The sequence below is a fragment of the Enterobacter sp. MGH85 genome (assembly GCF_001037655.1).
GTDB classification, from domain to species: Bacteria; Pseudomonadota; Gammaproteobacteria; order Enterobacterales; family Enterobacteriaceae; genus Enterobacter; species Enterobacter intestinihominis.
Window position 1 is genome coordinate 2926457 of the sequence record NZ_KQ089925.1, and the last position, 44557, is coordinate 2971013.

General features: G+C 56.1%; 37 protein-coding genes and 1 pseudogene (1 of these 38 only partly in view). 35 read left to right on the plus strand and 3 right to left on the minus strand.

The window, feature by feature from the left end; all coding sequences use genetic code 11:
• The 3 genes from SK51_RS13795 to SK51_RS13805 form a co-directional block, all read right to left on the minus strand.
• Positions 1-1551: the 5' portion of an alpha,alpha-trehalase gene (locus SK51_RS13795; RefSeq protein ID WP_023306462.1), read on the minus strand. The gene continues 132 nt to the left of window position 1, outside the view; only the first 1551 of its 1683 coding nucleotides appear in the window; its start codon is at positions 1549-1551; its stop codon lies beyond the left edge, outside the window.
• A 213-nt stretch (positions 1552-1764) separates the two neighbouring features.
• Positions 1765-2775, minus strand: coding sequence for a type I glyceraldehyde-3-phosphate dehydrogenase (gap, locus tag SK51_RS13800; protein WP_023306461.1), 1011 nt, complete (start codon positions 2773-2775; stop codon positions 1765-1767).
• Between the two features lie 78 nt (positions 2776-2853).
• Positions 2854-3834: a GlxA family transcriptional regulator gene (locus tag SK51_RS13805; protein ID WP_048206771.1), complete on the minus strand. Its 981-nt coding sequence runs from the start codon at positions 3832-3834 to the stop codon at positions 2854-2856.
• Positions 3835-4764: 930 nt separating this feature from the next.
• On the opposite strand from SK51_RS13805, the gene SK51_RS13810 reads away from it, so the two are divergent.
• The 35 genes and pseudogenes from SK51_RS13810 to SK51_RS25620 all read left to right on the plus strand — a co-directional run.
• Entirely contained in the window at positions 4765-5259 is a 495-nt protein-coding gene (locus tag SK51_RS13810; protein ID WP_006810964.1) for a hypothetical protein, read from the plus strand.
• 23 nt (positions 5260-5282) lie between these two features.
• Positions 5283-5786: a type VI secretion system lipoprotein TssJ gene (gene tssJ / locus SK51_RS13815; protein ID WP_023306460.1), complete on the plus strand. Its 504-nt coding sequence runs from the start codon at positions 5283-5285 to the stop codon at positions 5784-5786.
• A 28-nt stretch (positions 5787-5814) separates the two neighbouring features.
• The gene (tssK, locus tag SK51_RS13820; RefSeq protein ID WP_022648417.1) at positions 5815-7158 is read left to right on the plus strand and encodes a type VI secretion system baseplate subunit TssK; all 1344 of its coding nucleotides are present in this window, start codon (positions 5815-5817) and stop codon (positions 7156-7158) included.
• A 17-nt stretch (positions 7159-7175) separates the two neighbouring features.
• Positions 7176-8414 carry a DotU family type VI secretion system protein gene (locus SK51_RS13825; RefSeq protein WP_023300334.1) on the plus strand — a complete coding sequence of 413 codons (1239 nt, stop codon included), beginning with the start codon at positions 7176-7178 and terminating at the stop codon, positions 8412-8414.
• Between the two features lie 2 nt (positions 8415-8416).
• The gene (gene tssM, locus SK51_RS13830; protein WP_023306458.1) at positions 8417-12037 is read left to right on the plus strand and encodes a type VI secretion system membrane subunit TssM; all 3621 of its coding nucleotides are present in this window, start codon (positions 8417-8419) and stop codon (positions 12035-12037) included.
• A gap of 16 nt (positions 12038-12053) precedes the next feature.
• Positions 12054-12770: a type VI secretion system-associated protein TagF gene (gene tagF / locus SK51_RS13835; protein WP_006810959.1), complete on the plus strand. Its 717-nt coding sequence runs from the start codon at positions 12054-12056 to the stop codon at positions 12768-12770.
• Positions 12771-12781: 11 nt separating this feature from the next.
• Entirely contained in the window at positions 12782-13798 is a 1017-nt protein-coding gene (gene tssA, locus SK51_RS13840; RefSeq protein WP_023306457.1) for a type VI secretion system protein TssA, read from the plus strand.
• Positions 13799-13873: 75 nt separating this feature from the next.
• Positions 13874-14398, plus strand: a complete 525-nt coding sequence (gene tssB, locus SK51_RS13845) for a type VI secretion system contractile sheath small subunit (protein WP_022648413.1) — start codon at positions 13874-13876, stop codon at positions 14396-14398.
• A gap of 3 nt (positions 14399-14401) precedes the next feature.
• Positions 14402-15901: a type VI secretion system contractile sheath large subunit gene (gene tssC, locus SK51_RS13850; RefSeq protein WP_006810956.1), complete on the plus strand. Its 1500-nt coding sequence runs from the start codon at positions 14402-14404 to the stop codon at positions 15899-15901.
• A gap of 79 nt (positions 15902-15980) precedes the next feature.
• A complete protein-coding gene (locus SK51_RS24265) occupies positions 15981-16406 on the plus strand; it encodes a Rap1a/Tai family immunity protein (RefSeq protein ID WP_022651414.1) in 426 nt (141 codons plus the stop codon).
• 3 nt (positions 16407-16409) lie between these two features.
• The gene (locus SK51_RS13860) at positions 16410-16904 is read left to right on the plus strand and encodes a T6SS effector amidase Tae4 family protein (RefSeq protein WP_022648411.1); all 495 of its coding nucleotides are present in this window, start codon (positions 16410-16412) and stop codon (positions 16902-16904) included.
• The gene (locus SK51_RS13865) at positions 16889-17338 is read left to right on the plus strand and encodes a T6SS amidase immunity protein Tai4 family protein (protein WP_023306456.1); all 450 of its coding nucleotides are present in this window, start codon (positions 16889-16891) and stop codon (positions 17336-17338) included. The genes SK51_RS13860 and SK51_RS13865 overlap by 16 nt, the downstream gene beginning before the upstream one ends.
• A 180-nt stretch (positions 17339-17518) precedes the next feature.
• Positions 17519-18001: an Hcp family type VI secretion system effector gene (locus tag SK51_RS13870; protein ID WP_014884229.1), complete on the plus strand. Its 483-nt coding sequence runs from the start codon at positions 17519-17521 to the stop codon at positions 17999-18001.
• A 240-nt stretch (positions 18002-18241) separates the two neighbouring features.
• Positions 18242-18472, plus strand: a complete 231-nt coding sequence (locus SK51_RS25250) for a hypothetical protein (protein WP_123906481.1) — start codon at positions 18242-18244, stop codon at positions 18470-18472.
• 129 nt (positions 18473-18601) lie between these two features.
• Positions 18602-19618 carry a hypothetical protein gene (locus SK51_RS13875; protein ID WP_023306455.1) on the plus strand — a complete coding sequence of 339 codons (1017 nt, stop codon included), beginning with the start codon at positions 18602-18604 and terminating at the stop codon, positions 19616-19618.
• Positions 19619-20011, plus strand: coding sequence for a hypothetical protein (locus tag SK51_RS13880; RefSeq protein WP_032628301.1), 393 nt, complete (start codon positions 19619-19621; stop codon positions 20009-20011).
• Between the two features lie 73 nt (positions 20012-20084).
• Positions 20085-20438: a hypothetical protein gene (locus SK51_RS13885; protein ID WP_172713408.1), complete on the plus strand. Its 354-nt coding sequence runs from the start codon at positions 20085-20087 to the stop codon at positions 20436-20438.
• A gap of 90 nt (positions 20439-20528) precedes the next feature.
• On the plus strand, positions 20529-22304 hold the full coding sequence (gene tagH / locus SK51_RS13890) for a type VI secretion system-associated FHA domain protein TagH (protein WP_032676191.1): 1776 nt from the start codon (positions 20529-20531) through the stop codon (positions 22302-22304).
• The gene (locus SK51_RS13895) at positions 22301-23098 is read left to right on the plus strand and encodes a PP2C family protein-serine/threonine phosphatase (protein WP_022648406.1); all 798 of its coding nucleotides are present in this window, start codon (positions 22301-22303) and stop codon (positions 23096-23098) included. Before tagH ends, SK51_RS13895 begins: the two co-directional genes overlap by 4 nt.
• A gap of 16 nt (positions 23099-23114) precedes the next feature.
• Positions 23115-24101, plus strand: a complete 987-nt coding sequence (locus tag SK51_RS13900; RefSeq protein WP_048206772.1) for a hypothetical protein — start codon at positions 23115-23117, stop codon at positions 24099-24101.
• A gap of 9 nt (positions 24102-24110) precedes the next feature.
• The gene (locus tag SK51_RS13905; RefSeq protein WP_022648404.1) at positions 24111-24923 is read left to right on the plus strand and encodes a type VI secretion system accessory protein TagJ; all 813 of its coding nucleotides are present in this window, start codon (positions 24111-24113) and stop codon (positions 24921-24923) included.
• On the plus strand, positions 24916-25479 hold the full coding sequence (gene tssE / locus SK51_RS13910; RefSeq protein WP_015570336.1) for a type VI secretion system baseplate subunit TssE: 564 nt from the start codon (positions 24916-24918) through the stop codon (positions 25477-25479). The genes SK51_RS13905 and tssE overlap by 8 nt, the downstream gene beginning before the upstream one ends.
• Before the next feature lie 2 nt (positions 25480-25481).
• A complete protein-coding gene (gene tssF / locus SK51_RS13915) occupies positions 25482-27353 on the plus strand; it encodes a type VI secretion system baseplate subunit TssF (protein ID WP_032676192.1) in 1872 nt (623 codons plus the stop codon).
• Positions 27350-28393, plus strand: coding sequence for a type VI secretion system baseplate subunit TssG (gene tssG / locus SK51_RS13920; protein WP_022648402.1), 1044 nt, complete (start codon positions 27350-27352; stop codon positions 28391-28393). The genes tssF and tssG overlap by 4 nt, the downstream gene beginning before the upstream one ends.
• A 38-nt stretch (positions 28394-28431) precedes the next feature.
• Positions 28432-31047, plus strand: a complete 2616-nt coding sequence (gene tssH, locus SK51_RS13925) for a type VI secretion system ATPase TssH (protein WP_032676193.1) — start codon at positions 28432-28434, stop codon at positions 31045-31047.
• Between the two features lie 24 nt (positions 31048-31071).
• Positions 31072-32505 carry a serine/threonine protein kinase gene (locus SK51_RS13930; protein ID WP_023306450.1) on the plus strand — a complete coding sequence of 478 codons (1434 nt, stop codon included), beginning with the start codon at positions 31072-31074 and terminating at the stop codon, positions 32503-32505.
• Positions 32506-32530: 25 nt separating this feature from the next.
• Entirely contained in the window at positions 32531-33997 is a 1467-nt protein-coding gene (locus tag SK51_RS13935) for a Tle-like phospholipase domain-containing protein (protein ID WP_023306449.1), read from the plus strand.
• A complete protein-coding gene (locus SK51_RS13940; protein WP_023300316.1) occupies positions 33994-34755 on the plus strand; it encodes an ankyrin repeat domain-containing protein in 762 nt (253 codons plus the stop codon). The genes SK51_RS13935 and SK51_RS13940 overlap by 4 nt, the downstream gene beginning before the upstream one ends.
• A 52-nt stretch (positions 34756-34807) precedes the next feature.
• Positions 34808-35224 carry a hypothetical protein gene (locus SK51_RS13945; RefSeq protein WP_223861960.1) on the plus strand — a complete coding sequence of 139 codons (417 nt, stop codon included), beginning with the start codon at positions 34808-34810 and terminating at the stop codon, positions 35222-35224.
• A gap of 84 nt (positions 35225-35308) precedes the next feature.
• Entirely contained in the window at positions 35309-37891 is a 2583-nt protein-coding gene (locus tag SK51_RS24975; protein ID WP_023306447.1) for a type VI secretion system Vgr family protein, read from the plus strand.
• 1 nt (position 37892) lies between these two features.
• Complete coding sequence (locus tag SK51_RS13955; RefSeq protein ID WP_226876797.1) at positions 37893-38399, plus strand: hypothetical protein; 507 nt, start codon at positions 37893-37895, stop codon at positions 38397-38399.
• Positions 38400-38606: 207 nt separating this feature from the next.
• Complete coding sequence (locus SK51_RS13960) at positions 38607-39047, plus strand: DcrB-related protein (RefSeq protein WP_022648394.1); 441 nt, start codon at positions 38607-38609, stop codon at positions 39045-39047.
• 3 nt (positions 39048-39050) lie between these two features.
• Positions 39051-43556, plus strand: a complete 4506-nt coding sequence (locus SK51_RS13965) for an RHS repeat-associated core domain-containing protein (protein WP_023306445.1) — start codon at positions 39051-39053, stop codon at positions 43554-43556.
• Between the two features lie 14 nt (positions 43557-43570).
• Positions 43571-43768, plus strand: coding sequence for a hypothetical protein (locus tag SK51_RS13970; RefSeq protein ID WP_023300305.1), 198 nt, complete (start codon positions 43571-43573; stop codon positions 43766-43768).
• Between the two features lie 331 nt (positions 43769-44099).
• Positions 44100-44557: pseudogene (locus tag SK51_RS25620) on the plus strand (hypothetical protein); the annotation flags it as partial.

Consider the following 44557-nt stretch of genomic DNA (forward strand, 5'->3'; position numbering starts at 1 on the left):
GAAACCGTCCTGCAACGGATACTCACCGCCGCCACCGCCGGTACCGGTCGAAGAGACATCGTACTTCTCAACCAGTTTCTTCTCGCGATCGTAAGTATGCTGAACGTTTTTCAGGAAACGCCAGGTCACGTCCATCGCCACTTTCTGCTGACCATAGTTCTGCAACCCTTCCACCGCTACCCACTGCAACGGCGCCCAGCCGTTCGGCGCATCCCACTGCTGCCCGCTGTTGATGGTGGTGGTAGAAATACCGCCCGGTTTCAGCAGGCGCGACGATGCGGCTGCGGCCACTTTATTGGCGCGATCCTGTGATGCGGCCTTCACATACAGCGGGAAGAGGGCCGCGGCAGTCAGCTGATTACGCACCTTCCTGGTTTTCAGATCGTAATCCGCATACCAGCCCTCTTTATCGTTCCACAGGTGGCTCTCCATGGCTTTCTGACGTGCGGAGGCCAGCGCGTCATATTTACTTGCGCTTGCGGTATCCCCGTCTTCCTGGCTGGCACGGGCCAGCAGTTTTTCCATCTTAAACATCAGCGCATTCAGATCCACCGGCACGATGCTGGTGGTGCGGATGGTACCCAGCTTCTGGGGATCGTCCATCCAGCGGGAGCTGAAATCCCAGCCCGAGGCCGCGGCAGAGCGCAGATCACGGTAAATCTCGGTGGCCGGACGGTTAGGGTTATTTTTGGCGGTGGTCACGTCATCCAGCCACGACTCAGGGCGTGGCGTGTCCAGATCGTCCCAGTAGCGGTTGAGGAGGGAGCCGTCATCCAGCTTCACTACGCGTTTGTTTGCCTGACCAGGCTGGAGCCCATCAGCCCCCTCCATCCAGTAGGCATACTCCTTCTCCATCTGCGGACGGTATTTCTTCAACGCGTCGCTGTCATGCGTGGCCAACAGTTCCACCATCAAAGAAAAGAACGGCGGCTGAGAGCGGCTCAGGTAGTAACTGCGGTTACCGTTAGGGATATGGCCCCAGGTATCAAGCTCGTATGCGAAGTTGTCCACCATGTCGCCGATCTTATCCCAGTGGCCGCTCTCGGCCAGCCCCAGCATGGTGAAATAGCTGTCCCAGTAATAGACTTCGCGGAAGCGTCCTCCCGGCACGACATAGGGTTTTGGCAAAGGCAGGAGGGAGTCCCATTTGTTCGCTTTGTCGGTGGTGCGGGTCAGCACAGGCCACAGATCGTCTATGTGTTCGCGCAGGCTCTGGCCCTCAGGGGGAACATATTTCTCACCCTCCTTCGGCAGGATAAAGTTCATCTCCACGAAGTGACGCAGGTCAAAACCGGACTGGGTATGCTGCATCCGGTAATCCGCCAGGATCATCCGCGGGTCGCTTTTGGGAACGGCATCCGCGAAAGTTTTCTGATCCGGGAACAGTTTGGCGCTCTGAACGTCATTAAAGAGGGGGCCAAGAAGAATATCAGGTGAGCTTTGCTGGCTCGTTGGCTGGTCTTCAGCATAACCAAATGCGGTAACACCGAGTAGTGCGCCTGCCAACGCAAGGGGTAAAAAAGCGGGGCGTCGTGCGCGAGGTCTTATCATCGGTTCGTCTCCTGTCTTCACTGAGCAGCGTGACCGCTGTTGTCAATTACCTGAAAACATTAGACGAATATCGATAACTTCGCGTGTTGAATGTCCCATTTTTCGCATAACCAGAAAATTCGGGTGCGCTTTCACTACACCAGGGTTGAATTACTTAATTTTTAACCACACCACGGAAAAGCCGGGTAAGCTTCATGCCACCCGGCTTAAGCCCTACAACCCTTTTTTATCCATCAGCACCGCCAAATCCACCAGACGGTTTGAGAAGCCCCACTCGTTGTCATACCACGACAGGATCTTCACCATATTCCCGCCAATCACCAGCGTTGAAAGCCCGTCGATAATGGATGAGCGCGGGTCGCCCTGATAATCACTGGAGACAAGCGGTTCATCGCTGTAGCCCAGGATGCCTTTCAGCGGCCCGCTACCGGCAGCCTGACGGAACGCGTCATTCACCTCTTCGGCGGTCACGTTGCGGCTCAGCGTCACCGTTAGATCGACAATCGACACCACTGGCACCGGCACGCGCAGGGAATACCCGGTGAGTTTACCGTCCAGTTCGGGGATTACTTTCCCGAGCGCTTTTGCCGCGCCGCTGGAATAAGGCACAATCGATAATGCTGCCGCACGCGCGCCGCGCAGATCTTTTTCTGGCTGGTCATGCAGCGCCTGGCTGTTGGTGTAGGCATGCGTGGTGTTCATCAGCCCGTGTTCAATGCCAAACTGCTGGTGCAGCACCTGCGCCGCTGGCGCCAGACCGTTAGTGGTGCAACTCCCGTTACTGACCACAAAATGCTGGGCCGGATCGTACAGCGTGTGGTTCACGCCCATTACCACCGTAAGATCATCATTTTTAGCCGGGGCGGAAATAATGACGCGTTTTGCGCCGCCGCTCGTGATATGCACCGCCGCTTTATCACGTTCGGTGAAGAAACCGGTGGCTTCGATTACCACCTCAACGTCAGCGTCTTTCCACGGAATGTTTGCCGGGTCGCGTTCACTGAATACGGTGATGCGTTGCCCGTCAACCTGTAGCGCGCCGTCCGCCGCTTCCACAGGTACCGGTAGCGTGCCAAGCAGAGAGTCATATTTCAGCAGATGGGCGAGGGTTTTACTGTCCGTCAGATCGTTAATGGCCACAATCTGGAGATCCGGATTGCCCAGCGCCGCGCGCAGGACATTACGTCCGATACGGCCGAAACCGTTAATACCGACCTTAACCATGATGCACTCCTTATCTGTGTTGTCTGGAGTTACTGTAGGTGTCAGGTCGGTTGGCGTAAATGACAAAAAAGGATCAGATTACGCCATTCTGCGGCAGTGGAAGCGCTGGCGATATTCGCCCGGCGTGAGATGAAGCTGCTTTTCAAAAACGCGGCGCAGGTTGATGCTGGTCCCAAACCCGCTTTTTTCGGCAATGACCTCAAGCGGATACGGGGTCTGCTCCAGAAGCTGTCGTGCGGCGGCCAGGCGCGCTTCGGTGACATAACGGGCCGGAGGTACACCGACGTCACGCGTGAACACGCGGGTGAAATTGCGCGGACTCATGGCGACCCGTTCGGCCAGCCTTTCGACGCACAAATCTGCGGTGAGGTTTTGCAGGATCCAGCTTTGCAGTTCGCTAACCGGTCCGGTCGCGCCGGACTGCTCCAGATTATAGCGGCTGAACTGTAGCTGGCCGCCAGGCCGACGCAGGTACATCACCATATCCTGCGCCACGTTGCGGGCGAGGGTGAAGCCGTAATCATCCTCTACCAGCGCCAGTGTCAGATCAAACCCGGAACTGACGCCGCCGGACGTCCAGACGGGACCATCCTGAACATAGAGCGGGCCGCCCTCAACGTTGACCGCAGGATAGCGGGTTTTCAACGTTTCCAGAAGCCGCCAGTGGGTCGTTGCCCGGCGCCCATCGAGCAGTCCGGCCTGTGCCAGCAGCAGGGCCCCGCCGCAGACAGAGGCGACGCGTCCCGCATGCGGCGCGGCCAGGTGCAGCCAGTCCACCACCGCAGTGCTTTCCTGCTCATTCATGCCACGGCCGGTGATGATAATCGTGTCCAGCGGCTCGCGCGGATCCAGCTCCGGCAGGCGATAGTCCGCCAGCAGATTTAAGCCGGACTGGCCATGGATCACCAGGTGAGGCTGGGAAGTGGCAATAATGATGCGGTAGCGGGGCTGCGCCAGACCGTCCGGGTGCAGACGGTTGGCCTGCATCAGAATGTCGGCTATACCGGCGGCTTCAAACAACATGCCACCATCAGGAACAATTATCAGGATCTTCTTCATGTCCTGAAAAGTACCTTTCTTACAATATAAGTCAAGTGGAGGACGTTGACAGTTACCGAGCACGGTTATGGTCAACCCCGATGTCGGCACCGGCACATATTTTGATACCTACTTAACCTGTTTTTACCGCTCGGCCTGTAAGCTATGGTGCGGGAAAGCAAAGAACTCATAACAAATTTTCATCATGTTTGTAATAAATCGTCGGAGTGGTGGAAAGCAAGCAATAGTGTAGTGACGGTAAAATGCCAAATGAAGTTCGCCTGTCGAAAGCAGCGTCTTTATTCATTACCTGGAAAGGGTGGGTTATATTTTGAGCAATGCTTTGGCGAGCAAGAGTGTAGTCAGGCTTAATTATTCATACGGCCCAGACGAAAGAAAATTATCTTAAGAAGGGGGGAGAGCATAAAGTTAATTTGCGGGGTGAAATTAATTTTTTCATCCTTACTGTGTTTTCTTAATTTGATGGGACATCGTCCTGAGTATTGACGATTTGCTATCGATACAACAAATAATTCGTGTGAGATATATTCATATGCAACTGAAAAATTCTCCGTTCTACTAATTATGGTAGTGGCAGAAATAGTGGTATTACGTTAATGATAATGGTTCTCTTTTGGTTTTTTTTGTCTTTAAATCAGTTAATTGCGCGATTTCTCTATTTTTCAGATTAATCTCAGAGTGAGGCGAATGCCTCATGAATCAGCAGTAGCGAAAAAGGAAATATTGAAAAGGCGATAAGCTCATGTAAACTTGTTTACCGTTTGTCAAAATATGTCAGGATTACGCTGGGCCTTATTCTCGAAGGCTCGTGCGGTAGCTATGCCCAAATAATAGTAACGCCCCGGAAAAACCTGACTATTTTTAACAATAGCACCTAAGTAAAATTTTATCCCCTCTCTTCATCCTCTAAATATCGCTACGGAAAAGCATATGAAACTGCGTGTATTGTTATCACTTCTGTTTGTTATGGCGGTGGCGGGCTGTAAGGCGCCGCAAAAACCAGCGATCACCGATGATACGATTGTGACCAGCCAGGTTAATGGCATCACGCTGACGCACCGTCACGCTGTTACCCCTCCGGCGGAGTTCACTCAGGTGAATGAACCGTATCGTGCTATGTACCCGGCATCCCTGATGAGCCGTCCTGACTACGGTGGAAAAGTGATCCGTACGCTTGAGACCGGAAAAACTTACGTCGTGCTGGGGCAGGTTGAACATTTCTGGATGGCGCTGGCCGATGAAGGGAGTGAACAGCTGATTGGTTACGTGCCGATGCGTGCCGTGATCAAGGCCGACCAGTACGAAGCCACCGTGCGTAAACAGGCACTGCGCCCTAAAGCGCGCAAGAAAACCACCTGTGTTGATGTCGATGGCAACAGCAAAGCCTGCAAAGACAGCGCGAACGGTACCTGGATCCTGAACTAAACGGGTTTCACGAGCATATTTTTATGAATAATAAAAATTTCCATCGGATGTGGTTCCCTTTTTTTGCGTTGATTCTCGCGCTGATCGGTGGTTGTACGTCGTCTTCACACAGCGACCCCTCCCGCTACAATCTTCAGTTTCAGGCTCATCCTCAAATCAATGATTCTGCACCGCTTAAGGTCAGAGTATTGCTGCTGAAATCCGATGCGGATTTCATGTCCAGCGACTTCTACTCCTTACAGAACAACGCGTCAGCCACGCTTGGCGCGAATCTGCTGAACAGCGATGTGTTCTTCCTGATGCCGGGCCAGCTTTCGAAAACCCTGAGCGGTCAAAGCTCACCGGAAGCGCGCTATATCGGCGTAATGGCGGAATACCAGGCACTGGACGGCAAAAAATGGCGCGTCTCACTTCCTTTGCCTGTTCCAGGCGAAAACGCGATTTACCAGTTCTGGAAATGGTCCGCAGATGAACTCCAGGCCAGCGTCTTCCTTGACGTAAATGGTATCCGGGTCATCAACCAGTAACGCCCTTCATTACAGGAAAGAGATCATCATGACGAAAGCAGAAAAGGTCGTCTGGACCGAGGGCATGTTCCTGCGTCCCCACCATTTTCAGCGGACAGAAAGTTACCTCCTCAACCACGTTCGTGAGTGGGGGGCCTTGCAGCGTTCGTATCTCTGGGGCTTTCTCGACCTTGAGCTGGATGAAGCGATGCTTCGCCAGGGCTGTATTGCCCTGAGCTACTGTAGCGGTTTGCTCCCTGACGGCACCTTTTTCCAGGTGCGCAGCGACCGCAACGGTCCGGCCCCGCTAAAAATCCCCGATAATCTTACCAATGAAAAGGTGGTGCTTGCGCTGCCGGTTCGTCGCGGTGGACGTGAAGAGGTGATTTTCAGCGAGGAGCACTCTTCTCTGGCGCGTTTTATTACGTTTGAACAAGAGGTAGAAGACGACAACGCCATGTCGGTCGGGGAAGCGACGGTTCAGTTTGGCCGCCTGCGTCTGACCCTGATGCTGGAGAAAGATCTGACGGCAGAATGGACCGCCATCGGCGTGGCGTGCGTCGCTGAAAAGCGCAACGACAACCACGTGCGGCTGGATAACAGCTACATCCCGCCAATGCTGAACGCCAATAACAGCCCGCAGCTGTACGGCATGATCAATGACCTGCACGGCTTGCTGGTGCAGCGTAGCCAGCAGATCGGCGGCCGCCTGCGCCAGCCGGGGCGTTTCAATACGTCCGAGATGGTTGAGTTCACGCTTCTTTCGCTGATCAATCGCCACCTTGGCGACATCTCACATTTAAAAACGCTGCCGCTGCTTCACCCTGAAGCGCTCTGGCGAAGCTGGCTGCCGTTTGCCACGGAACTCGCCACCTGGACGCCGCAGCGTACCGCAGAGAGCGTACTGCCGGTATACGACCATGACGATCTCGCCCTTTGCTTCGGCAAACTGATGCTGATGCTGCGTCAGGGGCTGTCGCTGGTCATGGAAGATCATGCCATCCAGCTGCCGCTGCACGAACGCTCTCACGGTCTTAACATCGCCACCGTGCCGGAGACCAGCATGGTCCGCGAATTTGGCTTCGTGCTGGCGGTAAAAGCCAATGTCCCCGGCGAACACCTGCAAACCCATTTCCCTGCCCAGATGAAGGTTGCGCCAGTCTCGAAAATTCGCGATCTGGTTCAGCTCCAGCTGCCGGGCATCATGCTTCGGGCAATGCCCGTCGCGCCGCCGCAGATCCCGTGGCATGCAGGCTACAGCTATTTCGAGCTCGAGAGGGGCAGCGAACTGTGGCACGAGATGGACAAGTCTGGGGCATTCGCGCTGCATCTCGCAGGGGAATTCCCGGGTCTCGATATGGAGTTCTGGGCCATCCGTAGCCCGACAGAATAATAAAGCGAGCGCTTAATATGCAGGAACGACAGGATACCGGCAGTGATGCCCTGTTTACCGGAGCCAGTGGGAACAATCAGCTGGTGGCGGCCGCCAATCCGCTGCTCAATGCGATTCCGCAAATCCGTCATTCGGTTTCCCACGACGATCAGGTCGGGCTGCGCCAGCGCCTGATTGACGAAATTCGCCGTTTCGAGGTGCGATGCCAGCAGGCGGGCTTACCGTATGAAGTGATTGTCGGCGCGCGCTACTGCCTCTGCACGGCGCTGGACGAAGCCGCCGCTCTGACCCCTTGGGGAAGCAGCGGCGTCTGGTCAAGCAATGGTCTGCTGGTGACGTTTCATAACGAAACCTGGGGCGGCGAGAAGTTTTTCCAGCTGCTGGCACGTCTGTCTCAGAATCCGCGCGAACACATTCTGCTGCTGGAGATGATCAACTACTGTTTGCTGCTCGGCTTTGAAGGCCGCTACCGCGTGCTGGACAATGGCCGGACCCAGCTTGAAACCATCAAACAGCGCCTGTGGCAGATGATCCGTGGCGTGCGAGGCAGCTACCCGCCGCCGCTCTCGCCGCACCCGGAAGATCGCCCCGTTCTGCGCAAGCTCTGGCGGCCGATGATTCCACTCTGGGCGTGCGTGGCGCTGGTCGGCTTTATCGCCTGCCTGTTCTATATCGTGCTGAACTGGCGTCTGGGTGATAACACCAGCCCGGTGCTGGCGAAAATTTACCAGTCCCAACTGCCGGAAACGACGATCCAGCAACCTGCACGTCAGCTACCGGCGGTACTGAACCTGCGCGGCTTCCTGAAACCGGAAATTGATGCCGGTCTGGTGGCCGTTAAGGATGAGGCGGATCGCAGCGTGGTGATCCTGAAAGGGGACGGACTCTTTGCCTCGGCCTCAACGGTGGTGCGCGATCGCTATGAGCCGGTCATCGACCGCATCGCCCAGGCGATGAATAACGTCAGCGGCAAAATTCTGGTGGTGGGGTACAGCGACAACGTGCCGATCCGCAGCGCACGCTTCGCCTCCAACTATGAACTCTCGCTTGAGCGCGCCCGTTCGGTGCAAAAACAGCTCCAGGGTAGCCTCTCGCAGCCTGAGCGCGTCAAAGCCGAAGGGCGGGGCGAGATCAACCCGGTAGCGCCTAACACGACGCCTGAAAATCGCGCCCGTAACCGCCGCGTGGAGATTACGCTGCTGGTATCGCCTGACAATACCCAGGCCGAGCTGAACGGATTGCCGCAAGGAAACTAAGGATGCTGACTACTCTACTTTCTATACTGACCAATCGCATTCTGTGGAGCTTCCTGGGCGTAACGGCGCTCGCGGCGGTCATCTGGATGATTGGCCCGCTGTTGTCCATCGTGGACACCCGGCCCCTTGAATCAGAGCAGAACCGCGTCATCAGCATTGCGGTGGTCTACCTGATTTGGGCCCAGAGCCACATTCTGCCGCGGCTGTATAACGCCTGGCTGAACCGTAAGCTGATGGACAAGCTTAACGAAAATACCACCAGCCCGGAGGCGGCCGATCCGCAGAAACGTCTGAACAGCGAGGAGCAGATCCTTGCCGGGCGTTTCGATGAAGCCGCCCAGATGCTGAAAAAAGCCCACTTCAGCAAAGCGGGACATGGCGCGCAGTGGACGCAGCGCTTCAGCACGCAGTACCTTTATCAGCTTCCGTGGTACGTCATTATTGGCGCGCCGGGTTCAGGTAAAACCACCGCGCTGGCCAACTCCGGGCTGCAATTCCCGCTGGCGGACCGCTTCGGTAAAACCGCGCTGCGCGGCATTGGCGGCACGCGCAACTGTGACTGGTGGTTTACCAACGAGGCGGTTCTGCTGGATACCGCGGGGCGCTACACCACTCAGGAGAGCGAGCAGGTTCAGGACGCCGGGGAATGGCTGGAATTTATCAACCTGCTGCGTAAATACCGCCGTCGCCAGCCCATCAACGGCGTGATTATCACCATCAGCATCTCCGACCTGCTTTCGCAGTCCGCTGAGGCCTCCCGCCAGCAGGCGGTCAACCTGCGCCAGCGTCTCTCCGAGCTGCATGAACAGCTGGGTATTCGCTTCCCGGTGTATGTGATGGTGACCAAAGCGGATCTGCTTAAAGGCTTCCGCGCCTGGTTTGCGGATTACGACAAAGCCCAGCGCGATCAGATCTGGGGCTTTACGCTGCCGTGGGAGCAGACCAAACACGCCGATTACGACCTGATGGGCAACTTCCAGCAGGAATTTTCCCTGCTGCAACAGCGTCTGGATGCTGGCCTGCCGGAAACCATGCTTAAAGAGCATGACGCCAAAACCCGTGCGGAAGCCTATCTCTTCCCGCAGGAGTTCGCCGCGCTGCGTCCGCTGCTGGCAGACTACCTGAGCACGGTCTTTGCCCGCTCAAACTTCGAAACCGAATTTTCGCCGCGCGGCATCTACTTTGCCAGCGGCACCCAGGAAGGGATGCCGTTTGACCGCGTGATGGGCGAGCTGAACCGCGCGCTCTCCTTACCTGAAGGGGAGGAAAGCACGCGCTGGGATTCGGTAAGCAAAGAGGCGCCGATCCCGGGCGCGAAGGGCCAAAGCTTCTTCATTAAAAATCTGCTGCAAAACGTGATTTTCCAGGAAGCGGGCATCGCCGGGGAAAACCGCTGGTGGGAGCTGCGCAACCGCGCCGTGATGTGGTCCGGCTACGCGGCGCTGCTGGCCCTGCTGGTGATCCTGGGTGGTCTGTGGCTGACCAGCTACGCCAAAAATAAAGCTTATCTGGAAGAGGTAGATGCAAAAGTGCCGATGCTGGAGCAGCAGAGCAAGGCGCTGCAAAACCAGCCCCAGCGAGATCTGTTTGCGCTTCTGCCGCTGCTTAACAGCCTGGTGGATCTGCCGAAAAGCGATGCCTTCGACGTTAACAACCCGCCGGTTTCCCGCCGCATGGGGCTTTATCGCGGGGATGACGTCAGCGATGCCTCGCAGTCTCTGTATCAGAAGGCGCTGGATCAGATGCTGCTCCCCGCCGTGGCGATGCACATTACCACCTGGCTGCGCAACGACAACGGCAGCGACGTGGAGTACAGCTATGAGGCGCTGAAAGCCTATCAGATGCTCTACCAGCCTAAGCATTATGACGGTAAATTCCTGCACTCGTGGGTGATGCTCAACCTGCAACGCAACCTGCCGCAGAACGTGACGCAGGCGCAGCTTCAGGAGCTGGAATGGCACCTGACGCAGCTGCTGGAGCCAAAAATTCAGGCTTCACCGTATGCGCAGGATGAGGATCTGGTGGCCCGCGAGAGGGCGCTGATCAACCAGCAGCCGCTCTCAACACGCGTATATGGGCGCCTGAAACGTCTGCTGGAGCATGATGAGAACCTGAAGCCGGTTTCGCTTTCTGATCTCGGCGGCCCGCAGAGCGAGCTGGTGTTTTCGCGTAAAAGCGGCAAGCCGGTGAGTGAGGGCGTACCGGGCCTCTATACGCCGGACGGCTACTGGAAAAGCTTCAACGACCAGATCGACAGCGTGACCACCGCCCTGCACGAGGACGATGCCTGGGTACTGGGAGCGACCACTGCCCAGGAAGATAAACAGCAGATCGACAACGCCGTGCGTCAGCTCTACATGCGCGACTTTATCGTTAACTGGGATCGCTTTCTCGCTGACATTCAGCTCAACAACAGCGCCGATCTTTCCCAGCGTATCAACACCGCGCGCCTGCTTTCAGGCACCAATTCGCCGCTGCGCCGTCTGGTACTTAACCTGAGCAAGGTGCTGACCCTGTCGCGCACTGCGCCTGCGCCGGAAGATGCGCAGAAAGCGGAAGACCAAAGCAACCGCGCCACCCGCACGCTGGAAGCACTGTTCAGCAACGGTGACAATGCCCCGACGCAGGGCGCGGTTGTGACGCAGGCGCCTGAGCAACTGGTGACCGACCACTATGCGCCGATGATTGAGCTGGCGCAGCCGCTGGAGAAGGGCGGCAAGACCATCGTCTTTGATGATTTTCTTAAGCAGGTTGACGAGCTTTATCGCTACCTGACCGCCGTTCAGGATGCAGCCAACAGCGGTATGCCTGCGCCGGGCGGCGATGCAATCAGCCGCCTGCAAGCCAGCGCGGGACGTCTGCCGGGCGGGCTGCAAACCATGTTCAGCAATATGGCCGTCGGCGCCAGCAGCGACACTCAGCGTCGCGATCTGGAGAACGTGCGTAAGCGCATTAACGTGGAAGTGGGTGGGTTCTGCCGTCAGGCGATTGCCGGGCGTTATCCGCTGGTGCGCAGCGCCAGCACTGAGGTGACGCCGGACGATCTCGCCCGCATGTTCGCGCCGGGCACCGGACTGATGGACACCTTTTTCCGCGACAACCTGACCAACAAGGTGGACACCACCCAGGCGAACTGGCGCTTTATGCCGGGCATCGACGGTAAAACGCTGCCGGGCAGTGAAGGGCTGCTGCGTCCGTTCCAGCAGGCGCAGTCTGTCCGCGATGCCTTCTTCGCAAACGGCGCGACCACGCCATCCTTCAAGGTGACGGTGCGCACTGTGCGTATGGACAATACCATTCTGAACCTGACGCTGGACGTGGACGGCCAACTGCTGCGCTACAGCCACGGTCCGCAGGCGGTGCAGATCATGACCTGGCCGGGGCCGGGCGGGACGAACCAGGTGCGTATGCAGCTCGGTCTGGCCAATGGCAGCACCGCAACGCTGGTGACTAACGGTTCCTGGGCGCTGAACCGCTTTTTCGACAAGGCGCGCACCAGCCCTGGCGCGGGTAGCCTGAGCCGTCAGGCCACCTTCAACGTCGACGGACACCAGGTCACGCTGGAGTTTGCCCCGAACAGCATCCGTAACCCGTTCCAGCTTCCCCGTTTCTCATGCCCATAACCGCAAGGACAGCCGTATGACGAATACCCCTGCGATGAACCGTTATAGCTGGTATGGCAAATTACCCAGCGCCGGAGATTTTTTGCAACGTCGCTTTCCGGATACCCTGCAACGCCAGTGGTCGCACTGGTTTCAGGTCGGCCTGCTGGCCTGGCAACAGGAAGAGCAGCGCAGCGGCGAGCGCCCGTTTTCTAAAGCCCCGGTGTGGAACTTTGTCGTCCCGCCGATGCTTGGTAGCCAGATGATTCAGATGGGCTGCCTGCTACCGGGCCGTGACAGCGTAGGCCGTCACTATCCGGTATGCCTGCAACTGAGCTTCACCCCGGCCGAGTGGTCATCCCGTCTGCTCGGGCAGGCTGAAAGCTGGTACCAGCAGCTTGGCCGTCTGGGGCTGCACGCGGTGCGTAACAGCTATTCTGCCTCCCAGCTGGATGAAATGCTGATGACCATCCCGGCGCCCCAGCCGGTTGAGCCGCAAAAGCGTTCCGACATTCTCGACGTGATTGGCTATGACGACGAGGGTCAGAGCACGCTGGGCTGGCCGCAGGCGGCGGAGTGTTTTGATCCGCTGCGCCAGACCAGCTACTGGTGGACAAACCGCTGCGACGGCTATCCGCTTTACACCCACGTCCACAGCGGAAACTTCACCGGGCAGCTCTTTACGCTGCTGTTCGATCCGGCAGGCGGCGCCCGTCCGGGCCGCCACGGTCTTTACCCGCCTATGTTTGAATAAGCAGGGATCTTATGAATATCGATGAATTTCTCGCGCCGATAAGCCCCGATAACCCCTGCGGTGAAAACCTAGAGTACGACGCTGATTTCCAGGCCATGGGGCAGGCCAGTCAGGGCAAAGCCGAACAGCAGTTTGGCGACACCATCATTCCGGCAGAGCCTGCCGACTGGAACACGGTGGAAAGACTCGCCACCAGCCTGCTGGGCCGCACCAAAGATCTTCGCGTCATGCTGGCGTTAACCCATGCCTGGACGCGTCGTCGCGGGCTGGCAGGTTACGCCGACGGGCTACTGCTGGTGCAGGAAGCCCTGTCCCGTTACTGGGAGCAACTTTACCCGCTGCTGGAAGAGTATGGCGAAACCGATCCGTTCTACCGCATTAACGCCCTCGCCGGGCTGAGCGATAAATCTGACCTGACGGTCGCGGTGCGTAACGCCTCACTGCTCCGCTCTAACGGCGATGAGATTTCGCTCCGTGACGCCCAGGCGCTGCTTGATGGCAGTAAAACAGAGTGTCCGGATTATCCGGGCGGTCGTCCACGACTGATCGATGAGCTGGCCCGGGGCGATCAGCCAGGCACCGAAGCGGTAATCGTGATCAACGAACGCCTGCTCGCCATCCGCGAACTGCTTACCGGCTATCTCGGGGAAAGTGGCGTACCGGAGATGGAACAGCTGCTGAAAACCGTCGGGCAAGTTTCGAGCGCCTGTCAGGTGACCGATATCAGCAAGTTGCTGCCGAACCGTGACGCGCAGGCTGAGCAGCACGCCGAGCCGCAGCCGGTGACCGCGTCGCCCGTTCAGCAGGTGACGGACTGGCGCAGCGTGCAGGTGACCAGCCGCGCCGACGCGCAGCTGATGTTGGAAAAAGCGAAACAGTATTTTGCGCAGTACGAACCCAGCCACCCCGCACCGCTGATGATTGAACGGGTGCAGCGGCTGTCTGAACTCAACTTTATGGACATTATTCGCGACCTGGCGCCAGACGGCGTTAACCAACTGGAAAACATCTTTGGACGCCGCGAATGACGCGTCCTGGCATTATGACGACAGGCATGGAGTCTGCCGTTTCACCTTCACCGCGCATCTTTGATGGAGAACATCATGGCAATGAGTAACAGTGGACAGAAATTCATCGCACGCAACCGTGCTCCCCGCGTGCAGATCGAGTACGACGTAGAGATCTACGGCGCAGAACGCAAAATTCAGCTGCCGTTTGTGATGGGCGTTATGGCCGATCTGGTTGGCAAGCCGGTGGAAAACCTGCCAGCCGTCGACGAGCGTAAGTTCCTTGAAATCGACATCGACAACTTCGACGAACGCATGAAGGCGCTGAAGCCGCGCGTGGCGTTCCAGGTGGATAACACCCTGACCGGCGAAGGTAAGCTCAACGTCGATCTGACCTTTGACAGTATGGACGACTTCCTGCCGGACGCGGTGGCCCGCAAGGTTGAGCCGCTGAACAAGCTGCTGGAAGCGCGCACCCAGCTCTCTAACCTGCTGACCTACATGGATGGCAAAAACGGCGCGGAAGAGCTGATTGCAAAAATCCTTCAGGATCCGACGCTGCTCAAATCCCTGAGCCAGATGCCAAAAAATGACGAAAGTGCAAAAGGTAGCGAGGAATAATCGATGAGCAACCAGACTCAACAACACGATCAGCAGGCGGGCCAGGCCTTCAGCCAGGACGAGTTCAGCGCGCTGCTGAATAAAGAGTTCCGCCCGAAAACCGATCAGGCGCGCTCTGCCGTAGAAAGCGCGGTAAAAACCCTGGCGCAGCAGGCGCTGGAAAACACCGTGACCTTCTCAAACGATACCTACCGCACCATTCAGAACCTGATTGCCGGTATTGACGAGCAGCTTTCACAGCAGGTGAACCAGATCATTCACCACGAGGAGTTCCAGAAGCTGGAGAGCGCCTGGCGCGGGCTGAGCTATCTGGTGAACAACACCGAAACCGACGAGATGCTGAAGATCCGCTTTATGAGCATCTCCAAGCAGGAGCTGGGCCGCACCCTGAAGCGCTACAAGGGCGTGGGCTGGGACCAGAGCCCGATCTTCAAGAAAATCTACGAGCAGGAGTACGGCCAGTTCGGTGGCGAGCCGTTTGGCTGCATCGTAGGCGACTACTACTTCGACCACAGCCCGCAGGACGTTGAGCTGCTGGGCGAGATGGCGCGCATCGGCTCTGCGGCCCACTGTCCGTTCATTACCGGCACCGCGCCGGGCGTGATGCAGATGGAGTCCTGGCAGGAGCTGGCTAACCCGCGCGACCTGACAAAAATCTTTCAGAACACCGAATACGCCGCCTGGCGTTCACTGCGTGAATCGGAAGATGCCCGTTATCTGGGCCTGGTCATGCCGCGCTTCCTGTCGCGTCTGCCGTACGGCATTCGCACCAATCCGGTCGACAGCTTTGACTTTGAAGAGCAGACCGACGGCGCGAACCACAACAGCTACTCCTGGGCGAACGCGGCTTACGCGATGGCCGCCAACATCAACCGTTCCTTCAAAGAGTACGGCTGGTGCACCTCGATTCGCGGCGTGGAGTCCGGCGGGGCGGTGGAAAACCTGCCGTGCCACACCTTCCCGAGCGATGACGGCGGCGTGGACATGAAGTGCCCGACCGAGATCGCCATCAGCGATCGCCGTGAAGCGGAACTGGCGAAAAACGGCTTTATGCCGCTGGTTCACCGCAAAAACTCCGACTTCGCCGCCTTCATCGGCGCGCAGTCCCTGCAAAAACCGGCCGAGTACCACGACCCGGATGCCACCGCTAACGCGCGCCTGGCCTCCCGTCTGCCTTACCTGTTCGCCTGCTGTCGTTTTGCTCACTACCTGAAGTGCATCGTGCGCGACAAAATCGGCTCCTTCCGCGAGCGCGAAGAGATGGAACGCTGGCTGAACGACTGGGTGATGAACTACGTGGATGGCGACCCGGCGAACTCCTCCCAGGAAACCAAGTCCCGTAAACCGCTGGCGGCGGCGGAAGTGCAGGTGCAGGAAATTGAAGACAACCCTGGCTACTACGCCGCGAAGTTCTTCCTGCGTCCACACTACCAGCTGGAAGGTCTGACCGTTTCCCTGCGTCTGGTATCTAAACTGCCGTCGCTGAAGACGAAGGACGCGTAATGACGATTGCCGGCCCGAAGGGGCCGGCCATCTGAGCGTAAGAGCTTAGCTTATTTCTGTCAGTGAATAAGGATAGACGGTGAAACATATACTTGTGATCGCGACCAGTTTGCTGGCAGTTTCTACTCTCGCAAGCGCTGACGCTGGAAATTACAAATACCCTCAAGCGGAAGCATTGCCTCAGGATGACACATCGAACTTCCAACGCGATCCGACGCTGTTAACAGGGTACGATTTAAATCTGAGTGCAGAGCGTTTTGCTAAAGCCTGGCTGTCGAAAACGAATGAACGTGAACGCATTAAGGCAAATATGTATCTTCTCGGCGTAGTCGACGCGTCTGAGGGCACTGCATGGTGCAAGGGCAGGCCTTTTTTGCCAAATACAATACATGAGTTTCTCTATTCTCGTTTTGCGAACTTATCGAAACAGCAAGGCGAGGAGCGCGCTTCAAAAATCATCATTGACGGCATGAAAGAATTACGCCCGTGCAAAAAAGGAGAGTGACAAATGAGACCATTATACGAACAACTTAAACGTCAGCATTACTCTTCAAATCACACACGCGCGGGTTTTGCCTCGGGTGAACAGGTTTTTTCAGAAATTGGCTACGATTATTCGACGATTATCAAGCAACAACCGGCATACGAAAATACCTGTGCGGTAAGAATGAGCCTGGCATTGTTAAAATGCAATGTTGAATTTACAGGGCGTTTACCCATAAAGACCGGTCCCTATAAGGGAAAAACAATCGAGCCTGGCGCAAAATTACTTGCCGATCAGCTTTATAAATCCCATGTGTTTGGCAAGGCAGAAATCTTTAAAGACCGCGAGGCTGGTGCACGCTCAATGTTGGGCCGAAAAGGTGTTGTTTTCTTCAATAAAATTGATGGGTATGGCGGTGGTCATATCGACCTTATCGAGCCTCTGAGTAATAATTCGTTTATATGTAACTCCGATTGCTTTCCGTACTGTCAGGAAATCTGGTTTTGGGAATTAAAATAATTATATTCAGGTTTCTAAAGACCGCATTTCTTTTGCTCACTTGCTTATCTTTTTCTGCTCGCGGTGACAACCCTTACGTTGATTTTTATCAGCAGCAAACATACCGGCAGGTGGTAAAAGATTTGGTCCTGGCGCGCTGCCTTGCGCAGGTTGCAGGTAAAGGTAGTCAATTTTCTGCTGATGCGGCCCGCAGTGCGAGTGCATTTATTGAGTGGATGCCGTTTGATGCTGAAAACGGTACTGACAAAGTTAACGCCATTATTGGGAAGTATAAAAACCAAATTAATGGTTTCCACTCGGAGCGCAAACCTGATGTAAAAGGCGTAACCTTAAATTGTCTACGTCTTTATCATAGCGACGAACTGAATAAACTGGTTCCGCAGCTCATCATTGGCGATCCTGATCGTACCTGGATTCAGGATAATCCGCAGTAGTAAAAGACTTAACATTCTTTCCGTTCATTCAGGGGGAATGTAAGACTGTCAAATGACACGGGTCGTTTGATATGAGGCAGAGGTAAAATATGGACGGTTTTATTCAGCCCCATGCTTTCCTGTTTGCCATATAAGGGCTTTTTCGAAAGCAATATTGTTCATCCACGAAGAGTAGATATTATGGCTATTGATATGTTTCTGAAGGTCGAGGGTGTTACGGGCGAATCTAAAGATTCTAACCACACCGGCTGGACTGATATTACCTCCTTCTCCTGGGGCGCGTCCCAGCCGGGTAATATGAGCGTTGGTGGCGGCGGCGGTGCCGGTAAAGTTAACTTTAACGATCTGCACGTTAACGCTCTGATCGACAAATCCACTACAGCAATCCTGAAACACTGCGCAAGCGGTAAACACCTGACCAAAGTTGAACTGTCCGTCTGCAAAGCGGGTGGTCAGCAGGTTGAATACACCCGCATCACCCTGGAAGACGTTCTCGTGACTTCTGTTCAGTACACCGGTGCAGACAACGGCGATACCGTTGGCGTGACCTATGCATTCCAGGCTGCGAAAGTGAAACAGCAGTATTGGGAGCAGACCACTGCCGGTGGTAAAGGTGCTGAAAGCAGCGCTGGCTGGAACATCAAAGAAAACAAAGAAGCGTAATTGTTCATCCATGACCGGGGAACCTCCCCGGTCATGATGATTGATTCCAAATATGTTGCAGGTGAATGATGATTAGAGAGTTAAACGTAATATCAATCGCATTAGCCTGTAGTGCTTGCATTTCACCACCTGCACAGTATAAGAAACTTTCTGTTACGTTAAAAAAACAAAATCCCTTGTTTTGATATCAGGCTGGATTCAAATTTTATTGGGCCTGTATCAGTTTACGCACCATCTGTAATGAAACGCGTTGGTAATCAATGGAAAACTATTAATTCTCATGACCAACTTCCAGCAATGCATATCTTGATTACAGAGGAGTGTATTCGTCTGAATGAGGTTGACTGGCGCAAAAGTGAGTATGATGTTGTATTGAAGATTGTCAATGAAAAAACTGCTATTCGATATGCTGCACGGTTAATATTAAAGAAAGGTATAAGTTGCGAGTTACTTTTAACGGCAAGTGAATGATATAATTTTCAAACCTCGGTGTTTTCGAGAGTGCATCGGCGTTTGAATGTTTATTTAATTATAAAATAATTAAACAATTCACCACTGCAAACTCTGGACAACTATGTGTGTTGATTAAAGGGTTTAAATATGACACATCGTTCAACCGTTAGCCCGGGCTACTGTGTGGTCCAACATCCTGGAACTTTAGATTATCAAGCTCGATTATTGTTTAATAATGTCAATAGCGAAGCCGCTAGATACTTTATGCAAATAAACAATGACACACCTTGGTTGAAACCAGGGCAGTTACTCATCGTGGCTGACCCAGACAACACGAATCAGTCATCGCAACTGAGTATTCTTTCCAGGGCAAAACAGAAAATTAACCATGCGCTGGCATCATTAAACACATCGGTTGCAGAGTATCTCCACGCTAATTATGACAATATTTCTGCATTGACTTCTTTAGGTGATAAACTAGCTGGGAATGCTGGTGATTTAGGTGAGAAATATTTCAGGCAAATTGAAAATATACTCATTAAAATTGAGAAGACTTATCAGAATCAGTTTATATCCCAAGGTTCTTTAATTGGTCAGCAGTTTTATATGGAAAGAAGGGCGTTATTCTCTCAGCTAAAACCTTTATTAAATAACGTAAGCAAGCTAACACTTAAGATTCAAACCTACGAAAATATTAAAAAAGCATTGAACTTATCAAGCCGCTCTATCGTCCATGAATGGAGTACGGTTGGTATCGGCGCGATCCCTGGATATTCAGATTATATTGTACGCTCTTCTCGCGCGGCTAGTATTATGAAAGCAGGGGGCTGGATCTCACTAGGTTTCTCTTTTTTGAATACTTCTAATGATGTTTATAAAGCCTGTACTGTCGATCGTGAAGATGAATGTGGAAAAGTTGCTGTTACTGAATATAGTAAGTTTGGTGGAGGTACGCTTGGTGCTGCGGGAGGAGCCTGGGCTGCGTCTTTAGGTACTGGCGCTCTTTGCGGTGCAATGGGAATACCTACGATGGGTACTGGTGCCCTTGTGTGTGGAATTGTTGTAGGACTAGGCGCTACTTCTGCGGGAGCCTGGATGGGTACTAAAGGAGGGGCTGAATTGGGTGAAGGGATTAGTAACTTGATTTTTTCTGGGGACGAATAAATGTATGGAGATTTGCGTTTAATATTGCTTTTATTGGTTTTTTTAGGACTGTTTGCTTCTTTGTGTTTTTATTTTTATTTTTATCGTAAATATTCCCTGGAGCTATCAAAATCATTTCATATTTTGAGTGATAAGCAATATTTAGATGTAAACGATTATCTTTTTTATGAACAACTTGGTCTTCCCGGATTTGCGCATCGTGTGTTCCTTATGAAAAGGATTTTGGCTGGAAAAGCCACAAAGCAAAATAGCAAAAAAAATCTCCCTCCGGAGGCAGAGGCATTAGTTTCATCGATATACGATTTCTCATGGATAAAAATGTTTTACAGGATGACACTTTTTGTTGTCTTTTTGATGCTTCTATTGTTCTTATTGATTGCTACAGGACCCTAAAAGCATGTCATCTTTATGCCTGGCAAATATAACGTTATTGTTTCTTGTGCTTTTATTTATTAACGTTGTAATCATGGATGTTTACAGTTCTTGGTTTTTTAAAAAACACGAGTCAGATTATAAGTGGCTTCTCTCTGAATATCGCCAAAAAGGCTACGATCTCGATCTGGTGACAAATTACGTATCTTTTTTTGGCTCGCTGGCGAACTATCAAAAAATAATCTGGTTTGTTCGTCTTCGCAAAGGCGTGAAGATGAAATTTACCAAAGACAGAAATGTTCAGGATGATGCCTATAAATTCGTTCAGGCTTTACCGGAAGAGAGAATCGGCTGGATATTAAAACTTCATCGACGCTATAAAGTTCAGGCCTTACTTTTTACGCTATGGCTGCTTATCGGCATTATTTTCCTGAATGTAGTCAAATAGCTTTAATCAGCCCTTAACCCCCAAACCCCGCCGTTCTCACCCCCGAGAGCGGCAGCGTTTGAGCGCTAATCATACCAGCAGGAATACGCCATGCGATTCACGATTATTTCTACGAAACCCGGTCATCAGCCGCCGCAAAGCAGCTGTGATTTTTATGCCCCGGGCGGCACCATTGGGCGCGGTACGGATAACAATCTGGTGCTGCCGGACAATGACCGCACCATCTCGCGTTTGCAGGCCATCGTTCACGTCGACGCCAGTGGCGAATGCCGCGTCACGAACCGCGGCAGCGTTACCCGCGTGGTACTGAATGATATCCCGCTGGAGCGTGGGCGTCAGGTTGAGCTTCAGGACGGGGATATTCTCGGTATTGATGATTATCGCATTGAAGTCAGCGAACTCATTCATGACACCCAGCCCGTAAGCCGCATGGCGGCCAGCATGCAACAGGCGCGCCCAGCGGCGACACCTGCTCCGGCGCCACAACCGAAACCGGCCAGCGCCGCGCCTCGCGGAAAAGCTGAACCTACGGCCGTGCCGTCGGAAATCTGGGACAGCCTGATGCAGGAGTTCTCCATCTCCGACAGCATCTCCAGCAATCGGGCAAAGCCACAGCCCGCGGCCTCCCACGACCCGTTCTCCCAGCCTGCGGCCCCGGAGCGGAATGCCGAAGACCCGCTGGCGATGTTCAACGATGCCGATCCGTCGCTTGAACGTAAAAACGTGGACCCGGACACGCTGTTCAGCGATGAAGCGTTGTTTAAAAAAGAGAGCATCTTTGACGATGTCACCCCTTCAACGCTCGTACAGCCGGACGAAAGCAAACCTGCCCAGCCAAAGGAAGAGGCGTCGGACGAACTCGATCCGTTAGCCCTGTTTGGCGGGTCGGCGAGCGCACCTGCCGCGCGTCACGATGACCCCCTCGGCCTGATGGGCGGCGCGCCGTTAACCCATCCGGATGAAATCGTGGCAGATAAGCCGGAGCCAAAGCCTGAAGCGCAAGCCGCACAGGAAGAGGATGCGCTTGCCAGCTCACCGCTGTTCGATCCGGAACCGACTGAACCACAGGACGCGCCGCGCGCGGAAGAGGAGCCCGCGCGTCCCGATTACGCTGGCTTCACCATGCCAACACCGCAGGCCGTGGCGCGCAGCAACGCGCAGGCGCCGAAAGGCCGCCTGCGTATCGACCCGGTTAAAAACGCTGCATCGCCTGCCGCCTCCGCGCAGACCGGCGAGCGGGGCGATGTGCTTCAGGGCGAACTGCTGGAGGCGCTGCTGGAGGGCATGGGCCTGAGCGAAATGCAGCCGGTGCCGCAGTTTGACCGGGAAAATATGCGTCAGCTGGGGCAGATCCTGGGCATGTTCTCGCAGGGGACCGTGGCGCTGCTCTCCTCGCGCTCCATCCTCAAGCGCGGGGTAAAGGCCGATATGACCATGGTGCTCGACGATGCCAACAACCCGTTCAAGCTGCTGCCAACCGGTAAAACGGTCCTGATACAGATGTTCGGCACGCCGATGCCGGGCTTTATGCCGCCGACCAAATCGGTGCGTGATGCACTGATCGATCTTCAGGCGCACCAGCTGGGGATGATCTCCGGTATCCGCGCCATTATCGCCGCTATGCTGCAATCCTTTAACCCGGAACAGCTGGAAGAGCAGGCGAAGCAGAACGGGATGACGTCGCGCCTGGCGCTGCCGGGCAGCCGTAAAGCCGCGCTGTGGGATTATTTCGTTCGCAGCTATGGCGAGACGGCGGGCGAGATCGAGGACGACTTCCATACCCTGTTTGGCGAAGCCTTCCTCCATGCCTATGACATGGAGGTCAATCAGTACAAAGACTCACAAAGCGGATCCGAAGAAAAATGAATATCGCAACGGCTTCTCTCTCCCGCCAGGGGACGCGCGCCAGCAACCAGGATCAGACGGGAGAAACCATCGGGGAACGTTCAGCCTGCTTTGTCGTCTGCGACGGCATTGCGGGCCTGCCGGGCGGCGAGGTGGCCGCTGAGCTGGCCCGCAATAGCATTATTTCCCGCTTTGATGGCGACAAGCACCTGAATGCGCAGCATATTCGTGACTACGTCCAAACGGCGAACCGCACCATCCTCAGCGAACAACAGGCCGTGCAGGACTATCGCCGGATGGGCACCACGCTGGTCAGCCTGTTTATCGACAGGGATTACCGTCTGGCTTACTGGGCGCACGCCGGAGACAGCCGCCTGTACCTGTTTCGCCGCGGCTGGCTGTGGCACGTCACCACCGACCACAGCCTGGTGCAGCAGATGAAAGATGCCGGGCATCAGACCGACGATCTCAACAGCAACCTCCTGTATCTGGCGCTGGGTATTGAGAATGGCGGACCGGAAGCGAGCTACAGCGATGTCGTGCAGGTTGAAGACGGTGATGCGTTTTTACTCTGCACCGACGGTTTCTGGCACGGCGTCAGCGAAGAGCAGATGAAACAGTCGCTGCACATGGTCAATACGCCACAAGAGTGGCTGACCTTGATGAACCAAATCATTCAAAAGAATGCTGAACAGGAGGGCAAAGCTCAGGATAACTATACCGCCGTGGCGGTGTGGATGGGCAACCCTCAGGACACCACTTTGCTGCATACGCTCTCTGACGCAGCACAATTTCTTCCCTGCGGAACTGATTAGACACACAAGGATTGATATGAAACTTTGGCTATCGGGTTTGGCTCTTCTGACGGTGGCGACCACCGCACAGGCTGAAAACTTCCGCATCGTGCAGTCTCCTGCGCAGAAGCTGGATATCTGGATCGACAACATTAAAGATAATACGCCGCAAAGCTGGTGTAAGGCGGACGTGGCGCTGCGTATCGTGGCGAACGGCAAGAAAGAGGTTTCGGTGCTGGAAAACTTCGTACCGCGCCTTGGCTCGCTGCTGGAGCATCAGTGTAGCAAACTGAATACCCTGAACTGGACGCTTAACGATCCGGAAGGCACGGCGCTTGCCCGGGGCACAGCGGCTAAAGCGCAGGACTGGGCGCTGGTGGTGAAACAGCAGGAAACGGCGGCGGCAACGACCACCACCTCAGGCGCGCTGCTACCGCCTGACCAGAATCCGGAGACGCACACCGTGGCGGCAGATCGTACGCCATGGCAGGAGTTCACCCTTCAGGACGGTTGCCACCTGCGCACCTTCTGGGAGGGCGGTTCCTCCGCGCCAGCGCTGTTTATTCCCGATTCCGACACCACTCGCTGCGGCAACGGCAGCTGGCTCAGCGGCCACACCGTGGTGACGCAGAATCGTAACGGGACGCAGAAAGCGATTCCGGTCACCTACATTCACGGCTTCCCGGTGATGGGACTGAACAACGCGGTCGATCCTGAAAAGGCGCTGATCACCTCCGTCAACAAAGAGCGCATGGTCTTCAGCACCCCGAACAGCGATCAGAGCTGGATGATCCTGCCGTACGACAGCACCCTGAACGGCTGGAAGAGCAACGGCACGGTGGCGGTGGAAATCACCCGTGAGATCGCCAGCGACGACGCCAGACTCCAGGCGCGTATCGCAGATGTGAAGAAGATCTGGAGCGCATGGATTACACCGGGCGCGGAGCTGAACGTTGTTCTGATTGACACGCTGCGTCCGCAGCTACGCGATCCGGCTGTGGGCGCCTGGCGCGCGGCGAATTAAGGAGGGGCTATGAATACGCTTTATCAACGTCTGGCGGGTGAGTCGATTAGCGACGCGCTGCTTCGCCTGGAAGCCGAAATCAAAGCTCGTCCGGCGGATGCCGATCTGCGCGCTGCGTTTGTGCAGTTTCTGATCCTCAGCGGCAACTGGGCGCGCGCCCTGACCCAGCTGAAAAGCTGGCTGGCGCTGAAGCCGCAGGCAAAACCAACCGTGACGCTGCTGGAGCAGGCCATTCAGGGTGAACAGCAGCGGGCGCGCGTGTTCGCGGGAGAGGTACGACCGGCAATGCCCGAGGCGCAGTGGCCGTGGCTGACCACGTTAGCCCAGGCGCTTACCGAAAGCGCAGGGCATGCGCAAACGCTGCGCCTGGCGGCACTCGAACAGGCCCCGGCAAGCCGCGGGCAGGTCACGCTGGAGAATGAAGAGAGCCACACCTTTGAATGGCTGATGGACGGCGATGCCCGTCTGGGGCCGGTGTGTGAAACCCTGGTCAACGGCCGCTATTTCTGGGTGCCGTTCTGCGCCATCGACACGATCCGTTTTCAGGCTCCGGCCAGCGTGACCGATCTGGTGTGGCGTCATGCGTTGGTCCGCCTCACGGACGGCACCGAGCAGGTGTGTCAGATCCCGGCGCGTTATCCGTTTGCTGACGGAGCGCCAGACAGCGTTAAGCTGGGGCGCACCACCGAGTGGCTTCCACTCGACGATGACGGCACCCTGTATGAAGGCATGGGGCAGAAAGCCTGGCTGAGCGAGCAAAGCGAAAGCCCGCTGCTCACCCTGAGCCTGGTGACGTTCGCCGCGGATGGCGCGGATGAGTAATCCCGCTGGCGAAGGCGATCTGCTGCGCAGCGGCTGGCAGGCCCGCAGCAGGCAGGAGAAAGTGGGGGCGCGCGACAAAATGCAGCCGTCACTGCTGGATCGCCTGACGGATAACGATCCGGAAAAAAAACGCGAGTCCGCCAACAGTAATCTGATTACCCACGCCGCGCTGCGTCGTAACGTCCTGCGGGATTTACAGTGGTTGTTTAACACCATTAACCACGATGCCTCCAGCGATCTGAGTGGTCTGACGCAGGTGAGCCGTTCTGTCGTTAACTTTGGCGTCGCGCCGCTGGCGGGGAAAAGAATGTCCGATATCGAATGGCACGACATTCAGCGCAAGCTCACCGAAGCGATTATTAACTTTGAACCGCGGATCCTGCCGCAGGGGCTTCAGGTTCGCTGCGTGTCCGATACCTCCTCATTAGATCTGCACAACGTGCTGTCTATCGAAATCAAAGGCCGCCTGTGGTGCGTACCGTATCCGCTGGAGTTTCTCTTTCGCACCGACGTCGATCTTGAGAACGGCCATTTTGAACTGAAGGATGCGGGGTAATTATGGAAAGCAAACTGCTCGAATATTACAACCGTGAACTGGCCTATCTGCGCGAGATGGGCGCGGAGTTCGCCGAACGCTACCCAAAAGTGGCGGGGCGGCTCGGCATGCGCGGCATCGAAGTGGCGGATCCGTACATAGAGCGCCTGATGGAAGGTTTCGCCTTCCTGACCTCCCGCGTGCAGATGAAAATGGACGCCGAATTTCCACGCTTTTCACAGCGTATGCTGGAGATGATTGCGCCAAATTACCTGGCGCCTACGCCGTCGATGGCGATCGCTGAGATTCAGCCCGACAGCAGCCGCGGCGACCTGAGCAAAGGCTTTATTGTGCCGCGCGGCACCATGATGGACAGCCTGGCGCTGAAAAAAACCGGCGTTACGTGCAGCTATACCACGGCGCACGAGGTCAACCTGCTGCCGTTAAAAATTGAGCGGATCGAGCTGGGCGGCGTTCCCGCCGATCTGCCGCTGGCCCAGCTCGGCCTGGGCCAGCGGGGGATCAGCAGCGCCTTACGGATCCGCATTGCCTGCGATGGCCCGCAGCATCTTGGGCACCTGGATTTTGACCGCCTGGAGTTCTTCTTAAGCGGCCCGGACATCGAGGCGCTGAAGCTGCTGGAGCTGGTGATGGAGCACCACGCGGGTATTGTCTGCCAGACGGTCAGCAAGCAGCCCCAGCGCCAGCTGCTGTCGTCTGACGCCCTGCGTCAGGAAGGCTTTGATGCGGATCAGGCGCTGCTCCCGGACGATCTGCGTAACTTCGACGGCTATCGCCTGTTGCAGGAGTACTTTGCGTTCCCGGCGCGTTTTCGCTTCATCAGCCTGAGCGGGCTGGGCAAGCTGATCCAGCGCTGCGAAGACGAAAAAGCGTTTGATATCTTCGTTCTGCTCGACAAGAGCGACGATCAGCTGGAGCGCGTGGTGGAAGCCAGCCACATGGCGCTGCACTGTACGCCGGTGATCAACCTGTTCCCGAAAGTGGCGGCCCGGCAGAAGCTGAGCGAAAGCCAGCATGAATACCATCTGGTGGTGGATAACATCCGCCCGCTGGATTATGAAATTTATGCTGTGAAAAAAATCTATGCCAGCGCGGATGGTCAGCGGGACGACCAGACGTTTCGTCCGTTCTGGAGTACCTGGAGCGGAGACGCGGGCAACTACGGCGCCTATTTTTCCCTGCGCCGTGAACAGCGCGTCCTCTCTGAACACGCGCTGCGCTACGGCACCCGTACGGGCTATATCGGCTCGGAGGTCTTCGTCTCGCTGGTGGATGCGCAGCACGCGCCGTGGCAGGAGAATTTGCGCTACATTTCCGCCGAGGTGCTGTGTACCAGCCGCGACCTGCCGCTGATGCTCCAGCAGGAGCTTGGGCAGTTTATTATGGCCGACTCCATGCCGGTGAAGGCGTTAACCCTGCGTAAAGGCCCGACGCCGCCGCGTCCGGCGCTGGCGGAAGGGTTCAGTACCTGGCGGCTCATCAGCCAGCTGCAAATGAACTACCTCAGCCTGATGGACAGCGAAAACGAAGAGGGCGCTGCCGCGCTGCGTCAGCTGTTAGGGCTGTACGCTAACCTCGCCGAGACGCCGGTTGCCCGTCAGGTGGATGGCGTTCGTCACTGCGTGCTGGAGCCGGTGCACCGCCGCGTGCCGGAACCCGGCCCGGTGGTGTTCGCCCGCGGGATCGGCATCACCTTGACGGTGGACGAACGCGCCTTTTCCGGTGCCAGCCCGTGGCTTTTCGGCAGCGTGCTGGAACGCCTTTTTGCCCGCCTGGTCTCCATCAACAGCTTTACGGAGTTCACGCTCAAGAGCCAGCAGCGCGGCGAAATTGGCTACTGGGCGCCGCGCATGGGTAAAAGGGCGCTGGTATGAGTGAAGTTGCCCCTGCAACGCTGCGCGTGCATCGCCTGACGCCGCTGCCCGATGCGTTCTGGCGCGGAGTGCGCGAGACGCCGTGGCGCTACGATCTGTTTCAGCTGTTAAGACGTATTGATGCCCAGGGCGGAGAACGTTACCCGCTGGGGCGCGCGCCGCTGCCTAAATTTGAGCCGCTGCGTATTGGTCAGCAGCCTTCAATGGGGTTTGCGCCGTCAACGGTTGCCGAGGTCCGGCAGCGGGAAGAGAACGGACTGCATGAGGTTTCCATTCTGAGCTTCGGCCTGTTTGGTCCTAACGGCCCACTGCCGGTGCACATGACCGAGTATGCCCGCGAGCGTATTCATCATCATCAGGATCACAGCCTCAGCGCGTTTGCCGACCTCTTTCACCACCGCCTGACGCTGCTGTTTTACCGCGCCTGGGCGGACGCGCAGCCTGCCGTTTCACTGGATCGCGACGACAACAGGCGCTTCGAAGGGTATCTTGCATCGCTGATTGGCATGGGTCAGCCCGGCCAGATGTCGAAAGGCAGCCTGAGCCCGCATGCCCGCTTTACTCACGCCGGTCACCTGACCCGCCATGGGCGGGACCCGGAAGGGCTGGAGAAGATCCTGCGCAACTATTTCAACATTCCGGTCAGGTTGGTGGCCAATGTACCGCAGTGGATGCCGCTCTCAACGCGGGAGCAGGCACAGCTGGGTGAGGGGCGTCGCCTGCCGCGCATGGGGGAGTCCGCTTTTCTCGGCATTGCGGTACGCGACGTGCAGCATAAATTTCGTCTTGAGATTGGCCCGTTGAGCGCAGACGAATACAACCGTTTTCTGCCGGGTGAAGGGTGGGTCACCGAGCTGCGCGACTGGGTGCGACAGTACGCCGGGGTGGAATTTGAATGGGAAACACGGGTGATCCTGCGCGCCGATGCGGTGCAGGGCACCACGCTCGGCAGCGCCGGGCGATTAGGGTACAACACCTGGCTGGGCCTTCAGCCTCAGCCTGTTCCGCGTGGCGATCTGGTGTATCGCGCAGAGCGATAATCCTTCCGTATACCGAATCATTGTTAATGGAAACTAACATGTCAGAAATTAGCCGTGCCGTGCTTTTCGGCAAACTGGATACGCTGTTATTTACCTCTCTGGAAAGCGCGACTGCCTTCTGTAAGCTGCGCGGCAACCCGTACGTTGAGCTGGTGCACTGGCTGCATCAGCTGATGCAGCAGCAGGATGGCGATCTGCAACAGGTCATCCGTCACTTCGCCCTTGATGAACAGCAGCTGACGCGCGATATCGTGGCGGCGCTGGATGCCCTGCCGCGTGGCGCGAGTTCCGTCTCTGATCTTTCCGAGCATATCGACAGCGCCGTCGAGCGCGCATGGGTCTACGGCTCGCTGAAGTTTGGCGTCAGCCGCATCCGCGGCGGCCATTTGTTGATCGGCATACTGAAAACGTGGAATCTGGCTAACGTGCTGAAAAGTATTTCGGCGCAGTTCACCCGTCTTAACGTCGAGGTGCTGATCGAGCAGTTCGACGCTATTTGCGCCAGCAGCAAAGAGAGCCAGCAGGCCGCCGCCGCTGCGGACGCAGCTGCCGGGGCAGTACCGGCTGCGCAGGGCACGCTGGCGCAGTATGGTCAGGATCTGACGGCGCGCGCCCGGGATGGGAAAATTGACCCGGTGGTGGGGCGCGATGAAGAGATCCGCCAGATGGTCGATATTCTGATGCGTCGTCGCCAGAACAACCCCCTGCTGACCGGGGAAGCTGGCGTCGGGAAAACGGCAGTGGTGGAAGGGCTGGCGCTGCGTATCGCTGACGGCGACGTGCCTGAGCCGCTGCAAAACGTTCAGCTGTGGCTGCTGGATATCGGCATGCTTCAGGCCGGAGCGGGCATGAAAGGGGAATTTGAGGCGCGCCTCCAGGCGCTGATTAACGAGGTGCAGTCCAGCGCCACGCCGATTATTCTGTTTATCGATGAGATCCACACCCTGATTGGCGCTGGCGGCCAGCAGGGTACCGGTGATGCCGCTAACCTACTCAAACCTGTCCTGGCGCGTGGGCAACTGCGCACCATCGGCGCGACCACCTGGGCGGAATACAAAAAATACATTGAGAAAGATCCGGCGCTGACCCGCCGTTTCCAGACCGTACAGGTTCACGAGCCGGATGAAGCGAAAGCTGTATTGATGCTGCGCAGCACCGTGTCGCCGCTGGAAACTCATCATCAGGTTTTACTCCTCGACGAAGCGGTCAGCGCGGCGGTGAAACTGTCGCATCGCTATATTCCTGCGCGTCAGCTGCCGGATAAAGCGGTGGCGCTGCTGGATACCGCCTGCGCGCGCGTGGCCGTCAGCCAGAGCGCGCCGCCTGCCCAGCTGGAAGACTGCCTGCGTCATCTGGCGGCCCTGGACGTGGAGCTGGAGATTGCCGAACGTGAAGCGCGCGTGGGGGCGGGCGATCCGGCGCGCGTGGCGACATTAAGCGCCGAACGTGACGCGTTCGAAACCCAACGCGAGGCCCTGGCTCGTCGCTGGGAAGAAGAGCGCACGCGGGTGCAGGAAATTATCCGTCTGCGTGCCGCACTGTTTGCGGCGAGTGATGAGGATACGGCTGAACTGCGCGGCCAGCTGGCAGAACAGCAGCAGGCGCTGAAGACCTTACAGGGTGACGAACCGCTGCTGTTTGCCGCGGTCGATGAAAACGTGGTGGCTGCGGTGGTTTCGGACTGGACCGGGATCCCGCTGGGCCGGATGGTGAAAAATGAGATCGACGCGGTGCTGAACCTGGCTGATACGCTGAACCAGCGGGTTATTGGTCAGCGTCACGGTCTGGATCTGATTGCCAGTCGGGTAAAAACCTCGCGGGCGAAGCTTGACGATCCGAACAAACCGGTCGGCGTATTTATGCTCTGCGGGCCGTCCGGCGTGGGCAAAACCGAAACCGCGCTGGCGCTGGCGGAGTCGCTTTACGGCGGCGAGCAGAACGTCATTACCATCAACATGAGTGAATTCCAGGAAGCGCACACCGTTTCGACGTTAAAAGGTGCGCCTCCGGGCTATGTGGGCTATGGTGAAGGCGGCGTCTTAACCGAGGCCGTGCGCCGCCGTCCCTACAGCGTGGTGCTGCTGGACGAAATTGAAAAAGCGCACCCGGACGTGCACGAGATCTTCTTCCAAGTCTTCGACAAGGGCTGGATGGAGGACGGCGAAGGGCGTCACATTGATTTCCGTAACACCATTATTATTCTGACCTCTAATGTCGGTACCGAGCTGATCGCAGCCATGTGCGCCGACCCGGAACTGATGCCGGATCCTGATGCGTTAAGTGGCGCCCTGCGCCAGCCTCTACTGGAGGTGTTCCCACCTGCGCTGCTGGGCCGCCTGCTGGTGGTGCCGTATTACCCTCTGAACGACGAGATGCTGGGGCAGATTGTGCGTCTTCAGCTCAGGCGCATTCAGCGTCGTCTGGAAGAGAATCACAATATTATTTCTGAATTTGACGACAGCGTGGTCGAACAGATTGTTCAGCGCTGTACCGAGGTTGAGTCGGGCGGGCGTATGGTGGATGCGATTCTGACCAATACGTTGCTGCCTCAGATGAGCCAGATTTTACTTACCGCCAGCCGCAGCGACGAGCAGTACCGACGTCTGCATGTCACCTGCGAGCAGGGCGAGTTCCACTGTCAGTTTGCCGCGTAATAATCATCAAGAGAACTGTAAAAGATGACGGATAATGATAACAATCGGACTGTCCCAAACGCGCTCCCGGTCGGGTACCGTTTCAATGAGTTTGAGATAAAAGAGGTGATTGGCGGCGGCGGATTCGGCATCGTCTATCGCGCCTGGGATCACCAGCTCGAACGCACTATCGCTATCAAAGAGTTTATGCCTTCCTCCCTCGCCGTGCGCGGCGAGGATATGACGCTGGTACTGCGCAGCGAGCGCTTCGGCAAAGCGTTTTCTGCCGGTCTGAACAGCTTCATTCAGGAAGCCCGCCTGCTGGCGCGCTTTAACCACCCGAACCTGCTGCACGTGCTGCGCTTCTGGGTGCAAAACGACACGGCCTATATGGGGACGCTGTTTTACAGCGGCACCACGCTGTCGCGTCTGCGCGAAGAGAAACCGGAGCTGATTAACGAGGCGTGGATCCGCCGCATGCTGCCAATGCTCTTCGGCGCCATCAAAACGATCCACGATGAGGGCTACCTGCACCGCGACATCTCGCTGGATAACATTCAGATTCAGGATAACGGTCTGCCGGTGCTGCTTGATTTCGGATCGGCGCGCCGCACCATCGGTAATCTCTCGGATGAGACGGAAACCATGCTGCGTCCGGGTTTTGCGCCTATCGAGCAGTATACCGACGACAATGAAAGCGAGCAGGGGCCGTGGACGGATATCTACGCGCTCGGCGCCGTATTGCGCACCCTTATCGTTGGCTCTCCGCCACCGGTCAGCGTGGTGCGTTCGATTCAGGACACCTGCAAACCACTGGTGGAGCTGATGCCGCAGGGGTATTCCATTCCGCTGCTTCAGGCCATCGACAAGGCGCTGGCGCTGCATATGGAAGACCGTCCGCAATCCATCGAAGAGTTTGCGGCGCTGATCGAGATGCCCGTCGCCGGTATCGACGAGGTGCTGACCGCGAAGAAGACCGGCACGATGCTGGTGCCGGTGGAAGAGGAGACATCTGCTTCCGCGCTGGACTGGCGACGTTACAAGCTTCCGGGGCTGGTGGCCGCGGGCGTGCTGGTTGGGGTGGTTGCCGGTGCGATGCTGTTCGGCGGCGGCAGCCAGGAAACGCCAGCGCAGACGGCGCAAACCCCTGCCGTGAGCCCTCCGGCTGAAACCTCCGCCGCAGCGGAAACCAGACCGGCAACGGCCGACGTGAGCGAGCCGGTAGCGCCACCTGCTACGGCGCAGCAGAGTGCGTCGCCTGTCGACGCCAGCCCGGTCGCGCTGGTCTATATCCGCATGCTTGATGGCGAGACGCTGAAGGTGAACGGCGAGCCGAAAGCGCTGCGTCCGGGGAATAACGGTTACGCATCGCTGAAACTGCCTGCAGGCGAGACCCGCATTGAACTGGAAGGCAATGGAAGAACGCGTACCCAGACGCTGGATATTGCGAAGCCAGGCACCTGGCTGGTGAATCCGTAAGCCTGCGGGTAACAGGACGGAGCGAATGTATAACATCAAGTTTGTCTATCTGTTCCACGAGAACGTCTCGCCAGCGCTGTTTGCGAAAATAATCCGCCCGTCCGTTGCCGGACAGTGGATTATGTCGGTTCATGACCATTCGCTGCGCTCGCTCTTCACGCGCTACGATCTGCTGCGCACGATCACCGGTGCGAATCCTTATCAGTCCGGGCGCGATACCCGCACGCTGATCGCGCAGGATTTAGAGATGGGCAGAGTGGTTGCTATTGACGAAAGTTTTCGTGACTGGTCATCAGTAACGGAAATTTTTTATATCAACGCCAAAGGGCAACTCCAGGCTGCCTCGCTGGTCGGCCTGGGCTGGTATCCGGTGAGTACGATTGTTGACCGCTACGAAACCATGGTGAGAACGTACGGATCTCGCCCTGCGCCAACGGTACTGCCAAAACAGGTAGTGAAATCTAAAACGGCACAGGTGCCGGATGAACCTACTCCCGGCAAGGACGGTAAAACCTATGCCGGGCAGCTTCAGAAGATGACCAAAGCAGAACGCTGGCAGGCGCGTAAGGATCTGATTGCGAAGGGGAGCAATAGCCTTTATCCGGATGCCCAGATCGCCGCGAAACGTCTGGCAGCGAATAATATCGCGGTGGAAAAAGCGAAGCTTGCGGAAAATATTTATAAGACCGTGAACCCGCTGGAAACCACACCGGGCGTGCCGGAGGGATGGACAGATATCAGTAATGACGATGCGCTGTTAGGAAAGTTCGGGCTGAACAAATCCATGCTCTTTGACGATGATACGTCCCCCAATTTTCTGGCGCGCGTCTATCAACCGAAGCCGGAAGTGTTTGGTGCAGATATGAACCCCACGCTGGTATTCAGGGGATCGCGCGAGCCTGGTTTCGCCTCTCTGTCTGAGAATGTCTCCTCTCTACTGACCAAAGGGGAACTGGCGCCGGTGGTAAACGGGGCTGACTGGTCGAATAACTTCTCACAGGGCATGGGTATGGCTTCAGATTATTATAAAAAGGCCGTGAGTATCGGTAAGGAGCTGGCAAGGTCAGGGCAGAATATTGATATTGCCGGTCATTCCCTTGGCGGTGGTCTCGCCTCTGCAACCTCTATGGGCAGCGGGAAAGCGGGGTGGACGTTTAACGCCGCCGGCCTCAATGCCGGAACCGTAGAAAAATACGGCGGTAAGATATTAGGCAGTACGGATAATATCCAGGCGTATCGGGTTGAAGGTGAACTGCTGACGAAGATTCAGGAAGTTAACCCCTGGGAAGATCTGAAAACGATGAAAGGGCATGTCCCTTCGTGGATCCTCAAAGAGGAAATCTCTGCGCTGAGCCCTAATGCTGCCGGAATACCCCATGATCTTCCCGGTGGAACCGGAAGCGCGCTGGACCGCCACGGAATTAATCAAGCGATTGATTGCATAGAGCAACAGAAGGATGAGGATATTTCGATAATCGGGAGTCGATTGTGAAAAAAGGGTTGATGGCTTTTGTCGCGTTATGTTTTTTATTCATGATTCAGGGGTGTAAGCAGGATATGGACCTTAATCCACAGGACTACTTCAGCGGCCAGCAGCTTGAACTGGCGAAAGCGATTGAGGAAGGCGACGTCGATGCGGTGAAGACGCTTGCGCCAGACAGCGACCTTAATCAACCAGGAAAGCAGGATATGACCCTGCTTTTCTGGGCCCTTGGCAACGCAATTAATGATAAAAAAACGTCGAGCCATTTAAAGGTGATTACGTTGCTAGTTAAGGATGGCGCAGATCCGCTCCAGCCTCGACCGCAGGGAAAAAGCAGTCCTGCTGAATTTGCCCTAAAGGGAGACAGTGCGGACTGGATCGACGCGATGTTGGACGGTGGCCTCTCACCCAACGTGAAAGATAAGGTTTTCCACGAACCGATCGTCTTCCAGTCGCTTAAAGCGAAAAATACAGAGACGCTGGAAGCCATGCTCGATCGCGGTGCTGACGTCAACTCAACCAACTCACTGGGTAAAACGCTGGTGTTTGATGCGCTGGATAACCAAGCTTACGATCATGTCTTGTTGCTGCTCGATCGGGGAGCGGATCCGTCAATTAAGGCCAAAAATGGCTGGTCGATGAGCAATGCGCTCGCGGACGCGCTGAATGGACTTGACCGAGGCAGTGAGCAATACGAGAAATTAAACGAAATAAAAGAGAAGCTCATCCAGAAGGGGGGCGAATGGCCACCCGCGCCGGTTAAGTGATTGCTCAACTGTCATGAACGCCAGAGATAAGGTTTTCGTTTTCTGGGGATGCATGGATGCCCTGGCCATTGTGCTCTATTGTGCCCAGTCCGTGCGACATGACAGGATCCCTTTTATTTCCGATATACACGCCTTCAGTACGGTTGTGAACACGCTGTCTGCTGGTGGGTGTAGCGCTCTGGTTATTCTTTTCTTTATTCTCGATTTCTTGTTGTTGGTCTCTTTTATTGCCTCAGCATGGTGCTTCTTCGCCCGGAATTTATACGCGAGAAGACTGGCGCTCTACCAGGAAATACTGCGTCTGGTTGGATTTCGCTACTCAGTTTCCCTTTTCCCCATGGTGTTAAGTTTCACGGGCGTGATGAATGTCTGGCTAAATGGATTTTTACTCATTTTGTCAGAGTTTCTGAAAATCTATTCCCTGTGGATTTATAAATATGAAGGGGAAAGGCCCCCGGTTAAAGAGTAAGACGGCCAATAACCAGAACATTCACGTTTAAAAAAGCATTTCGTTAAAAATATTCTCAGTATAAACCATTACGGAATAAAGATTATGCTCAACCGAATTACCGTTCAGCTCCCGGTTGAGGGGCTGCTTTTCTGGAAACTCTCCGGCCGCGAGGCGATGTCGGAGTCGTTCGCGCTGACGCTGACCCTGCTCGGCACGGATGCGCGCCTTGACCGCAGCAGGCTGCTCGGCCAGCCGGTCACAGTGACCATCCCCACGCAGAGCCTGCTTACTCCCCGCTATATCAACGGTAAGGTGACGCGCGTGGCGGTGAGTGCCGTGGAGCTGACGGGCACCCGCTATGCGGTCTACCAGCTGACTGTAGAGCCGGACCTGTGGCCGATGAAGCGCGACCGTAACCTGCGGATTTTCCAGGGCCAGACGTTACCACAGATTGTGAAAACCCTGCTGGGTGAGCATCAGGTTAACCTTGAAGACAAACTCACCGGCAGCTACCGGGTGTGGGACTACTGCGTGCAGTATCAGGAGTCGAGCCTGGACTTCATCAGCCGCCTGATGGAGCTGGAGGGGATTGCGTATCACTTCAGCCACGAGGCGGACAAGCACACCCTGGTACTGACCGACGCCGCGACGCAGCATCAGCCGTTCAGCGGCTATGAGGTCATTCCTTACCATCAGACGCCGTCCGGTGGCAGTACGGATGAAGAGGGCATCAGCCAGTGGGCTCTGGAGGACAGCGTGACGCCGGGGATTTACAGCCTCGACGACTACGACTTCCGCAAGCCGAACGCGTGGCTGTTCCAGGCCCAGCAGAACCCGGCGTCACCGAAACCGGGCAGCATCGACGTGTACGACTGGCCGGGCCGCTTTGTGGAGACAGGCCATGCGGAGTTCTACGCCCGCATTCGTCAGGAGCGCTGGCAGGTGGAGCATCAGCAGATTCAGGCGACGGCCACGGCGGCGGGCATTGCGCCGGGCCACATCTTTACCCTGACCAACGCGCCATTCTTCAGCGATAACGGCGAGTATCTGGTGACGGCGGCGGGGTATCACTTCGAGGAGAACCGCTACGCCAGCGGCGAAGGTGAAACCATTCACCGCACCGATTTCACCGTTATCCCGGCGGCGGTATCGTATCGTCCGGCGCAGAGCACGGCGTGGCCGCGGACCTACGGCCCGCAGACGGCGAAAGTCGTGGGGCCGCAGGGGGAGAGTATCTGGACGGACAAATATGGCCGTGTGAAGGTGAAGTTCCACTGGGACCGTCTGGCGAAGGGTGACGACACCAGCTCCTGCTGGGTGCGTGTCTCCAGCGCCTGGGCGGGCCAGGGCTACGGCGGGGTGCAGATCCCGCGCGTCGGCGATGAGGTGGTGGTGGACTTTATCAACGGCGACCCGGACCGTCCGATTATCACCGGCCGCGTGTATAACGAAGCCAGCATGCCGCCGTGGGCGCTGCCGGCTGCGGCGACGCAGATGGGCTTTATGAGCCGCACGAAAGACGGTTCCGTGGACAACGCCAACGCCCTGCGCTTTGAGGACAAGGCGGGCGCAGAGCAGGTGTGGATCCAGGCCGAGCGCAACATGGACACCAGCGTCAAGAATGATGAAACGCACAGCGTTGGCGGCGCGCGCAGCCATTACGTGAAGAAAAATGAGCTGCATCGTGTTGAAGCGAACCAGATCCAGGCCGTGAAAGGCGGAACCGAGATCCTGACGGGAAAAGGCAAGCTGGATGCAGCGGTAGAGCAGTATGTCATTGCTTCCGGGACGAAGCTGCGGCTGGTCTCGGGTGAGAGTGCTATTGAGCTTAACGCTAACGGCAAGATTAACCTGATTGGCAAAGAGTTTAACTTTTTCGTTGAGGGAGATGGGTATATCACCACGGGTGGTAAGCTGCATCTGAATACCTCGGGAACCAAGCCGGGCACAACGGCACCGGGATCGGGGCATAAAGGGGATATTGATGCGGCGGTGCAGGAGAAGTTTTCTCCAAATAAAAGTGCTAAGAATCCGGCTCCCGCAGTTTCAGCGCCAGCAGCATCCAGACCAAAACCAACAACAAAATTTGCAGCAGCTCCACCATTAAAAGGGAGTTACGTTTATCAAAATAATTCCTACAACTCTGATGTGATGCCCTTCAGTGAAGATGTAGTTAAGGAAATCAATAAGTCACCAACGCTTCAGACACAATTAAAAGATCTAAAAGATAAAGGGTGGGCTATCCAGCCGGGAGCCGCAGGAGGGGGGAGTTACGCTGATACTAATAACAAATTGATTGTCATGGACCCTGAACACATGGAGGATACAGCCACAACTGTGCAAACTCTGGCACATGAGGCAGGGCATGCAACTTATCCTGTTGCGGTAGATGCTTCGAGTAAGGAAAACTTCATCAACAGCCAGCTTATGGATGAAGGTGGAGCAACGCTGAATAACATTAAAATACAACGCGAGATCCTTGCAAACGGCGGTATTGATATTGATATAGCGGGAAGTGCCGAAAACCTAAAAGCATATAATTCTGCATATGATAAAATGGTGAGCGGTGAGTTATCTCGCATTGATGCAGCCAAAGCAATAGGAAAAGTGTATGGTAAAGGCGAAATAGCCTCAGGGACTAATTTAAATTATAATGATTACTATGGAGGATTCTATGGAAAGTAGGATGATTAAAGCTACATTCCTCATTGTTCTTCCACTATTTTCAGCATTTACCTATGCAGGGCATAATAAAATGAATCAAGATTCGTTGTGGCAAATGATCAAAGAAATGAAATCAGTGTGGGGTAAACAAGTTGAGGATGTCAGTAAACTGTTTAACCAACCGCTGATTAATAATACACAGGAGAAAGAAGACCGTTATACTTCAGCTCCCTTTACGTTAACTGATGGCACACGGATCAGCGATATGGATGTTCGTTTATGGGGAAATGGCGATAACAGCGTATCTTTGATTTCTTTCGTAATTAATCATCCATGTATTACTCTTGAACAAGTCAAATCTCATTTTCCAGATCTGAAATTGTCTAATATCCCCCGCGGAAACACGCCGGGACAATCAGTTGGATATCGCACTCCTACCGATGAACGCGGGCTGGCATGGGCATTTAGCTTTCCAGTTCTGAATCAGGAATGCCTGAGCAGGGTAGTTATGTCACGCTACGAACATTAAGTTGCGAGGCAACTTTACGGGCTGTGAAAGAAGATAATTATCAAACGGCCAATAATATCGCTGCCCCTAAAGTTTTTGCGGAAAAAAAAGAAAGTGCTAACGTTGTAATGATCTTGTCCCTCTGAGTCGCTAAGCAGTAATTAATATTGGCTGTATAAACTTTAGCGCTTTTAATCTTATTTTTCTAATATCATCCCGAGTTCACTTATGAAATACACCCTCCAGGAAGGTTCGTTTTCCCTTTTCCCTGCTGCCTGGCAGGATAACAGCATGAACATCATTCGCGATGACGAAAGCGGGTTATCTGTAGTGGTCAGCCGCGGCGTCATCCCGGATGGTAGCGATTACGAACAAGAGTTCCACCGTCAGTGGGAAGTCCTGCGCCCTCAGATGGGGGAGATCGCCCAGAGCGAATTTCAGCACGTAAAAGCCGGGCCAGACGGAAACATTAGCGGACTGGAAGTTGAGACCACCTTTGACCGTAACGGCCAGCGCCTGTGGCAAAAACAGCTGGCCGTGCAGACGCCGGGCAAACCGGTACTGATGATTTTTACCCTCTCGGCCTTAAAAGCCTTTACGGAAGAGGACGAGGCGCGCTGGAGCGCACTGAAGCAGAGTCTGACGCTAAACGACAACCGGAATGTGTAAGGCATGAGCGATAACAACGCGGCCCGTAAGGGCGACGAGATTATTCACTCCAGCATTTTTGCTGATATTACCAGCATTGTGGCGGAAGGCGCTGCCTATGCGGTGATTGGCGCGGCGGTGGGCGCGGCAGCGACCGTCGCGGCCCCACTGCTGGGAGCCGGGGCCGCAGCGGCAGGCGTGGCGGCAATTGGATCCAGCTGTCTGTTGAGCGGCATTATTGGTGGGGTTCTGGCGAACGTCGCGGGGATCACCGACGATATCAGCAATGCTGCTGAAGGGCTGGGCAACGCGCTTTTTCCGCCGTCGCCTGCGGGTAAGATCACCACCGGTTCAAATAACGTTCTCACCAACGCAATCCCCGCCGCGCGCGCGGCAGGCACGCTGACGCCCGCCGATACCCCTTCCCCTGAGCCGCAGTCGCCGGGCAGCTTTGCCGATTACGCGGGCATGCTGCTTTCCGCTGCCGGACAGTTCGGCAGCGAAATGTGGCAGCCGAGCGTGGCCTCTGCCGCTGCCGGGACCTCGCCGCTGGAAGAAGACAAGGTGGCGTGCGAGAAACACTCCGGGCCGCAGTATCTGGCGGAAGGCTCGAAAAGCGTCTTTATCAACGGGCAGCCCGCGGTGCGTGCAAAAGATCGCACCACCTGCGAAGGCACCGTTTCCGACGACGTCTCCCCGAACGTGATCATCGGCGGCGACACCCTCACGGTTCGCGATATTAAAAGCGGCAAAACGCCGGGCCTGGCGCTGGGGATGATTGCGCTCTCCCTGCTGCGCGGGCGTCCGGGCAAGATCCTGAAAAACATGCCCTGCGCGCTGGCTGCTGCCGGTGGCGGGATGCTGGCTGATATGGCCGTCAACGCCGTGTTCGGCTCCTCGCACCCGGTTCACGCCGCTACCGGCGTGAAGGTGCTGAATGACGACGACGAACTCGATTTCTCGCTGCCGGGGCGCTTTCCGCTACGCTGGCAACGCAGCTACAACAGCCTGACCACCCGCGAAGGGCTGTTTGGTCTGGGCTGGGCTACCACCTTTGACAGCTATCTGACGCTGGAAGAAAACAACGCCACCTGGTTCGATGAAACCGGGCGCGAGCTGAGCTTTGAACTGCCGCCGGTCGACCGCGCGTTTTACAGCATCAGCGAAGGCATTATCATCCGCCGCAATGAGAGCGGCGACGTGGCGATTGCCGACGATGACGGCGCGGTGTGGCGTCTGTATAAACCGACCCGCGCCAACCCAGCCATCCTGCGCCTGGCCTCCCTCAGCGACGAGTACGGCAACGCGTTGCTGACGGCGTGGGATGAACACGGGCGGCTGGTCGGTCTGCACGATGAGCCGCGGGCGATCGACGTCACTCTGCGTTATGAAAATGAACGTTTCCCGCAGCGCGTTACCTCGGCGAGCCATTTTGACGGCAACCAGACATGGCCGCTGATGCAGTGGGGGTATGACGCGCGCGGCCAGCTGGCCAGCGCAACGGATGCCTCCGGCGTGGTTACCCGTGAATACCGTTATAACGATGATGGCCTGATGGTCTGGCACCGTCTGCCGGGCGGGCTGGAGAGCGAATACCGCTGGCAAAAATTCGACCACTGGCGCGTGGTGGAAAACCGCACCAGCACCGGCGACGGCTGTCGCTTTAGCTACGATTTAGCCGCCGGGCTGACGACCGTCGATCACTACGACGGTCAGACGCGAAAGCATTACTGGAACGCGCAAAACCTGATTGTTCGCTACGTTGACGAGCGCGGTGAGAACTGGCGCTACGAGTGGGATGACAACGAACTCCTCACGCGTCGCATCGATCCGCTGGGTAATGCCGTTACCTTCGTCTATGACGAGATGGGCAACCGGGTGCAGGAGATCGACGCCGACGGCAATACCCGCACCACCACCTGGCTGGAGCACCGTGCGCTTCCGGCGTCCATCATCGAAGCCGACGGTAGCGCCACCCGGTTCCTGTATGACGAACATCACGGGCTGAAACGCGTGGTGGATCCGATGGGGCAGACCACGCTGCTGCGTCGGGACGAGTTTGGTCAGGTTGTGGAAGAAGTCGATGCCGCCGGGAACAGCCGTTACCAGGAGTACAACGAGGCCGGGCAGATGGTGCGTGCGACGGACTGTTCGGGCCGTGTGACACAATACCGTTATCATCCGCTGGGCTGGCTGGTGGCTGAGATAAGCGCCGACGGCGAAGAGACGCGTTACCGCTACGACGCCGCGGGGCGTCCGGTGCAGCTCGATCGCCCGGAAGGGTGGACAGAGTCGCTCAAATGGAACGAACGTGGTCTGCCGGTGAAGCATGCGGGCGCCGACGGGAAAGAGAGCGAGTTCAGATACGACGAGGCAGGGCGCTTAACCGCCACCCGTAATACGCAGGGTGAAGAGGTGCGCCGCCGCTGGGACAGCCGCGGGCGTCTGATTGCCCTGGAAAACGAAAACGGCGAAGCGTATCAGTTCCGCTGGGGCGCAGACTCGCTGCTGCTGGAAGAGGTGGGGCTGGATGGCGTGGCCTCGCAGTATCGCTACGATGCCTGCGGGCGTACGATAGCGCGCACCTTTGCCGCCGGACATCCGGAGGCCATTACCCATTCCTTCGCCTGGAGCGCGAGCGGCCAGCTGGTCGCCCGCACCACGCCGGAGGGGCAGACGCGCTACCACTACACCCCGTCCGGCCTTCTGAGCCGGATTGGGCTGCATCCCGCGCTTTCAGCCGATGCCTGGAGTGCCGAGGCCGAGCAGGAGCTTGTGTTTGAGTATGACGCGCTCGGGCGCGTCACGCGCGAAACGGGCGAGCACGGGGAGCTGGCGTGGGAGTATGACGCGCTGGGTAACCGCACCTCCGTCACGCTGCCCGATGGCCGGGAGCTGAAACAGTTCTACTACGGCAGCGGGCATCTGCTCAGCATCGCGCTTGATAAGCTCTCGGTCTCCGACTTTACCCGCGACGAACTTCACCGTGAAACCAGCCGTACGCAGGGGCTGCTAACCACACGCAGCGAATATGACCGTCTCGGTCGACTGCATCGCCGGGACGTTTTTACCGGCAATGCCCAGCGCCCGTCGCCGCGCCGCTGGTCCCGCCGCTGGGATTACGACTATCGCAATAACCTGGTCCGCGAAGAGCGGGACGATAACCCGTTCAGTTGGTACCGCTGGCAGTACGACAGCGCCGGACGTCTGCTGGTTCAGGACGGCACGCTGCCCGGCCAGGAGCAGTGGCGCTGGGATGCTGCCGGTAACCCGCTCGAAGGCTCTGCTGAGAAGGTCACGCACAACCGCCTGACGCAGCTGAACGGCATTCGCTGGTGCTATGACATCCATGGCCGCACCGTGGAGAAGGATAACGGCCAGACCCGCTGGCACTACCGCTACGACGGCGAGCACCGCCTGACGGAGGTCATCAGCCAGCCGCGGGACCGCAACAGACCGCAGACGGAGGTCAGCTTCCGCTACGATCCGCTCGGGCGACGCATCAGCAAAACGCGCCGCCAGATGCTGGGCGGCCAGCCAACCGGCAAGCCGGTCACCACCCGGTTTGTCTGGGAAGGGTTCCGGCTGTTGCAGGAAGTGCACGGGGATGAGCCGCTGACCTACGTCTACAGCGATCAGGACAGCTACGATCCGCTGGCACGTATTGACGGCGTTGATGCCCCGGAAATCTTCTGGTTCCACTGTCAGCCCAACGGCACACCGGAGCGGATGACGGATAGCGAAGGGCAGGTGCGCTGGGAAGGGGTGAACAGCGCCTGGGGCAAACTGCTGCGGGAAAGCGAAACGCAGGTATCAGGATATTCCCAGAACCTGCGCATGCAGGGGCAATACCTGGACCGCGAGACAGGGCTGCACTACAATCTGTTCCGGTATTACGACCCGGACTGCGGACGGTTTACGCAGCAGGACCCGATAGGGCTGGCGGGGGGGATAAATCTTTACCAGTATGCGCCGAATGCGCTGGGATGGGTGGATCCGTGGGGGTTATCGTGCAGAAATAGCTGGAATGATTTCCAGAGCAAAACTCGAGGTGCTTTTGCTACAAGAGGTCATGCTGCACGGGCCTACCGAGCTACTCATGGAATTTCAAAGCCAGATTTCCCTAATCCGGCGACATACCTCGATGCAGGAAAAATTAGTAGGCATTTAGAACTATTCAAGGGAGGGGTTACTAAGTTCGTTTGGGGTATTAATCCTGAATTTAGTCATTTAGGTCCTCCAGGAGGCCACTTTGTTATGCCAAGGACCGTTGCTGATGACTTAATTAGACGTTCGGGTGGGAACATTCCAAAGCTTGAAAGATTGTTAGGGTTAAATGCAGGTGATCTCGGAGACGCTCCTTTAAGAGTTGATATTAATAATCCGACAGGTTTAAGAATGCCAACAGGAAATGAACGAGGAGCAAATGAATTTTGGTTGCCGGGAGGATATACTTCAGGTGGTATCCCAGAGGCGGCCATAGATCCTACTCCGCTAAATCAATTAAAGATCACACCGTTGAAAAATTAAAAAAAGGAGGCGCAATGGATAAAATAATATTTAATAATTATGGAGTAATCCTTATCGAAAGAGAAGGGCGTTTTTTTATTAGGTTTTATTCAGGGGGGATAGTTATGAAAGAAGAGGAAGAAGAATTGAGCATTGATGAGGCCAAAAAAGTTCAAATGAGTGAAAAGGATGCTTATGAGGTTTTAATAGCCATTGAAAAAAAGAAAAGCTAAATTATTGGCCTCATTTTTAATAATTACCTGTCGATCAGTAATAAGGATGGTTTTTTACTACAAACCAAAATAAGTCGCTCAATGAGGTTCTTTGTAAAAGTTAACTTTAGCCAATTATAATAGAGAACTAAAAACACGCATGGGGGGCGTTTTTTGTTCAAAGCGATTAAAAGTTAAATAAAAAATTATCTCATAGAAATCTGTAAGAAGTAATTTTCCCCTTCCACAACCATCTTGTCCGCTACTTTCGTGCCTTGCTTATCCTTGTCGGCGTGGAGTCCTTATACATTATAGCTTGAGCACGTATAAGCCCTTGCTCTAGGCGCACGCAGGGGGGCTGTCTACCCGCAGCGAATATGACCGTCTTGGCCGCCTGCATCGCCGGGATATAGTTACCGGTAATTCTCAGTGCTCTTGGTTGCACCGCTGGGATACTACCGGTAACCCGCACGAAGGCTCTGCTGAGAAGGTCACGCACAACCGCCTGACGCAGCTGAACGGCATTCGCTGGCGCTATGACGACCACGAACGCACCATGGAGAAGGATAACGGACAGACCCGCTGGCACTACCGCTACGACGGCGAGCACCGCCTGACGGAGGTCATCAGCCAGCCACGGGACCGCAACAGACCGCAGACGGAGGTCAGCTTCCGCTACGATCCGCTCGGGCGACGCATCAGCAAAACGCGCCGCCAGATGCTGGGCGGCCAGCCAACCGGCAAGCCGGTCACCACCCGGTTTGTCTGGGAAGGGTTCCGGCTGTTGCAGGAAGTGCACGGGGATGAGCC

What these genes read in the sequence shown, in the direction of transcription:
- gap (WP_023306461.1), bottom strand. Translation starts at nt 2,775, where the DNA reads ATGGTTAAGGTCGGTATTAACGGTTTCGGCCGTATCGGACGTAATGTC.
- SK51_RS13805 (WP_048206771.1), bottom strand. Translation starts at nt 3,834, where the DNA reads ATGAAGAAGATCCTGATAATTGTTCCTGATGGTGGCATGTTGTTTGAA.
- SK51_RS13810 (WP_006810964.1), top strand. Translation starts at nt 4,765, where the DNA reads ATGAAACTGCGTGTATTGTTATCACTTCTGTTTGTTATGGCGGTGGCG.
- tssJ (WP_023306460.1), top strand. Translation starts at nt 5,283, where the DNA reads ATGAATAATAAAAATTTCCATCGGATGTGGTTCCCTTTTTTTGCGTTG.
- tssK (WP_022648417.1), top strand. Translation starts at nt 5,815, where the DNA reads ATGACGAAAGCAGAAAAGGTCGTCTGGACCGAGGGCATGTTCCTGCGT.
- SK51_RS13825 (WP_023300334.1), top strand. Translation starts at nt 7,176, where the DNA reads ATGCAGGAACGACAGGATACCGGCAGTGATGCCCTGTTTACCGGAGCC.
- tssM (WP_023306458.1), top strand. Translation starts at nt 8,417, where the DNA reads ATGCTGACTACTCTACTTTCTATACTGACCAATCGCATTCTGTGGAGC.
- tagF (WP_006810959.1), top strand. Translation starts at nt 12,054, where the DNA reads ATGACGAATACCCCTGCGATGAACCGTTATAGCTGGTATGGCAAATTA.
- tssA (WP_023306457.1), top strand. Translation starts at nt 12,782, where the DNA reads ATGAATATCGATGAATTTCTCGCGCCGATAAGCCCCGATAACCCCTGC.
- tssB (WP_022648413.1), top strand. Translation starts at nt 13,874, where the DNA reads ATGGCAATGAGTAACAGTGGACAGAAATTCATCGCACGCAACCGTGCT.
- tssC (WP_006810956.1), top strand. Translation starts at nt 14,402, where the DNA reads ATGAGCAACCAGACTCAACAACACGATCAGCAGGCGGGCCAGGCCTTC.
- SK51_RS13860 (WP_022648411.1), top strand. Translation starts at nt 16,410, where the DNA reads ATGAGACCATTATACGAACAACTTAAACGTCAGCATTACTCTTCAAAT.
- SK51_RS13870 (WP_014884229.1), top strand. Translation starts at nt 17,519, where the DNA reads ATGGCTATTGATATGTTTCTGAAGGTCGAGGGTGTTACGGGCGAATCT.
- SK51_RS25250 (WP_123906481.1), top strand. Translation starts at nt 18,242, where the DNA reads ATGAAACGCGTTGGTAATCAATGGAAAACTATTAATTCTCATGACCAA.
- SK51_RS13875 (WP_023306455.1), top strand. Translation starts at nt 18,602, where the DNA reads ATGACACATCGTTCAACCGTTAGCCCGGGCTACTGTGTGGTCCAACAT.
- SK51_RS13880 (WP_032628301.1), top strand. Translation starts at nt 19,619, where the DNA reads ATGTATGGAGATTTGCGTTTAATATTGCTTTTATTGGTTTTTTTAGGA.
- SK51_RS13885 (WP_172713408.1), top strand. Translation starts at nt 20,085, where the DNA reads ATGGATGTTTACAGTTCTTGGTTTTTTAAAAAACACGAGTCAGATTAT.
- tagH (WP_032676191.1), top strand. Translation starts at nt 20,529, where the DNA reads ATGCGATTCACGATTATTTCTACGAAACCCGGTCATCAGCCGCCGCAA.
- SK51_RS13895 (WP_022648406.1), top strand. Translation starts at nt 22,301, where the DNA reads ATGAATATCGCAACGGCTTCTCTCTCCCGCCAGGGGACGCGCGCCAGC.
- SK51_RS13900 (WP_048206772.1), top strand. Translation starts at nt 23,115, where the DNA reads ATGAAACTTTGGCTATCGGGTTTGGCTCTTCTGACGGTGGCGACCACC.
- SK51_RS13905 (WP_022648404.1), top strand. Translation starts at nt 24,111, where the DNA reads ATGAATACGCTTTATCAACGTCTGGCGGGTGAGTCGATTAGCGACGCG.
- tssE (WP_015570336.1), top strand. Translation starts at nt 24,916, where the DNA reads ATGAGTAATCCCGCTGGCGAAGGCGATCTGCTGCGCAGCGGCTGGCAG.
- tssF (WP_032676192.1), top strand. Translation starts at nt 25,482, where the DNA reads ATGGAAAGCAAACTGCTCGAATATTACAACCGTGAACTGGCCTATCTG.
- tssG (WP_022648402.1), top strand. Translation starts at nt 27,350, where the DNA reads ATGAGTGAAGTTGCCCCTGCAACGCTGCGCGTGCATCGCCTGACGCCG.
- tssH (WP_032676193.1), top strand. Translation starts at nt 28,432, where the DNA reads ATGTCAGAAATTAGCCGTGCCGTGCTTTTCGGCAAACTGGATACGCTG.
- SK51_RS13930 (WP_023306450.1), top strand. Translation starts at nt 31,072, where the DNA reads ATGACGGATAATGATAACAATCGGACTGTCCCAAACGCGCTCCCGGTC.
- SK51_RS13935 (WP_023306449.1), top strand. Translation starts at nt 32,531, where the DNA reads ATGTATAACATCAAGTTTGTCTATCTGTTCCACGAGAACGTCTCGCCA.
- SK51_RS13945 (WP_223861960.1), top strand. Translation starts at nt 34,808, where the DNA reads ATGGATGCCCTGGCCATTGTGCTCTATTGTGCCCAGTCCGTGCGACAT.
- SK51_RS24975 (WP_023306447.1), top strand. Translation starts at nt 35,309, where the DNA reads ATGCTCAACCGAATTACCGTTCAGCTCCCGGTTGAGGGGCTGCTTTTC.
- SK51_RS13955 (WP_226876797.1), top strand. Translation starts at nt 37,893, where the DNA reads ATGATTAAAGCTACATTCCTCATTGTTCTTCCACTATTTTCAGCATTT.
- SK51_RS13960 (WP_022648394.1), top strand. Translation starts at nt 38,607, where the DNA reads ATGAAATACACCCTCCAGGAAGGTTCGTTTTCCCTTTTCCCTGCTGCC.
- SK51_RS13965 (WP_023306445.1), top strand. Translation starts at nt 39,051, where the DNA reads ATGAGCGATAACAACGCGGCCCGTAAGGGCGACGAGATTATTCACTCC.
- SK51_RS13970 (WP_023300305.1), top strand. Translation starts at nt 43,571, where the DNA reads ATGGATAAAATAATATTTAATAATTATGGAGTAATCCTTATCGAAAGA.